The following is a 56,144-nucleotide window of genomic DNA, read 5'->3' as shown; positions in this document are numbered from 1 at the left end:
GACCGCACATTCCTCCGTCGTTGCGTCGACCTCGCACGCGAGGCGCTCACGGCCGGCGACGAGCCGTTCGGCTCGCTCCTCGTGGACGAGCACGGCACCGTCCGGTTCGAGGACCGCAACAGGGTCAAGGACGGCGACGCGACCCGCCACCCGGAGTTCGAGATCGCCCGCTGGGCGGCCGAGAACCTGTCCCCGCAGGAGCGGCGTACGAGCGTCGTCTACACCTCCGGCGAGCACTGTCCCATGTGCAGTGCGGCCCATGCCTGGGTCGGGCTGGGCCGCATCGTGTACGCGTCGAGCAGTCAGCAACTCGTGGCGTGGCGCCGGAGTTGGGGCTTCGGCGCGGGGCCGGTCGCGGCCCTCCCCGTCAATGCCGTCGCCCCGGGCGTCCCGGTGGCAGGCCCCGAGCCGTCGCTCGCCGACGAGGTCCGCGCCCTGCACGCCCGGATGCTGGGCGCGGCCGGCTAGGCGCTTGCCTTCGGATCAGTCCGGATCAGGCCCGCCGGGCGTCGCGCGCCGCGTGCTTGTCCTTGATGCGCACCGCTTCCTTCCGGACCTCCGCCTGGGTGGCACGTTCCTGCTGGAGCCACTCGGGGGCTTCCTTCTTCAGGGCGTCGATCTGCTCCGTCGTGAGGGCCTCGGTGATTCCGCCACGGGCGAGGCCCGAGATCGAGACTCCGAGCTTCGCGGCGACCACCGGCCGGGGGTGCGGGCCGTTGCGTCGCAGTTCCTGCAGCCACTCGGGCGGGTCGGTCTGCAGTGCGTTGAGCTCGGTGCGCGAGACGACACCCTCCTGGAATCCGGCGGGGGTGGCCTCGAGGTACACGCCCAGCTTCTTCGCCGCGGTCGCGGGCTTCATCGTCTGGGCGGTCTTGTGCGACGTCATGAGGACAAGGGTATCGAGCATGTGCGCTACCTCTGACCAGGGCCGGTAACCTGGCGGAGTGACAAGCTCGGAAGAAACCCCTTCGTTCCGGCTCGCGTATGTCCCGGGGGTGACCCCCGGGAAGTGGGTGCGGATCTGGAACGAGCGGCTGCCCGACGTCCCGCTGACCCTCGTGGGGGTGTCGGCCGCCGAGGCATCCGACGTGCTGCGGGGACGTGACGCCGACGCCGGCCTGGTGCGGCTGCCGGTCGACCGGACGGCCCTCAGCGCCATCCCCCTCTACACCGAGACGACCGTGGTCGTGGTCCCGAAGGACCACATCATGGCGACGGTCGACGAGGTCTCCGCCGTGGACCTGGCCGATGACATCGTGCTGCACCCCCTCGACGACACCCTCGACTGGGAGCAGCGCCCGGGACGGCCCGCCGCCGAGCGCCCCGCCACCACGGCGGACGCCGTGGAGCTGGTGGCGGCGGGGGTGGGGCTGCTCGTCGTACCGCAGTCGCTCGCCCGTCTCCACCACCGCAAGGACCTTACGTACCGGCCGGTGCCGGACGCCCCCGAGTCGCGGGTCGCGCTGTCCTGGCTGGAGGACGAGACCACCGATCTGGTGGAGGAGTTCATCGGGATCGTCCGCGGACGGACCGTCAACAGCACGAGGGGCCGTCCCAAGACCCCGGCGCAGCCGAAGAGCAAGCACGCCGAACCGGACGGCGCGCGGCGCAAGCCCGCGGCGGGCAGGGCGACCGGCAGATCGGCCGGGAAGCCGGCCGGCAAAGCGGGCGGCAAAAAATCGGCCGGGAAGAGCACGCGGAGCGGTTCTGGGCCCAAGGCCGCCAAACGTGGCAAGCCCCGCCGCCGGTCATAGGTTTCTCCGCGCGGAGGCCCGGGCCGTGAGTGGAAGCCCGGGGGACGACGATCCCGGCGGTCCTCGCCGGGCGACACGGGTGCGCCGTTCGGGTGACGGTCCCGACGGGCACTCCTGCGGCCTACGGGGCCGCGGTCGACGAGTGGTCGTGGGCGGTGCCGGGGAGCGCCGACGGGCCCTCCCCGGAACGCCGTTCGCACGCGCGGTCTTCAGCGCCTGCGCCGCACCTTCGGTTCCGGAACGAGACGCACGACGCCGTTGAGCAGATGGTCGATCAGGTCGTGCGAGGGCTTGTCGGTGAGGTTGGTGAGCAGCCGGGCCAGGGTGTTGAGCAGGAACGGCGACCCCATGACGTAGCGATTGAGGACGGGCTGGAAGCCGGACCGGCTGAAGACCAGATCGGCGGCCGTGTTGCCGAGGCGGTAGTAGCGCCCCCAGCGGCGGTTCATCTCGACGGGGTAGCCGCGCAGCACCTGCTCGCGCCGGGGCCCCCGGGGAAGAGCGAGGGCCAGTGCGGCGGTCTCGGCTGCGACCTCGCCGGCCTCCATGGCCTGGCCGATGCCCTCGCCGTTCCAGGGGCTGATCATGCCTCCGGAGTCACCGACGAGCAGGAGTCCGCGGGTGTAGAGGGGATGACGGTTGAAGCCGAGCGGAAGGGCCGCGCTGCGGACCGGGCCCTCTGCGTTCTCCTCGCGCAGTCCCCATGCCTCGGGTGTACGTGCCAGCCACCCGTCCAACGTGGCGCGCAGGTCCGCCTTTCCGTGCCGCCGGTGCGGCAGCGCACCGAGACCGACGTTGACGCGGCCGTCGCCCATGGGGAAGATCCAGCCGTAGCCGGGCAGGAAGTGGTCGCTGCCGGGGAACCGGAGGTCGGCCCACAGCTCCAGATATTCCTCCCGGGAGCGTTCGGGGCTGCGGTAGTAGCGGCGGGCGGCCGTCGCGATCTGCCGGTTCCTGTCCCGCTGGAGACCCATGGCGAGGGCGAGGCGGGCGGAGGCGCCGTCGGCGGCGATCACGATCGGCGCGTGGAAGGTCAGGGGCTCCTTCTCCGCGGTCGTGGCGGTGACCCCGGTGATGCGGCCGGCCCGGTCGGTCAGGGGCTCGGTCACCTTCACACCGCTGCGCAGCCGCGCTCCGGCTGCGACGGCGTGCCGGGCGAGGATGTCGTCGAAATCGTGCCTGCTGCGCGAGAGGCCGAAGTCCGGGTAGCGGCCGAGCGCGGGCCAGTCGATGTGCACCTGATGGTCCCCGGCCACCCAGCGCATACCGCGCGAACGGGTCCACCCCGGAGCCTTGATGTCGACGCCCATCCGGATGAGTTGGTGCACCGCACGCGGAGTCAGGCCGTCCCCGCACACCTTCTCCCGGGGGAAGTGGGACTTCTCCAGCAGCAGGACATCGACACCCGCCCTGGCGAGGTGGAAGGCCGCGGCCGATCCCGCCGGCCCTGCCCCCACCACGATCACCTGGGCCCCCTCGTCCGGGCCGTGGTCGGACCGGGCGTCCGCCGGAGACCGGTCCGGCGTCGTTTCCCGCATGTGGAACCCCTTCCTGGAACCGGTGCCGTACCGGCGACGGCAGCCGTCCGCTTCATCATCGATCAAGGGCGGCCGACGCGGAACCCGGTCCGGGAATCCGGCACGTTCCGGGTGTGCCCGAGCGCGGCGATGACGCCGGGCTAAGGTGGAAGCTCAAGATGCGAATGGGCTGAAGTCGTGACCACCGACGGACCGGCCTTCGCCGCCCTGGGACGGGCCATGGCGGACGTCTACGGAAAGCCGATGGCCGCCCTCGGCCAGGTCGGCTCCATTCCGCTGTGCAACGTCATCACCAGCGCCTTCCCCGTGCCGAGATCATCCTGATGGGCGTGGAGGAACCGCGGTGCCTCATCCACGCCCCCAACGAGAGCGTCGACCCCGCCGAGATCCAGCACATGGCCCATGTCGAGGCACTCTTCCTGAGCCGGTACGCCACCACCAGGCGGAGCTGAGCGCGCCGCACCGGGAAACCTCCCCTGTTACGACTCCAGATAGCGCAGGACCGCCAGCACGCGTCTGCTGTATCCGGTGGCGCGCGGCAGATCGAGCTTCTCGAAGACCGCGTTGAGGTTCTTCTCGACTGAACTGAGCGAGATGTGCAGCTGCTGCGCGATGGCCGCGTTGCTGCGGCCCTGTGCCAGCTCCTGCAGGACGCTGAGCTCCCGGGGAGTCAGCCCGGCCAGCGGGTCGGCATGCGTGGTGCGGACCACCAACTGCCGTACGACTTCCGCGTCGATGGACGCCCCGCCCGCGTGGATCCGCTCCAGCGACTCCAGGAACTCGTCGACCTGCGCGACCCGGTCCTTGAGCAGATAGCCGACCCGCTCGGCGTTCTGGGACAGCAGCCGGACCGCGTAGTTGCGCTCCACGTGCTGGGAGAGCACCAGCACACCGACCAGGGGCCGGCGCTCGCGGATCTCCAGCGCGGCCCGCAGCCCCTCGTCGGTGTGGGTGGGCGGCATCCGGATGTCCACGACGACGAGGTCCGGCGGGTCCGCCTCGACCGCCCGGACGAGGGCGGTGCCGTCCCCCACGGAGGCGAGGACCTCGTGCCCCTCCTCCGCGAGCAGCAGGGCCAGGCCCTCCCTCAGCAGGGTCGAGTCCTCGGCGAGCATTACGCGCACGGCAACTCCGCGGTGATCGTGGTGGGGCCCCCGCAGGGGCTGTCGATGTGCAGCCGGCCGTCCAGCGCGTCCACCCGGCTGCGCAGCCCGGACAGCCCGCCGCCCAGCGGGTCCGCGCCACCCGTGCCGTTGTCCTGCACGGACACCGCAACCCGGCTCCCGTCGCCCTCGACGGTCACCCGGATGCGGGTGGCCGCGGAGTGCTTGGCCGCGTTGGTCACGGCCTCGCAGACCACGAAGTAGGCGGCGGTCTCCACCGGCCGGGGCAGCGGCAGCGGCAGCGCGAACTCCATGTGCAGTGGAATACCGCAGCGTTGGGCCACCCCGCCGAGAGCCTCTTCCAGCCCCAGCTCGTCGAGCGCCGACGGATAGACGCGCCAGGCCACTTCGCGCAGTTCGGTGAGGACCTCCTGGGAGGCCTGGTGGGCCTGGAGGAGCAGGGCCCCGGCCTGCTCGGGCGTCCGGTTGCGGCGGGCCCGGCCCAGCAGCATGGCCAGCGCCACCAGCCGCTGCTGCACCCCGTCGTGGAGATCGCGCTCGATGCGCCTGCGTTCCGCGTCGACCGCCCGGAGCACACCGGCCCGGCTGTTGGCCAGCTCGGCGATGCGCCGCTCCAGCAACACCCGCTCGGAGGGCCCGAAATGATCGCGCGCCAGCCCGGCGTCGAGTGCGTTCAGCGAGACGAGCCCCTGGAGGTCGAGGAAGAGCAGGACGCCGCCGAGTGCCGCCTGGGGCAGCAGACGCAGCCAGTCGGCGGGGTCACGTGCCATGCCCGCGGCCAGCAGCCCGGCCAGCACGGCCCCGTACCCGAGCAGTGCGATCACCCCGGCGAACAGGATCCCCGCGCCGGTGCGGGCGGCGAGATAGCGAAGGACGTCCCGGTCGCAGGCGTGGTGCGGGGGGAACACGTCACCGAAGAAGACGCCGCGCCGGCGCCGTTCCAGGCCGGTCAGCCCACGTGCCCCCGAGCTCAGCAGGGCCAGGGCACGGGGCCGGGTCCGGGGCCACAGCGCGAACGGCAGGGCAAGCGCGCCCGGCCCGGCGAAGTACAGCAGTCCGGCCAGGGCGGTGAAGCAGCCGAGCAGCGCGCCCACGGCTCTTCGGGGCCATGGACACGGGTGCGCCACGACGTCCCCCACCTCCTCGCGCCACGGACCGGACGGCCCCGGAACACCACCGGCCGCACCGTCCGAAAAGTCCCCCTCCACGGTGACCGACCCTAGCCGCGAGCCATGACCACGGCAAGATCGTTCCGACCGGGCGGCGGAGGCCGCCGGAGTGCAGGTACCCGGCACCGGACTCACCGGGCCCGGCGGTGCTGTGCCCGGCCGCGGGGCCGCAACCGCACTGCCACGTACCCGGCGAAGGCCACCAGGATCAGGACGAGAACGGCCTTGGACAGCACCCCGACATAGGTCTCCACCAGATCCCACCGGTCGCCGAGCCAGTAACCGGCCATCACCAGCACCGAGTTCCACACCAGGCTGCCCACGGCGGTCAGGGCCACGAAGAGCGGCAGCGGCATGCGCTCCACGCCCGCCGGTACGGAGATGAGACTCCGGAAGATCGGCACCATGCGGCCGAGAAGGACGGCCTTGGTGCCGTGCCGGACGAACCACTCCTCCGTACGCTCCAGATCGGAACTCCTCACCAGCGGAAGCCGGGCCCAGATCGCATGCATGCGGTCGCGGCCGAAGAGCATTCCGATCCAGTACAGGACTACCGCGCCCACCACCGAACCCAGAGTGGTCCAGAAGAGCGCGGAGGCCAGACCGATGACGCCCCGCCCCGCTGCGAATCCGGTCAGCGGGAGGATCACCTCGCTGGGCAGCGGCGGAAAGAGATTCTCCAGGGCGATGGCGAGGCCCGCTCCCGGACCTCCCATGGTGTCGACGAGGCCGGCTGCCCAGCCCGCCACACCGCCCGCGGGTTCCTGGGGGAGACCCAGAATGACGAAATCCATAACCGACTCCCGGCCGTTGCGGTGAGACACGGGAAGTCCGCCGCGTCCCACCGGCAACGCTAGGAACCGACATCCGGCACCGGTACGGGGATTGCCGCCGAACCGGATGCGGTTCTCCGCACCGGCCACCCTGCGGTTTTCCGTAACTCCGCTGCCCCGCCGACGGAACGGCCGGATGTGCCGGCCGCCTCATCTCCGCGACGTCCCTGACAGCGGCGCGCCGGGCCCCGCTGTCAGTAGGGCAGCGGGCGGCCGGACGGGGTCCTCAGGTCGAGGGGCGGCGGCCGGCCCGGCAGTTGCGGTCGTCGGACGATCCTGATGCGGCCCACTGCCACCACCCCCTGTCGGTCATCCGTCATATGCCCGGCGGGCGGCCCGTTCATGCGGCTCCCGGGTCAATCACCCGGACCGCGGAGGCGTACAGGGCACAATCGCACCATCTCACCTGATGTCAAAGGGACATGATGGACAGTCGGGTGGTCCGGTGGGGCAGTGGAACGGGAGGGAACGGGAAGGCGCCATCTTGCCGTCGTGCAGGGGACAGCGCGCACACGCGCTCGCTATCCTCCCGGCTATGAGCCATGAGCGTGGCACGGGTCGAGCATCCCGCGGGGCTCTGCGGAGTTCCGGGTGACCGAGGGCATGGGCCCCGCGCCGGATGCGCGCACCGCGGAGGCGTGGCGATCCTTCGGCACCCGGTTGCGTCAGTGGCGCAGGCGCGCCGGGTTCACCCAGGCCCAGGTGGGTGCCCGCGTCGGATACGACCACACCGCCATCAGCAAACTGGAGCACGGCACCCGCCGGACACCGCTGCCGCTGGCCCGCAGGCTGGACGAACTGATGTCGGCGGACGGCGCCCTCCTCGCCGCCTGCGAGGAGGCGGAGGCCGCGGGTGCGGGCGGTCCGGGCGAGGAGGGCGCGGGTGCACACCCCGCACAGCAGGGCCCGCTGCCCGGTGAGCCCGCCGGGGGCGACCTGCTCGCGATGCTGCCGCCGGACACCGTCCTGCCGGGCCGCCTGCCCAGCTACGGGCTGATGTGTCCGGTGCACGGCCCGGACGGCTGCGCCGTCCCCGTAATCGCCGACGTCGTCGCCCTGCACGCGGCCTTCTGCTCCCTCGGCCCGGCCACCGTGTCGTGCCCGCCGCTGGACATCGACACGGTGCACGCCCTGACGGCGCTGCTCGCCGTCTGTCTGCGGGCCGACGAGGAGCGCGCCTGGCCCGGAGCGACCGTCGTGGTCGAGCGCACCCTGCACGCGATGCTCCGCTGGATGGCCCTGCCCGCGGCGCCCTACCAACGTCAACTCGCCCCGCTGGCGGCCGAGTACGCCCAGTCCGCCGGCTGCCTGCGTCTGCTGCGGGGCCGCAACGCGACGGCGATGGCCTGGCTCGACCGCTCGCTGGTCTGGGCCGGACTGGCCGGCCATGTCGGTACGGAGGTGGCCGCGCTCAGCGACATGAGCACGCTGGCCCGGCTGGAGGGCGACGGCCCGTCCGCCCTCGCCTACGGAGGCGCGATCCGGCAGGCCGCCGCCGGCCGGTACTGGGCGGGCACGATGAGCGATCTGTACCTCGCACGCGGACACGCGGTACGGGGCGATACACGGCAGACCCTGGGCCACATCGACCGTGCCCGGTCACAGCTGGACCGGGTCGGCGAGCAGGACGAGACGGAGGCGCCCTGGCTGTCCGTCGCCTCCGTGCGCCTTCGGGTGGAGTCCGGTGCCGCCGGGGCGCTGCGGGACCTCGCCGCGGCGACCGGGGATCGCACACTGGCGCTGCGCGCGGTCGGGGCGGCCCGCACCGCGCTGGGGCTGCTCCCTGCCGGGATGCATTCGGCACGGACGCTGTTCCTGGTACGGATGGCGGACGCCCATGCCTGTGCCCAGGACCCGCAGGCGGCGATCGCCATCGCCGGACCGGTCCTGGACAGCACCGAGGTCACCGCGCCGACTCTGCTCGGGCAGGAACTGCGAGGCCTGCACAGCCGGTTGGCGGCCCGGCACGACAACCGGCCGGAGACCGAGGAATTCACCCGTCGGCTGGCGGCCGTCATCCGCTGAGACGCCGCAGGCGGGACGTGTGTGCACACGCCCCGCCCGAGTTGGCACACTTGCGGAGGATCAGCCGGCGTTCAGCGTCACGTCGTCGACGACGAAGCTCGTCTGCAGATAGGCGTCCTCGCTGCTGGTGAATCCGAGCGTGACCGTCTGACCGGCGAACTCGCCGACGTCGAAGGTCTTCTGGACGTAGGAACTCGTGGCGTCCGTATTGGAGTACGTCGCGAGCGTCTTGGTACCCAGCTTCACCGTGAACGTGTCGTACGCGGTCGGGTCGCCCGCCGACTCGTCCGTGTCGGTGTGCAGATAGAACGACAGTTTGTACGTCGAGCAGCCCGACGGAACCGTCAGCGCCTGCGAGGCCGTGTCCGAGTGGGTGGATCCCCAGCCACCGAGCCAGGCCGTGTGCGAGCCCGAGTGGGCCGGCTGCTCCGACGTCCGGTTGTTGATCACACCGTCCGTCTGGGTCCACGGGGTGACACCGTCCTCGAAGCCGCCGTTGACGACGACCTGCCGGGCCTGGCAGGTGCCGCCGCCACCGACGACGAGCGAGTACGTGGTGGAGTGGGTGGCCGTGCCGGTCCCGGTCACCGTGATGGTGTAGGTTCCCGCGGCGGCCTGGGTCCCGGCGGAGACGGTCATCGTCGAGGAGGAACCCGACTGCACGGACGCCGGGTCGAGCGAGACGGTGACCCCGCTCGGTGCGCCGGAGGTCGTCAGCTTCACGGTCTGCGCGGAGCCGGCGGTGGTCGCGGTGGACACGCTCGCGGTGACCGAGGCGCCCGGCTGGACGTTGCCCGAGACCGGCTTCACCGAGACCAAGAAGTCGTCGGCGGGCGCGGTGGTGCCGACCGAGGTCTTCCAGATGGTGTACGCGACACCGTCGGCGCTGCGATCGAGCGCGGTCGCGTTGATGTTGGCCGTGGTGTCACAGGACGAGTGGTAGCAGGAGTCGTAGGAACGGCCCGCCGTGCCGCCCCACTTGGCGGCCTGCGCCGACGTCTTGGTGTCGCTGGCGCCGGTCGCGTAGCCGGAGGTGGGGATGCCGCCCTGCTGGAAGGAGTAGTCGTCGGACCGGCCCTGGCCCTCGACGTTCTCCTCCGGCGCGAGGTTCAGCGAGTCCCAGTACTCCTTCATGGGCGCCGAGGCGGCCGAGTTGACGTTGTTGATGAAGTAGCCGCCGTTGGTGGAGGCCACCATGTCGAAGTTGTAGTACGCCTTGATGGCACCGCGCTCGGCCGCGCTGAGCCGGCCGACGTAGTACTCCGACCCCTGAAGCCCCTGCTCCTCGCCGTTCCACCAGGCGAAGCGGACGTGCTTCGTCATGGTCGGGTTCCGCTGGGCCAGTGTGAGGGCGTTCTCCAGCAGGGCGGCCGAACCGGAGCCGTTGTCATTGATGCCGGGACCGGCCGAGACACCGTCCAGGTGGGCGCCGAACATGATCGTCTGGTCGGACGGGCCGCCCGGCCAGTCGGCGATCAGGTTGTTGCCCCGGTAGGTGCAGCTGGTGCAGGTCTGCTCACTGACGGTGTAACCGGCGGCCTGCAGCTTGCTCTTCACATAGGCGAGGGAGGCCGTGTAACCGGCACTGCCGGCACGGCGGTTGCCGCCGTTCTGGGTGGCGATGGTGTTCAGCTGCGTGAGGTGCGCCTGCACGTTGGCGACGCTGATGTCCGGTGCGCTGCCGCCCGGATTGCCGCCCCCGTTGTCGACCGTCAGGGTGTACTGCGCGGTGTGGCTCTGGGTGCCGTCTCCCTTCACCGTGAAGGTGTAGGAGCCGGGCGCGGTGCCCGCGGACGCCGACACCGTCATCGTCGAGGAGGCTCCGGCCTGCACCGACGAGGGGCTGAAGGTTGCGGTGACACCGCTCGGCAGACCACTCGCCGTGAGGCCGACCGTCTGCGCGCTCCCGGAGCTGACCGAGGTACGCACCGTGGCAGTCACGGAACTGCCCGGCTTCACGGAGCCCGACGCCGGTTCCAGGGACATCGTGAAGTCGTTGTTGCCGCTGGGCGCACAACTCGGGTCGCCGCTCTGCGCGGGGACGCTGATGGCGTCCCAGGCGGCCTTGGTCCGGTCGAAGAGCACACAGCCCGGGTCGAGGTTCTTCGCCGCGGTCAGCGTGGCCGTACGGTAGCGCTTGTAGGTCATCCCGCTCGTCTTCAGCAGCATGCCGCCGTAGAAGACCTTGCCGGCGTTCTGGATGCCCACGCCGGTGACCGACGAGCTGTTGCAGGTGGGGCTGGACGGCTTGCCGCCACCCGGGTTCGAGCCCTCGGCCAGCAGATAGAACCAGTGGTTGAGCGGACCGGCCGCCGCGTGTTCCTCGGTGTTGGGTATCGAGGAGCTGTAGCAGTTCGGGTCGCCGGTCTGCCCCGGGTTGTACATGATCCGGATCGGCCCGTTGCCGACCAGGTCGATCTTCTCGCCGACGGTGTAGTCGGGGTCGTCGTACGGGGCCGGCTCATTGGTGTACGCCTCGGTCAGGGCGCCCATGATGTCGCCGGTGGCCTCACCGAGACCGGACTCGTTGTTGGCGCCGCCGGGCGTGAACTGGTCGATGCCGTGGCCGAACTCGTGGCCCACCACGTCCATCGCGCCGATCCACTGGTTGGCGTTGTTGTGGCCGATGGAGACCGACGAGCCGTCCCAGTAGGCGTTGACGTCGTTCAGCCCGACCTTGACCGGCCAGCTGCCGCCGTTGCCGTTGTGCCCGTTGCGGCCGAGCCAGTCCTTGAGCATGTTCCACTCGTGCTGCGCCGCCCACATGACGTCGGCGCAGCCGGTCTCCTTGCTGGAGGCGTTGCCGGTGCCCCAGGAGTCGCTGGACTTGGTGAAGACACTGCCGGTGCTGTAGTCGGCGCAGCTCAGGCCGGGCCGGTTGGGATCGCGCAGCGAGTAGCTGCTGCCCGAGGCGGTGGTGTCGATGGCCAGCGGTGACGGGCCGTTCCACTGGCTGTTCCCGCTGCCCGCCCTGACGTCGTCGTAGCTGTCGAGCACCTTGCCGGTGCCCGCGTCGACGAAGACATGCAGCCGGCTGGGGGCCTTCGCGGTGCGCCCGGTCAGTACCGTCTCCCAGGCCAGCCGGGACTTCTTCTCGGTGGCGCGGACCACGAGCCGGCGCGATTCCACCCGCTGTACCGTGCGCAGCTCCTTGCGGGCGGTGGTCTCGGCCGCATCGGCGGAAACGGTCGGTGTGGTCGGTACGTTGATCCGCCGGGACACCGCGGACTGGGTGCCGCGGACCCGGCCCCGGGAGTCGGCCACCACGACGGCATCCCCGCCGACGACCGGCAGACCGCGGTAGGTGCGCTGGTACGCGACGGAGTACAGACCCTTGACCCAAGGGGTCACCATCTGCCGCTCGTACCGCTCCTCGGGTCCCTTCGCCAGAGTGTCGAGGCCACTGGCGGCAGCCCGGTCGGCCGCCGACACGGCGGCCGAGAGCGCGCTCGGGGCGGGCGGGGACGGTTCGGCGGATGCCGACTGCGCGCCGGTGAAGACCAGCATTCCGGCGAGGACGGCCAGGGTCGTCCCGGCCGTCAACGGTCTGAGTTTCATCGAGGCTCCTTGATTCGGGGGGCCTCGATCACGGGCAGCCGCGTACCCTGACGCACTTGCCCCGGCCGTCGCCGGCCGTCCGCGCCCCCGGTGTCCGTGATCGAGCGACCGAACACTCACATGTCGTCATGGACTCGTCAATAAACTGCGGGGGCTGCCGGGGAACTTGGCAAGTTTGGTCAAGCCGCGGTGGCGGGGGCGTACAAGGGGTATGGCCCGGATGCTTCATAAGCCCGCCGCGGGATAATCTCGGGCTTCCGGACGGACCTGCCCCGTCACGCGTTCGGCTCGGCGCCGTCGGGGGGTGGCATCGGATGCCATCCTGGGCAAAGTGGTCTGTGGCCTCGGTCGAGAGGACCGTCGCGCACTGTACGCCGACAGCCGTTGCACTCGGCGGGGCGCAGAGGAACTCACGGGATGTCGGACACAACGGCGGTCGGCGCGGGGCGGTCACTCCAGTCCGGAGATCGTGAACACCGTGCGCGCGTGCCTGCGGTCGATGCGGTCGGCCAGCTGTCGCAGTGCCGTCACTCCGCACCGCAGCGTCCCGCGCTCCACGCAGCCGCGGGCGTCCTCGTCCAGCCGGTGCCACAGCGCCGGATTCGCGAGGAAGACCGACGGGTCGACCTCGACCCGTCGGCCGTCGGTGTCACGGAGCACCATGCGCTGGGCCACACCGTCCGACCAGCGCACCGAGACGAGCCGGTCGGTGCGCACGGTCCGCTCGCGCAACAGGCCGCGTGAGGAGAGCCATCCGGCGCCGGCGCGGACCCGTGGCGGCACGAGGACGGCACACAGCAGGGCGGCCAGCCCGGTCCAGAGCAGGAATCGAGGCCAGCCCAGACGGCCGGCCGCCGTGTCGACGGTCAGCAGCAGCCCGAGGAGCGCCACGGAGCAGTGGATCGCGAACCGCAGGTCGGTGGCCCAGCCCTGGTCGTGGGCGGCCGTGCCGGGGGGAGGCGGGCGCAGGCCGATGTGGTGGCCGGGGATGCTCCGGATGATGTGGCGTCGCATGGCAGCGACACTAGGTGCGCCCGGTCGTCCCGTCGGCGCCCGTTGATGAAGAGCTGACGTCGCGGCGGAGCGTCCTGACGGTTGCTTGACGCAGGCCGGGACGCGTCCGGTGAGTGGCTGCCCTGGTCCCGGCCCGAACGGCTGCGGGGGGCAGGTCGAGGAGAACCTCCGTCAGCTGGGCCGTGACCGCTGGCACGAACCTGCGCACCTACGGGCCCGGCCCGATCGCCGAGCACTTCGGCGCGCCGGCCGAGCTGCGCGAGAAGGGGCCCATCCGTCACCTCGGTCCCGGTGCGCTCCGGCTCACGCGGGAGGAGCTGTCGCTGCCGGGCCGGGGTCTGCCCGCCGCCGATCGGCCGAAGGCCGGCTGACGGAGTCAGTCCTCCTCGTCGCCCTCCTCGTCCTGCGCCTGCTGTGCTGGCTGCTCCTGCTGTGCCCCCGGCTGCTCGCGCTGCTCCGGCGCGGACGAGGGGGCGGTCGACTCCGGTCCGGTGGACGCGGACGGGTTGGAGTCCGGAGTGTCGGACGGGCCGGAGTCCGGGGAGAACAGGGCCATCCCCACGTACACGGCCGCGATGAAGGCGACCGTACCGGCTATGGCGCTGGCCACCCTGGGCCGGCGCCTGATCGCCTCCCGGGCCCCGGTACGCCGCCGGGCGGGGGCGGACCGGTCCGTCGGGCGACGTCTGCGGCCACCGGACTGCGACAGCCGGTACGTCGTCACGCCTGTCTGCCCGGCGGAGCCGGGCGCCGGGGCGGCGCCGTACGCGGCAGCGGCTGCCGGGGAGCGCGGCACGCCCGTTCCCGCCGGAGCGGGTGCGGGAGTCCGCGGAACGCCGGTCGCCGGGGGCGGCGCCGGGGCGTAGAGGGGCAGGGGCTCCGCCTGACCGCGCCAGGCATCGCTCTGGAACCACTCGGCGACCTGATGGGCGCCGGGCCGGTCCTCGGGCTGTTTCGCGAGCAGCCCCAGCAGATAGGAGTCGAAGGCCGGGGACACGTCGACCCCGCGCTGTCTGAGCGGCACAGGCGCCGTGTCGACATGCTGATAGAGCGTGGCGGTCGCCGTGTCCGAGCGGAACGGCGGCTCTCCCAGGAGAAGTTGGTAGATGACGCAGCCGAGGGAGTACATGTCGGAGGCCGCGCTCGCGGTACGGCCCAGGGCGCGCTCCGGGGCGAGATAGAGGCTGGTGCCGACGATCTGTCCGGTGGTGGTGAGCGCGGCGGACGGGTCGTCGACGAACTGCGCGATGCCGAAGTCGCCGATCTTGACTGACCCGTCGGCGTCCAGCATCAGGTTCCCGGGCTTGATGTCACGGTGCACGATGCCCTGGCGGTGGGCGGCGGCGAGCCCCGCGGCGGCCTGTCCGGCGATCCGGGCGACCTGCCCGGCGTCGAGCCGCTCCTGGGCCGCGAGGAGATCGCCCAGGCTCCTGCCCTCGACCAGCTCCATCACGAGGTAGAAGCGGTCCTCCCAGGCCCCGAAGTCGAACACGGCCACCAGATGAGGATGGCTCAGGCGGGCCGCGGTCTGCGCCTCCAGCCGGAACCGGGCGGTGGCCGACTCGTCCGCGTGGTCACCGAGCAGCAGCTTCACGGCGACCGCTCTGCCGAGCACTTCGTCCGAGGCACGCCACACCTCGCCCATGCCGCCGCGGCCGATAGGGGATATCAACCGGTACCGACCAGCTACCAGCACCTGTGCACCAATCTCGAATTGTGGGCCGCTTCTGCTGCCACGGGCAGCGACCCGAAGGACCGGGGCGAGGTGGGGGGCGCGCGGCAAGATCAGGATATCGGGCCGCCGGACCTCGCGGCTCCGGGCTCCGTCGGGTGCCCGAAACCGTGTGCTTTCCGTGCGGCCGCTTCCTTCTCACCGGGTGCCGACGGACGGACGATGACCGCCGGGCGGCGCGGTACCGTCCGCTTCCCGGTCGGCCGGCTCCGAGAGGATCCGGGCGCGCGAGTCCGCCAGGGCGATCACCGCGTCGATCTTCGGCGCCACCGCGGCGTTGACCGCCTGGCCGTGCTCGTACAGCTCGGCCACCCGCTCCTGGAAGACCGGCTCGCGCTTACCGGGGGGCCGCGATCGCCGCCAGCTCCTTGCGGTGGCCGAGCCGCGCCGAGCACGCCGAGCCGGAGATCACTTCCGGCTGCCCGCTCCCGTCGCACGGCCCACCGATTCGACCAGCGGCAGCAGCCGGTGCGGCACCCGTTCCCGCAGCGCCACCTCGGTGCGTGTCCTGACCACTCCGGGCAGTTGGATCAGCTGCTGGATCACATCCTCCAGGTGCCCGTTGTCGCGGGCCACCACCCGCGCCAGCAGATCACCGCCGCCCGTGGTCGAGAAGGCCTCGACGATCTCCGGCACCTCGGCGAGTGCCTCGCCGACCTCGTCGAGATGCCCCTGGGTGACCTCCAGATGGACGAAGGCCAGCACCGGGTGGCCCAGTGCCGCGGGGGACAGCACCGGCCCGGTCGCGGTGATCACACCGTCCCGTTCCAGCCGGTCGATCCGGGCCTGGAGGGTGCCCCGGGCGATGGAGAGGATGCGCGCGTACTCACGGACGCTGGTACGCGGCTGCTCGATGAGCAGCCGGAGGATACGGGTGTCGAGGGCGTCCACCGCCATGGTCCGCTGGCCTCTTCCTGGTACGGCGATCCGGGCTGCGACTGTACCAACGGCACAGCGGAAGCCGGACCGGAGCGAGCCGGCCCGCCCCTGACCGGATGTCATACCCGTAGTCCTCGAGAGCTACGAAATGGGTTCACACCCCGGTGGGACGCCGACTACGGGATCCCTTCCCTAGCTTCTGTACCCGAGCACCGAAGCCATCAGGTACGGAAGGAACAACCCCGCCATGTCGTCCCATCCGCGCATATCCCGCCTGCGTCGCGGCCTGCTCGCCGCGCTGGTGGCCGCCTCGGTGGCCGTGCCGGTCTCGGGCGCGGCGGGCCCCGCGGCCGTTCCCGCGCCCGCTCCGGCCGTCCGGGGCCCGCTGCGCACCGCCGCTCCCGAGGACCTCGCCGAGCGGTACGCCGCGACACGCGCCGACATCGGCGCGGCCGAGCGGACGGCGGCCCGCCACGGCGACCGCGGGCGGGCTGCCGCGCTGCACACGATGGCCGGTCCGGCCCGCAGCTTCCTCTCCTTCGACGGCCGCGACGGCGGCCGTGGCGTCGAGGTCGTCGGTGATCTGTCCCGTGCGGAACGGATCGCCGTACTGATCCCCGGCGCGGGCATCGACATCGACCACTACTGGCGCCTGCGCAACGGCGCTCTCGCCCTGCGCAAGGAGCTGGGGGCGGGGTCGGCGGTGGTCGCCTGGCTCGGATACCGGACACCCGCGACAGCGAGCCCGGCCTCGCTCACCTCGGGGCGGGCCACCGAGGCCGCACAAGAACTGGTTCGATTCTCAGGGGAGTTGAAGCGACTGAGACCCGCGGCCCGCACCACTCTCCTCTGCCACTCCTACGGCTCCGTCGTCTGCGCACGGGCCGCGCACGGACTGCGGGTCGACGACATCGTGCTGTACGGCAGCCCGGGGACCGGCTACCCCGACGTCGCCGCCCTGCACACCCCGGCCACCGTCTGGGCCGGCCGCGCCAGCCACGACTGGATCGCGGACGTACCGCACGCCGAGCTCCGACTGCCCTTCGTGACCGTCGGGTTCGGAACGGACCCGGTCTCGCCCGGGTTCGGTGCCGAGATCTTCGCGGCGGGCTCCGGCGGCCACAGCGACTACCTGAAGACCGGCTCCGAATCGCTGAGGAGCATCGCCCGGATCGTGGCCGGCACGGCCGGATCCGCCAAGACCCCGGGAGAGCGCCATGCGTGACTACGCCCGGCGGATCGAATCCGCCACCCCCGCCGACCGTGACCGTGCCGTCGACGCACTGCGCGCTCTCGCCATCCTCGGCGTCGTTCTCGGCCACTGGCTGGTGACCGCGCTGGTCGTCGACAGCGGCACCCTGCACGGGGCGAGCCCGCTCCGGTACTTGCCCGAACTCACCCCGGTCTCCTGGCTGTTCCAGACCCTCGCGGTCTTCTTCCTGGTCGGCGGGCTGGTTGGTGCGAGAAGTCAGGCCGCCGCCCGCGCCCGGGGCGAGAGCTACGGACAGTGGTTGCGTGCGCGGATGAGCCGGCTGCTGCGTCCGATGGCCGTGGTGCCGGTCGTGTGGTCCGTGGCGGCGGGCGTGATGCTTGCCGCCGGGGTGGACCAGGGCACCGTGCGCGCACTGTGCAAGCTGGTGTGGTCCCCGCTCTGGTTCATCGCGGTCTTCGTGGCGCTGACAGCGGCGACCCCACTGGTGGCGAGGCTGCATCCGCTGTGGCCGTTCGCCGTCGTACTGGTCGTCGACCTCTACCGTTTCGGCCTGGACGCGCCCGGCGGCTTCGCCTCGGTCAACGTGGCGGCCGGCTGGCTGGTGCCGTACTGCCTGGGCGCGGCCTGGGCCCGGGGCGAGCTGCTCAGCCGCCGGACCGGCTGGACGCTGCTGCTCGGCGGAGCCGCCGCCACCGCAGCACTGATCCGGTGGGCCGGCTATCCCGCGAGCATGGTCGGAGTGCCCGGTACGGAGATCTCCAATCTCGACCCGCCGACCCTCGCCGTGGTCACGTTCGGCCTCGCGCAGTGCGGGGCGGCGCTGCTGCTGCTCGGCCCGCTGCGCCGGATGCTGCGGCGTCCCGTGCTCTGGGCAGCGGTGGCGACGGTGAACCTCTCCGCGATGACGGTGTTCCTGTGGCACCAGACCGCGATGATCGCGGTCACCGCGACCGGCCTGTGGGCGGGCGGAGTGCTGCCGGGCCTGCACACCCTGCCCGACGGACCCGGCTGGGTACTCGCCCGGGCGGTCTGGCTGCCGGTGTTCGCCGTGGCGCTGCTGCTCTGCCGGCTTGCGTTCCGCGGTTACGAACAGCAGCGGCCGACACGAACGAAGAACCTGCTCGTCCGCGAGGGGCGCCCCGCCGGATCGATGGCGGCACGGCGTGTCTAAGGTGCGAGCTGTGAACCGGGGGGACATGGTGAAGCGTGCGGCGCGGGTACTGCGGGCACTGCCCCGTACCCTGCGCGAGGATCTTGCGACCATGGCGGTCGACCCGAACGGGCTCTCGGGGAAGCCGCGTTGGCTGGAGTGGCGGCCGGTGATCATGGTGCCGCTGGTGATGTTCGCGGTGGGGGTGCTCATCACGGGCAGCAACCAGTACGCCTTCGACTTCGGGATGGGCATCCAGCTCGGCATCCTGCTCGCCGGGGTCCAGTCGGTGGCGATCGTCGTCGCCCTGTACCGCCCGCTCCAGGCCTGGTGGGCGTCGATGCTCGTCATGGTGCTGGTCACCCCGTTCGCCGCGAACGTCGGCTTCGGGACACGGTTCCCGTGGGACGGCGCGTTCCCCTGGAGCGGGGCCGGGATCGCGATGCAGGCCGGGGTGCTGTTCCTGCTCGCGCTGCGGCTGCGCCCCCGGATCGCCGCCGAGACCCTGACGATCTCCGTGCTGGCGGGGCTCCTCTGTGGAGCGAGCACCCCCTGGCGCAGCGCCAATGACATCCGCCTCGCCCTCGGCGTCCTCGTGATCACGGTGGCGATGGGCATCGCGCTGCGCGGCCTCGCGGTGGCCCGTACCCGACTGGTCGAGCAGGAGGAGCTCACCGCCGAGGAGCGCGCCAGACGGACCCTGCTGGAGGAGCGCAATCGCATCGCACGCGAGCTGCACGACGTGGTCGCCCACCACATGTCGGTCATCTCCATCCAGGCACAGGTCGTCCCGCACCTGGTCGAGAACCCGTCCGAGGAGCTGAGGGAGAACGTCGAGGGCATCCGCAGGAACGCGGTCGAAGCGCTCACCGAACTGCGCCGGGTGCTCGGCGTACTGCGCTCCGAGGACCCCTTGCCGCAGGCCGCGCGGCACGCCCCGCAGCCCACCCTGGCACGGCTGGACGAGCTGATCGGCAACGCGCGCGGCGCCGGACTCACGGTCACCGCCGAGACCACCGGGGAGCCGCGTCCGCTGTCGCCGGGCGTCGAGTTGTCGGCGTTCCGCATCGTGCAGGAGGCACTCAGCAACGCGATGCGGCACGCGCCGGGCGCGCGGGTGCGGGTGGAGATCCGCCACCATGAGTCCGGGGTCACCGTGCGGATCACCAACACCGCGCCGGAACGGGCCGCCCCGCCCACCCCGGGCCCCGGCCACGGCCTGCTCGGCATGCGTGAGCGCACCGCGATGCTGGGAGGCGAACTGGCCACCGGAGCAACTCCTGACGGCGGGTACGAAGTCACTGCGATACTGCCCGCACCGCCCCTCGCGGAGCCGACGGGCCCCGCCGTTCCCGCCGACCCTGCCGAGGACATCCGATGACGGCTATCCGCGTTCTGATCGCCGACGACCAGATGATGGTCCGGCAGGGCTTCACGGTTCTGCTGAACGCCGAACCCGGCATCGAGGTCGTCGGCCAGGCGGTGGACGGTGCGGACGCCGTGGAGAAGGTGGCCGAACTCGACCCGGACGTCGTCCTGATGGACATCCGTATGCCCCGGCTCGGCGGCATCGAGGCGACCCGCGCCGTCACCGAGGGAGAGGGCGCCACCGTCAGGGTGCTCGTCCTGACCACCTTCGATCTCGACGAGTACGTCTACGAGGCGCTGCGTGCGGGCGCGTCCGGGTTCCTCCTGAAGGACGCCTCGGCCGAAGAACTCGCCCATGCGGTACGGGTGGTGGCGAAGGGCGAGGCCCTGCTCGCGCCGAACATCACCAAGAGGCTGATCGCCGAGTTCGCCCGGGTGAGCGCCGCTCCGCGCGCCCAGCTGAAGGCCCGCACCGGCGAACTGACGGAGCGTGAGACCGAGGTGCTGGCCCTGATCGCGCAGGGCCTGTCCAACACCGAGATCGCCGCATGTCTGGTGGTCGCCGAGCAGACCGTCAAGTCCCATGTGGGCCGGATCCTGTCCAAACTAGGACTGCGCGATCGCACCCAGGCCGCGGTCCACGCCTACGAGACGGGCCTGGTGCGCCCGACCGGCTACTGATCCGGCCCCGTCACCCGCGCGACACCGCGTCCGCACCCACGTAACGCCCCGTACACCCCGTTCGCACCCGCCCTCGGCTCCCGCACGACCGGAAACGGCGGGCGCGGCGCGGCTCCGGCACGTACGGAACCGACACACCGACAGAACCGACACACCGACCGGACGGCGCAGGACCGCTCGGCGAGCCGCCGTGCCCGCGACCGGGCATCCGGCTGCCCTCTCCCGGCGGTCCGGCCGATTCCGACCAACCGAAGGAACCGAAAAGTCCATGGGCTCCACCCTTGTCATCACCAATGACTTCCCGCCCCGCCAGGGCGGCATCGAGACCTTTGTGCACGCGATGGCCACCCGGGTCCCCGACGACGACGTGGTCGTCTACACCTCGCACGAGCCCGGTGACACCGCCTACGACGCGGGCCTGCCGTTCCCCGTCGTACGGGATCCGAGCCGCATGCTGCTGCCGACCGGCCGGGTGACCCGCAGGGCCGTCGAGATCGCGCGGGCCCACGGCTGCGACCGGGTCTGGTTCGGCGCCGCCGCACCGCTGGCCCTGATGGCGCCGGCCCTGCGGCGCAGCGGCGTCCGGCGCATCGTGGCGACCACGCACGGCCACGAGATCTGGTGGGCGAGAACGCCCGGCGTGCGCGGGCTCATGCGCCGGATAGGCGGCGGCGTCGACGTGGTCACCTACCTGGGCCAGTACACCCGCGCCCGGATCGAGCCCGCGCTCGGCCCGCGGGCGCGCATGAGCCGGCTGGTCCCCGGCGTCGACCCCGAGGTGTACCGGCCCCGCGCCGGCGCCGGACCCGACCCGCGCACCGAACTCGGGCTGCACGGCGAGCGGGTCATCCTGTGCGTGGCCAGGCTCGTCCCCCGCAAGGGCCAGGACACCCTCATCCGGGCCCTGCCGCTGATCCGGGACAAGGTGCCCGACGCCGTGCTGCTCGTGGTCGGCAAGGGCCCCGACGAGGCCCGGCTGCGCAAGCTGGCGGCGCGGCACGCGGAGGGGGCGGTCCGCTTCGCGGGCGGCGTCTCGCACGCCGACACACCGCCCTACTACGCCGCGGCGGACGTCTTCGCGATGCCGTGCCGCACCCGGCGGGCGGGGCTGGAGGCGGAGGGGCTCGGGATCGTGTTCCTGGAGGCGGCGGCGAGCGGTCTGCCGGTGGTCGTCGGCGACTCGGGCGGCGCTCCGGACACCGTCCTCGACGGCAGGACCGGCCGGGTCGTGGACGGCACCGACCCCGGCGCCGTCGCCGAGGCGCTGACCGGGATTCTTCTCGACCCCGACCGGGCGGCGATGGGCGCCGCGGGCCGTGAATGGGTCCGGGAGTCCTGGTCCTGGGACGCCTCGGCCCGGCACCTGACAGAGCTTCTGACTCCCGTGGAGCAGCTGCCGGTGCCCCTGCCGGGAGAGGAGTAGGCAGCCGCCGCGGCACGGCCACCGGCCACAGGCCGGTGCGCCGCCGGTCCGTTGGCCTACTCATGGTGCAGCAGAGTCGAGATTTGCTGTACCAATGGCTCACTGACAGCTGTCCGAGTTGAGCCATGGGTTGCAAGGATGCTGTGATGTACCCGTCGATGGCGCTGCGGATCTCCGCGGCGCCTTTTTCATGCCGGTGTACGGAGCCGGCGTACCGGGCCGGCGTGCGGAAGCGGGAGCAAGTGGTGCTGAAGAGGATGTTCGTTGCCCCGGACCCGGGCCGGACGAGGCTGCGCAGCAGTCTCCGGGCCGTCCTCGGTATCGGACTGGCCGTCGCGGTGTGCGGACTGGCCGGACACTCCCTCGTCGCGGCCGTCACCGGCGGCCTCGCCGCACTGCTGGCCCTGTTCACCGTGCTGGACACCACGGTGCGGGGGCAGGCGATCACCACGGCCCTGCTGCCCGTCGCCGGCTTCCCCGTACTGGCCCTCGGCGCGGGGCTGCACGACCACCCGGTCGCCCGGGACCTGGCCTTTCTCGCGGTCATCGGCGCGGGCGTGTACGCCCGGCGATGGGGGCCGCGCGGCCACTCGCTCGGCGTGTTCGCGTTCATGGCCTTCTTCACCACGCAGTTCCTCCACACCCTGCCCGGTCAACTGCCCGAGCTGTACTCGGCGGTCGCCCTCTCCCTGCTCCTCTCGTCGACCGTCCGCTTCGGCCTGTGGTGCTACGAGCGGCGGCGGCCCGCCCCCGTCGTCCCCGCCCCGGTGACCGGCACCGGGCTCGGCCGGGCGACCACGCGCCAGGCGGTCCAGGCCATCGCGGGCGCCGCCCTCGCTCTGATGGCCGGACTCGTCCTCTCCGAGGAACGCTGGTACTGGGCCGTGGGCGCCACGTGGTGGGTCTTCGTGAACACCGCCTCGCGCGGCGAGACACTGGTGCGCGGCTTCCGCAGAGTGCTGGGAACACTGGCCGGCGTGCCCATCGGCCTGGCCGTCGTCGTACCGCTGCACGGGGCGCCCGTGCCCACCGCGGTCGTGGTCGCGGCCGGTGTCTTCGGGATCTTCTACACCGCCGCTGTCTCCTACACCTGGATGGTGCTCTCCGTGACGGTGATGGCCGGGGCGCTCTACGGACTCCTCGGCGTGCTGGACCCCGCCCTGCTGGTGCTGCGTGTGACGGAGACCGGCGCGGGCGCGCTCGGCGCGATGCTCGCGGTGCTGCTCGTCCTGCCGGTCACCACGCACGCCACGACCGACGCGTGGATCCAGCGGGCCCTGCGCTGTGTGCACGCCTGCACCGCGGAAGCAGCCGCACGGCTCTCGGGATCGCCGACCGCCGATCCCGCACCCCGGATCGCCGAACTGGAGGCACTGCTCGGCCGGGTCCGGATGTCGCTGGCCCCGCTCGTGCACCCGCTCAGCCCGCTGCGCGCCCGCAGGGTCCGTGCCGGTCAGGTCCTCGCCCTGCTGGACGACTGCGCACGCGAGGTACGCGGACTGGCCTCCGTCGCGGCGGACCCGGAGGCATCCCACGACACCCGCCTCACCGCCGCCTGCTGGCGGGTCGAGGCGTCCGTGGAGGCCCTGACCGCCCCCGACCCGCGGCATCGGGCGGGCGTACCGGACGTTGTGCCGCACACGGCCGGGGCCGAGCCCGCGCTCGCCCATCTGCACGGCCTGGAACGGGCGCTGGCCGAACTCGCCGCACCGCTGCGCAGCGACCCGCGTTCGCCGTTGATCGGCGTGTGAATGGTCCTTGGACGTGTCCTCCCGGGCGGACCCGGCGGCCGAGGCACTGGTCCGGACCTGACGCGTGACTGCTACCGTCGGCCCGGAAGATCACGACGGTACGGACCGTCGTGATCAGTCGGCGGAGAGGGGAAACGCGGTGACTGGCAGTGCGGTGGGCAGTGACGACGGCGCGGTGCGGGCTTTCATCGGGTCGTTCACCTCGGCGGGCGGACGGGGCATCACCGTCGCCGCCGTGGACGACGGGACCGGGGCGCTGACCCCGCTCGGCTCCACGGACACGGTCCCCGACCCCTCGTACCTCGCCCTGGGCCACGGGCCGGGGCCGGGTGGCGGCGCGCTCTACGCGGTCAGCGAGACCGAGCACGGCGCGGCAGCCGCCCTGGACATAACCGGCGGCGTGCCGCGGCCCATCGACGGGATCCGGCCGGTGGACGGCAGCGGCCCCACCCATCTCGCGCTCGCGGGCGGTCATCTGCTCACCGCCAACTACGACACGGGCAGCGTCAGCGTGCTGCCCGTGCGGCCGGACGGTTCCCTCGGCCCGGTCGCCTCCGTGCTCCAGCACGAGGGCAGCGGTCCCGACGCCGACCGGCAGCGGGCCCCGCACGCCCACCAGGTGCTGCCCGACCCGTCGGGGAACTGGGTGCTCAGCGTGGACCTCGGGACCGACTCCGTACGGATCTGCGCACTCGACACCACGACCGGGGCGCTGCGGCTGCATGGCGAGACGGCCCTGCGGCCGGGCACGGGCCCGCGCCATCTGGCCTTCCACCCCGCCGACGGCCACGCCTATGTCCTCAACGAACTCGAACCGACCGTCACCACGTGCCGGTGGAACGCCGCCGCGGGTGTCCTGGAGCCGGTCGGGGAGACGCCCGTGCTGCCGGCAGCAGCGCAGGACGACGACGCGGCGACCTACCCCTCCGAGATCGTGGTCTCGCACGACGGCCGGTTCCTCTGGACCGCCAACCGGGGGCACGACAGCATCTCGGTTCTCGCACTCGACGCGACCGGCGAGAAGCCGGCCCTGGTCACGACCGTGGACTGCGGCGGGCACTGGCCGCGCGATCTCGCACTCGACCCCACCGGCCGACGGCTGTACGCGGCCAACGAGCGGTCCGGCGACGTCACCTGGTTCGACGTCGACCCGGAGACCGGCGTCCCGCGCCGCGCGGGCTCACTCGACGCCCCCGCCGCATCCTGCGTGATCTTCGCCTGACCTCACTCCGCGCACAGCGCGAACGCCGGACGGGCCCGGTTCTCCGGGCCCGTCCGGCGTTCGTGGACCGACGGTCCGCCGGGCGCACCCGGCGACGGGTCAGCGCGCCTGGGCACCCTGCGGCGCGACCGGCGTGATGCCGAGCGTCGTCATGTACATCGACAGCACGAGCTTGCCGATCGCCGGGTACGCGCCGAGCGGCTCGGCCGTCGCGCAGCCCGCCTCCTTCGCAGCTGCGTCCAGCAGCCCCTCGGCCATCTCCGGACCGACGAGGTACGGGGCCACCGCGAGCTGCGCCGAGCCGGAGCCGGTGAGCTGCTCGGCGACCGACGCGACGGAACCCTCGACGTCGAGAGCCGCGGCCATCACCGGGACCGCGAGCCGGGCGGCCAGCAGCATGCCGGTGATCCCCGCGGCCTGTACGGCCTCGTTGCCGCCCACCGTGGCCAGCACGATGCCGTCGGCGGCCGTGGCCACCGTGAAGAGCCTGGCCCGGTCGGCGCGGGCCAGACCGGCCTCCGAGAGCCGCACGTGCAGCGCCTCGGCGAGCAGCGGGTGCGGGCCGAGCACATCGGTCAGCTCGACCTGCGTACCGCTGTCCATCACGGCCTGCCGTATCCGCCGGATCAGGGCGCTGTCCGGCCCCGCGAGCAGCGGCACGACGACGGCGGACGGCCCCTCGGGCTCGGCGACCTCACGGCCCGCGGCCTGCGCCTGCTCGAAGCGCGCGACGCGCTCGGCGGCGCAGTGGGTGAGTACGGCGGAGAGCGCGGGGTACTCGGCGTCGTCACCGTCGAGGTAGCCGATCCGGGCGTTGAGGCCGGGCAGCTCGGAACGGGCGATGCTGATCACCTCTTCGGCCAGACTGCGGGTGGCCGAAGTGGGGGGACCGGGAACGGCGAGGACGAGCGCGGCAGCGCCTTCGGGTGCGACCACGGGCTCCGGGCGGCGGTGCCGTCCGGACTGGCGAGGTCGCGGCATTCGTACAGGCAGGCCGGAAGCGGGCCCAGTGGGGGTGCTCATGGCGCCGCATGCTACTGGTTTTCGGTGCGGCTCTGTTCGGGGAGGGCCCAGACAGGCGTTATCTGTCCGCTTTTATCCGATGAGTGGCTTACTGGTCGACTGTCCTGCTCTGCCGGTGCCTACTCGGGACTCTGCTCAGGCCCTTCGTCTGGCACCCGGAGCAGCGTCGGATGGCGGGGCAGTCGCAGATCCCCGGTCGCCAGCGCTCGGGCGATGGACAGCGCGCCGGTCAATGGATCACCCGAACCGGGGACCGCCCGTGCCTGCGGTACCTGCCGGGACAACTCCTCGCGCAAGGGCACGAGCAGCGGATCGCCCATCCGGAACAGGCCGCCCGTCAGCCCCACTTCGCACGGCTCGCCATCGGCGCCCGCCTCCGGGCACACCGCCGCGGCCGCCCCCGCGATGTGTTCCGCGGCCTCGCGCAGAATCCCCGCGGCGACCGGATCGTGCCCGGCGCACGCGGCGACCTCGGGTGCGAACGAGGCGAGCACGGCAGGCCGGTCGGCGCGCGGATAGAGCAGCCCGGGCAGCTCCGGCGCCGGCCCGAACACCGCCTCCAGCCGGGACAGCAGCGCGGCGGATCCGCCGCGCCGGCCGTCATGGGCGCGCATGGCCGCGTCCAGCCCGGCCCGGCCGATCCAGGCCCCGCCGCCGCTGTCGCCCAGCAGATGGCCCCAGCCGTCGGCGCGCCGCCAGCCCGTCAGGTCCGTACCCAGCGCGATCATGCCCGTGCCCGCCGCGACGACCGCCCCCGGGCGCTGACCGAGCGCCCCGGCGTACGCGGTCACCGCGTCGGCGGCCAGCGCCAGCCGCCGCACCCCGAGCGCATCCTCCAGGGCCGACGGGAGCTCCGCGCGCAGCTGTCCGCCGAGCGTCGCCATGCCCGCGGCGCCGATCGCCACTGCGTCGATCCCGGAGCCGTCCTGGCCGCCGCACCGCTCCAGCAGCCGACGGGTGGCGGGCAGCAGCTGTTCCAGCAGATGGCCCGCGTCGATCCCGGCCGGTCCGGTGCGCACCGGACCGGCGCAGACCGTCGTCGCCACCGGGGCCGACAGGCCGACGGCGCCCAGCGCCACGCGCAGCCCCGAACCACCCGAGTCGACGCCGAGCACGTACGGCCCCGACGCGGCCGCCGCTCCGTCCGCGCGCACTCCGGCGGCAGGGCTCTGAGACGTTCGCCGCGATGCGCTCAAGGGCCGACTCCAGGAAGGAAGGGGAAGGAACGGCGGCAGCCTATCCCCAGTACCTCCGGTCCAGTTCGGGGGAGTGCGAGTTCGGGGTCCGAGGCGGTTCGTGTACGCCGGTAGAGTGACGTTCCGTGGCACCACGACCGTTGAATGAAGTAGTCGAGCCCGGCTGGGCCGAAGCACTCGCCCCCGTCGCCGGACGTATCGCGCAGATGGGCGATTTCCTGCGCGCGGAGGTGGCGGCAGGCCGCACCTATCTGCCGGCCGGGGCGAACGTTCTGCGCGCGTTCCAGCAGCCCTTCGACGACGTACGCGTCCTGATCGTCGGTCAGGACCCCTATCCGACACCCGGGATGGCGATGGGGCTGAGCTTCTCCGTGGCCCCCGAAGTGTCCCGGGTACCCGGCAGCCTGGAGAACATCTTCCGGGAACTCCACACGGATCTGGGACTTCCGCGTCCGTCGAACGGCGATCTGACGCCTTGGACGCGACAGGGCGTACTGCTGCTGAACAGGGCACTCACCACGGCGCCCCGCAAACCCGGCGCGCACCGCGGCAAGGGCTGGGAGGAAGTGACCGAACAGGCCATCCGGGCCCTGGCCGCACGCGGCAAGCCGCTGGTGTCCGTGCTGTGGGGGCGCGACGCCCGCAACCTGCGGCCGTTCCTCGACGACTTCCCGGCGATCGAGTCCGCGCACCCCTCGCCCATGTCGGCGGACCGCGGCTTCTTCGGCTCGCGCCCGTTCAGCCGCACCAATGAACTCCTGCTGCGCCAGGGGGCTCAGGAAGTCGACTGGCGGCTGCCGTAGCGCGGCGGTCCGGGCCGTACACACCTCGTCGGTCCCGAAGTGGCACCGGCTCCTCCACGGGGCCGGTGCCACGTCCTTGGACGGTGCCGCGTGTCCCGGATCAGGACGCGTCGCGCACCGTTCCGGTGAAGACCGGTCCCTCCTGCGGCTCCCAGGAGCCGTCGTAGGTGATCATCCGCAACCGCAGGGACTCCTCCGGCTCCTTCAGTCTGTCTGCGACCGTGGGCACGGTCACCTCGGTGCTCACCTCACCGGCGGGCACGCTGACCGGCAGATACGGCGTCTCCACCACCTTGGACAGCGGCCGGGCCGGGTTCGGCGGCTCTCCGAACGTGTCCCGCAGCCACGCCCCGTCGACGTCCAGGGTGGACAGCTCCGTCCCCTGTCCGACCGGCAGGATGTCGAAACCGACGGAGTCCATGTCGACATCGGCGGCCTCCGAGAGCGTGATCCGCCAGCGCAGGCTCTGCCCCTCGGTGACATGGTCCGCGACCGGCTTCACCTCGACCGTGGGCATCGGATCGTCGTTCTTCACGGTCAGACCGCCGAGGTGGGAGCCGACGACCGCGCCGCGAACCGCCTTGACGAACACACTGTGCGTGATGTCGTAGCCGAAGCGGGTGTTGCCCCGCACGTCGACCGGCACATCGAGTTCATGGCTGCCCGGACGCACCGTCACCGTACGGTAGGTGGCCCTGTCCGTGCCCGGCTCGGCGACGAACAGCCGGACCCGTCCGCTGCCGTGCCCGGAGACCCGCACCGGGATGCGATAGCTCCGTACCCCGAAGTCGCCTTCCTCGACCGTCAGTCGGCCGATGTCCACCCGTGGCAGCGAGGCCGCCCGGACCGGGGGCGTACCCGGGCGCCAGCCCCATGCGTCGATCAGCCAGGCCTGCCCCGACGTGCTGCGTGGAGTCAGTTCCAGGGTCTTCACCCGCTTCAGATCCACCTTGCTCCGTACGGCGGCGGAGAGCGGCACCCGGATCTCGCGGCCCCAGTAGGACGCGGTCCGGTCGCTGCCCGGCAGTCCGTCGATCCGGGCCCCGCCGAGCGTCACCCGTCGGCCCCCGGTGTCGGTGAGAGCGACGTCCAGTCGGGTGCCGCCGGTGTTGGGCGGCACGATCACCCGGAGTGCCAGCGACTCGGAACCCGCCACGGAGACCGGACGGGCGGGACGGATCTTCACCGCGGTGCCCGGCTTGGACCAGCGCATCGCCACCGCGTGGCGGCCGGGCTCCCGAGGGGTGTCCCACATGGCGAAGTGCGGGGAGACGGCGGTCCCTTCGGGCGGCAGGCAGGCGCGGCCCGGATCGGGATCGACCTGCGCGCACACCCGGCCGCCGCTCACGGCCACCGAGCTGTCCGGCAGGAACGCGGGCGTACGCTTCCCGCCGACCGCGTGGGTGAGTACGCGTACCGGGCCGGCCGAGGGCGCGCGCCGGTCCGAGCCGTCCAGCAGCGGCCGTACGCGGTCGTCACCCGCGACGAACAGCCGGGCCGCCGCAGCGATGTACGTGGCCCCGGCGGCCTGCTGCCGAGTGGCGGTGAGCCGGGTCTTCTTGCCCGGCGTGCACACCGGGTCCGGGGTGTCGCCGGCCCAGAAGTCGTCGTCTGCGGGCGCCTTCGCCTGCCCCGGTGTCCACTCGCTGTTGAAGAAGTTGTGGTTGGCGCCGACCATGTAGACCGCGCTGTGCAGCGCGGCACCCCGGCTGATGCCGCGGGTGCCGTCGGCATAGAGCTGGCCCTGTAGGTCGGACACATCGCCGTCGCAGCCCGGCAGGATGGTCATGGACGGCACATCGGGAACGGGGTTCTGCCCGAAGATGGTGGGACCGATCAGGACAGTGCCGCGTATCCGCCAGCGCACCGGGCCCCGGTAGCCGTCCTGGTCCGCGGGCGGCCGGTAGAGGCTGTCGAGCGCGGCCCGGTTGACGCCCTCTCCGCCCCGGGAGTGACCGACGAGCAGCACCTCGGACATGTCGGCCGGCGGTGCGGCGCGCACGGCCGAGGGCGCCCCGGCCCGGTCGCGGGCCCAGTCCGCCCAACGGGCGAGGTGCAGCCGCACCAGGGACGAGCGGGCCTGGGCGCCACCGTCGTCGGCGATGTCGTCCTGCCCGTTGATCCCGTTGGCCGAGATGGACACCGTGACATAGCCCTGGGAGGCCAGGAGCTTCTGGTCGCGCAGATAGCCCCGATGGCTCGGCACCGGCTGCATGCCCGCCTCGCAGGGCCAGGAGACCCCCTGCTCGCCCTCGGAGTTGAAGCACGTGTAGTGCCGGCCGTGCAGGAACAGCGCGAGCGGCCGCCGTCCCGGGGCGCCGACCGGAGACACCACCGCGGCGCGCATCTCCACCGGGGCGGCGAATCCGGGCAGCCGCACCGACTTCAGGGCGTACTCACCGCTGACGGTCCGGTACTTGCCCGGTACGCCGGGGTCGACCGGGTTCGCCGGAAGGGGCGCCGCCGGCTGCGCAGCCCCGGTGGCCCTGCGGGCGTCCGGGGCCCGCCGGGCTCCGGACGCGTCGAGACGGCGCCCGCCCGCCAGTACCTTGAGGCTCGTCGACCGCCCGATGCGCGCGCCGTCGAGCCTCAGCCGGAACGCCCGGCGGTCCCGGGTGGCCACCGGCCGGCCCAGGAGCCTGTCCCCGGCATAGAACTCGACCCGGGCATCGCCCATGGGCACCGGGTCGGGCGAGGCCCAGACGAGCTGCTTCCCGGCTCCCGTACCGGTGATCCGCCAGCCCGCCGGCAGCCGTCCGTCGGGGTCTTCCCGCGGCGCGGAGGGCGCTGCGGAGGGTATGGATTCGATGGAACGCTGCGTGTGCGCCGGTTGCGGCGACGCGCGCGCCGACTCCGGCCATCCCACGGTCAGGGTGAGTACCGCCAGCGCGGCGGTAACCGTGCGCGAGACACGGAACAAGGTGGTCCTCCTGGTCATCGGCCTTCTCGAACTCCCCGGAGACATCCGGGCCCCCGCTCCCGGAGGACGGAGAGTGAAGCCCAGGGGTTGCCTCATGCCGCGTCATATGGCGCGGAACTGATGCTTCGGAGAAGCGAGTTGGTCCGATGAACGGCCGGATCGCGCCAGGGCGGGATGTCGGCCGACGGTCGGGTCAGGCGTCGATCACCGCCGCCCGCACGCACAGGACGTCCGGAAGGTGCGAGGCGAGCTGCCGCCAGCTGTCCCCGTCGTCCGCGCTCGCGTACACCTCGCCGTTGCGGTTGCCGAAGTAGACGCCCGCCGGATCGGCGTCGTCCGTGCAGAGCGCGTCGCGCAGCACCGTGCCGTAGTGCGTCTCCTCGGGCAGGCCCGCCGACAGCGGCTCCCAGGTGCTGCCCGCGTCGCCGGTGCGGAACACCCGGCAGCGGTGTTCGGCGGGCACCCGGTCGGTGTCGGCGTTGATCGGGAAGATGTACGCGGTGTCCGCGCGGTGCGGGTGTGCGGCCGCGGCGAAACCGAAGTCCGACGGCAGGCCGTGCCCGATGTCGGTCCAGTTGTCCCCGGAGTCGTCGCTCCGGAACACTCCCCAGTGGTTCTGGAGATAGAGCCGGTCGGGATCGACCGCGTCCCTCGCCACCTTGTGGACGCACTGACCGAACTCCGGCTCCGGGTCGGGGAGGAAGACCGCGGACACCCCCTTGTTCGACGGGGCCCAGCTCGCCCCGCCGTCCTTCGTGCGGAACACCCCGGCCGTGGAGACCGCGACGGTCACGGCGCGGGCGTCCCTCGGGTCCGTCAGGATGGTGTGCAGCCCCTCACCGCCCCCGCCGGGCTCCCACCTCGAACGCGTGGGATGCTCCCACAGCGGGCGGACCAGCTCGAAGGACTCCCCGCCGTCCTCGGAACGGAACAGCGCGGCGGGCTCGGTCCCCGCGTACACCACATCGGGCGCCTCGGGGCCGGCCGGATGCAGCTGCCAGACCCGCTCCAGCGAGGCCCCGGTGAACCGGGGGAACTTCACGGCCGGTTGTCGTGGTTCGCCCCAGGTCATGCCCAGGTCGTCCGAGCGGAAGACCGACGGGCCCCAGTGCGCGCTGTCGCCGCCGACCAGGAGCCGTGGGACCTGCCCGCGGGTGTCGATGGCGATCGAATAGATCGCCTGGGCATTGAAATGCGGGCCGTCGAACTCCCACGCACCACCGCGCCTGCGGCCGATGAAGAGTCCCTTGCGGGTGCCCACGGTGAGCAGTACGTCGGTCATGACCGAACCTCCCGAAACGCCGTTGTGTCGGATAAAGGCCAGTCTGCACCCGACCACTGACAGTGGCCCGCAAAGCAGCCGCCCTGCCTCGGGCCCTGTTGCATCGAGGCCGGCGGGGGTACGGTGCACGACAATTAGAAAGCGCTTGCCGGAGTGCGTGCACCACATGCGGACCTCACGGCAGAGAGACCGAGGAGCAGCTGTGCCGACCTTCGAAGGGCTGCCCGGCGCCGTCGCCGTGTCCCATCTGCGGGTGTACGACTGGCCCGCCGCGGACGGTCTGCGCGGCGGGACGCCCCATCTCCACCTCACCTGTTCCGAGGGGTACGTGGTGGTCGGCGGCGCGGGCTCGGTGCAGACCCTCACCGCGTCGGGATTCCGGCAGACGCCGCTGGCACCGGGTGCGCTGGTGTGGTTCACGCCAGGCACGATCCACCGGCTCGTCAACGAGGACGGGCTGCGCATCGTCGTGCTCATGGAGAACAGCGGGCTGCCGGAGGCGGGCGACGCCGTACTCACCCTGCCGCCGGACCGCCTGGCGGACCCGGACGCCTACCGGGCGGCGGTCGCCCTGCCCGCCGACGGCTCCGAGGCGGAGCAGGAACGGGCCGCGCGCGCCCGCCGCGATCTCGCCGTCGAAGGATTTCTCGCCCTGCGCCGGGCCGCCGAGGCGGGCGACCCCGAGCCGCTCGCCGCATTCCACCGGGCCGCGACCGCACTCGTACGGCCGAGGGCCGAGGACTGGCGTGAACGCTGGCAGCGCGGGGCCGCCGCGGCATCCGAGGCGACCGGCGAGCAGCTCGACGCCGTGGCGCGCGGTGACGGCGGCCATCTCGCCGACGCCTGCGTCCACGCCGAACAGCCCTCCGCATACGGAAAGTTCGGCATGTGCGGCCGTCTGGACGTCTATCGGGGCTGACCGGCTCCGGCGGCTTCGGACGCGAGGGAGCAGGTCAGGAGCAGGGTCGTGCTGCCGTCGTCCTCCGTGATGTTCCGGACATGCCGGAAGCCGATCCGGTCCAGCAGCGCCAGCGACCCGGTGTTCTCGGCCGCCACCGTGGCATGCACCTCGGTGAGCCCGAGCGTGTCGAACCCGTACCCGGTCAGCGTCTGCGCGATCTCGGTGCCGAACCCCTGCCCCCACGCGGTGGCGGCCAGTGCGTAGACGATCTCGTGGCCGCCCGCCTCCGGGGACGGCTTGATCTCCGCATGGCCGACGAACCGGCCCTCGTGCCGGATCGCCCAGACGTCGAACAGGTCCTGTGCGTACACCTTGCTGAAGATCCGTCCGAACAGCGCGCGGTCCTCGGCCTCGGTCTGCGGCCCTTCCCCCATCCAGCGGGAGACCCGGGTGTCCTGGAACAGCGCGACGAAGTCCTCCTCGTCGGCGGGTGTGTACGGATCCAGACACAGTCGAGCGGTACGCAGAGCAAGGGTCGTCATGGCCGACGACGTTACGCAGCACCCCGGCCGGCCCGCAATGCAATACCCGTGCCCGGGCGGTGGCCGTCCCTGCTTCACTGGCGCGCATGACCTCATCGGTGTTCGAGACTGCCACCCCCGACGCGTTCGCCTACCTGGACCGGGTCGCCGCCACCGGTCCGGGCCGGTCCTACAAGAGACACATGCTCGACGAGCTCGGAGTCCGGCCGGGCGATACGGCGCTCGACCTCGGCTGCGGACCCGGCACCGATCTCGGCGCGCTCGCCGAGGCCGTCACCGCGACGGGCCAGGTGATCGGCATCGACCACGACCGGGCCTCGGTCGACGCCGCCCGGGACCGCAGCGCGGAGCGGAGCAACGTGACCGTGCGGCTCGGAGACGTCCACCAGCTGCCACTGCCGGACCACTGCGTCGACCGGGCCCGTACCGACCGGGTCCTCCAGCACGTCGACGATCCCGCCCGAGCGCTCGGCGAAGCCCGGCGCGTGCTCAGGCCGGGCGGACGGCTCGTCATGGGCGAACCGGACTGGGGCACCCTGACGGTCGATCATCCGGACAGCGGTCTGTCGCGCGCCTACACCCAGTACGTCACGCACGAAGCCGTCCGCAACGCCCGCATCGGCAGCCAGCTGGCCCGACTGGCGGCGGACGCGGGATTCTCCGTGCCCGGGGTCGTACCGGTCACCCCCGTCTTCCGGGACGTCCGGGCAGCCGACGGGATTCTCGGTCTGGAGCGCACCGCGCGCCGCGCCGCCGACGCCGGATACTTCACCGAGGAGTCGGCGCGACGGTGGCTGGACCACCTTTCCGACGGCCCCTTCCTGGCGGCCGTGACGCTCTACATCGTCGTGGCCGAGTCGTAGGGTCCGCTCCGGATGTGGCACGGTCGGCCCCGAGAACCTCAGGCTTTACGGGCCCGGCGAACCGGCCGGGCGAAGGGAGGAGCGGGGCGATGACGAGAGGGATCGAGGACGCCGAGGGGCGAGGGGCGGCCCTGGAGGTGAACCCTGTCGGAACGCGGGTCGAGATCAGGGCCGCGGCGCCCTCGGGCGGGGTGTCGCTGATCTGCAACCCCGACCGCGCCCGCGAGCTGGCGGCGGCGCTGGCCCGTGCGGCGGACGAGGCCGACGGCGCGGGGTCGGCGCAGCCCGTCACGCTCAAGGCGCGCGAGCTGCGCCGGGGGGACGTGCGGGACGGTGACCGGGGCATGACGGTGGACGGCGTCAGGGCCGACGGTGCGACCGTCCACGTCACCTGGAAGTCGGCCGCCGGACGCAACTGGACCCAGGGATACGACGCGGAGGCCGAGATCACGCTCCGGCGGCGTGCCAGGAACGCCGACTGACGCCGCTCGGCCGACTTGCATCCGTCCCGGCCCGGAACTAGTACGAGAGGCGTCGTAATTTGACGGGCGTCGTAGTACGGGATGTATCGTACTAGCGATCCTTCCGCACCCCCCGAAACGGAGTCCGACGTGAGTGCCCTCTTCGAGCCCTACACCCTGCGGTCGCTCGTCATCCCCAACCGAATCTGGATGGCGCCCATGTGCCAGTACAGCGCCGCACCGGACGGGCCGGACGCGGGTGTCGCGACCGACTGGCACTTCGCCCACCTCGCGGCCCGCGCCACAGGGGGGACCGGGCTCATCCTCACCGAGGCCACGGCCGTCAGCCCCGAGGGCCGGATCAGCCCCGGCGACCTCGGCATCTGGAACGACACCCAGGTCGCCTCGCTCCGCCGGATCACGCGATTCATCAAGGGGCAGGGGGCCGTCGCGGGCATCCAGCTCGCACACGCCGGGCGCAAGGCGTCCACGGCGGCCCCCTGGCTGGGCGGCCACCCCGTGGGGCCCGAGGCGCACGGCTGGACGCCCGTCGCCCCCAGCCCGCTGCCGTTCGACGACGGTCACCCCGTGCCGCACGAGCTGACCACGGACGAGATCCAGGGCATCGTCGACCGCTTCCGTGAGGCCGCGCGCCGCGCTCTCGACGCTGGCTTCGAGGTCGCCGAGGTGCACGGCGCCCACGGCTACCTCATCGGACAGTTCCTCTCCCCGCACAGCAACCGGCGCACCGACGAGTACGGCGGCAGCTTCGAGAACCGCGTCCGCCTCGCGTTGCAGGTCGTCGACGCGGTGCGCGAGGTCTGGCCGGACGAACTGCCCGTCTTCTTCCGGATCTCCGCGACGGACTGGCTCACGGAGAACGACGAGGACGAGCGCGAGGGCTGGACGGTCGACGAGACCGTGCGGCTGGCCGCGCAGCTCCAGGCTCACGGGGTCGACCTGCTGGACGTCTCCAGCGGCGGAAACGCCCCGCGTGCCCGCGTCGCGACCGGGCCGGGGTACCAGGTCCCCTTCGCCGAGCGGGTCCGGACCGAGACCTCGCTCCCGGTGGCGGCGGTGGGCCTGATCACCGAGCCGCAGCAGGCCGAGAAGATCATCACCGAGGGGCGGGCGGACGCCGTCCTCCTCGGGCGCGAGCTGCTGCGCAGCCCGTCGTGGGCGCAGGAGGCGGCCCGCGAACTGGGCGGTGAACTCCGCAAGCCGGAGCAGTATCTCCGCGCGGTCTGACCACTCCGCCTGCCGCACCGGCCCGGCCGGTCCTGCACGACGCGCAGCGTCACGGGGCCGGCCGGGCCGGTGCGGCGTGCCCGCCCCGTGTTTCGTCGAGGAGGGTAACGCGGTGAGGCGCAGCAACCCCGGCCGCGCGGACACACCGATCTGCTGGGGAGTAGGTTCTGTCCGTTCGGCCCGACAGCCGGGCCGCCGAAACGGGGGACTCGTCGCGGTGAGCATCCATCTGCACTTTCGCGCCGTCGCGGAATCCGAGATCCGGGACGACCACACCTGGCTTGCGGCGTTCATGTCCGAGGCCTGGGACAACCACCCCGACGAGTACGCGGCAGGTATTGCCAACTCGATCGACAAGGTCTTCGGCTCCGTCAATGACTTCTACGCCACAGCCGGTGTCCTCGATGCAGACGCCGCCGAGTCCTGGATGTTGCCGATCTACGGCGGCCGCCCCGTGGCACACACGGCTGACGCCGACCCCTCCGACCCGCCCCTGATGATTCTGGAGCCGCCTGGGGTGTCACAGGCCGCAGACTTCCTCGCGACTGTCCCTTTCGACGAGTTCTGGAACGTCGCCGGCGGCCGCGCCCGGGAAGATGCTCAGGTCGGGCGGGAGTTCCTCGACCATCACAAGGACCTCCAGGGGTTCTACGGGCGGGCGGCTTCAGCAGGTCACGCAGTGGTCAAGGCGGTGTGGGCTTGAGACGTGGTCGCGTGCCGGTCACGGACGAGGGTGGAGTCGACGTCGAGATGGCATCGGCCTCGTCCCGCAGAGCGACGGCGAAGTCGCTGTAGGGGATCCGGGCTTCCGGGTCCACTGCGGCGGTGGTGTACCGGCCGGAGCGCGCGCCGTCCTGGTCGAACCCTCCGGCCGGGCTGACGACCAGCCGGTCCAGCCCGGCGGGTGCGGTGCGCAGCACCGCCGTACCGGCGGCGGTGCCGAGGCCGAAGGGGCGGAATTCCCGCGGAAATCGCCGGAGAGGCGCGGCACGCCTGCGAACTGACCCCGCTCGGCCGGAGCCTGCTCCGCCGGCCGGACATGGCGCACAGTTGGGCAGAGGCCCACATGGACGAGCTCGTCGACGCCTGCGGGGCGGCATCGCGTACGGGCCGCACCGACTGCAGCGCGACGGGCCCGCTGTTCTGCGCGTGACAGGCCCGCCCTCCGGTGAATGTCGAACTACGACGAGTCTCGTATTATGGAAGACCGGAACGGTCCCCTCGTGGAACCGGAACAGTCCCAGGAAGTGGAGCCGTCGTGACACCCGCCAGCGCCCCTGCCACAAGCGCCACCGAGGTCGGCGGTCGTGTGCTCGACCACCCCGCGCGCGACGAGATCCGTATCGAGGCGGTGCTCCACGCGCTCTCCGACCCGATGCGACTGCGGATCGTCCGCGAGCTGGCCGCAGCCGAGTCCGAGCTCACCTGTTCCCGTTTCGATCTCCCGGTGTCCAAGTCGACGTCCACGCACCACTTCCGGGTGCTGCGCGACAGCGGGATCATCCAGCAGTGCTACCGCGGCACGGCCAAGATGAACGGCCTGCGGCGAGAGGACCTGGAGGCGCTGTTCCCCGGGCTCCTCGACCGCGTCCTCGACGCGGCGAACCGCCAGGACCAGCGCACCGGCGAGGACCGGTAGCCTCACCGGCGGTCCCGGCCGCCACTCCGCGCGGCGCTCAGCAGCCCCGCCCAGTCCGGGATCTTCGCCCGCTCCCGGCCCAGCGACCGGCCCAGCGCCGCCTCCGCCCGCTCGATCGACAGCCAGCCGTCCCACTCCACCGGACGCAGCCCCCACGCCCGCAGCGCCGCCACCGGATCGGGTGCCGAGGGGCGCCCGGCGAGCAGTGGGACATCGTCGAGCAGCGAAGCCACCGTCTCCTTCGCGCACGACCGGTTCGAGCCGATCACCCCGGTCGGTCCCCGCTTGATCCACCCGGCGACGTACTCCCCGGGCGACGGCACCCCGTCCCGCAGCACCCGCCCCGCCAGATGCGGCACCGTACCGCGCACCGGGTCGAAGGGCAGGCCGGGCAGCGGAACCCCGCGGTAGCCGATCGCCCGCAGCACGAGCTGGGCGGGGATGTCCTCGTACGTACCGGCGTCGCGCACGCCGCCGCTGCCGTCCGGCACCGTACGGGCGAACCGCACCCCGGCCACCCGGCCGTCCCGCTCCAGCAGTTCGACGGGGCGCAGAAAGAACCGCAGGTGGATGGTGCGCAGCGGATGCCCGCCAGTGCCCGCGCCTCCGCCACCGGCGGCCCATCCGCGCAGGACTTCCACATTGCGCCGCGCCGCCGCCGTCAGGGGCGGCGCGTTCGGAGGCGAGGACAGGGCGGGGACCCGTGCGGAGGGATCGGACGGATCGGCGTACGCCGGATCGCGGGCGAGCTCCGCTTCGTCCACCACGACCCGGGCCTGTGGCAGCCCGCCCAGCTCGCGCAGTTCCTTGGTCGTGAACCTGGCCTGTGACGGCCCGCGCCTGCCCGCCATGTGGATCTCGTGTACCCGGCTGCCGGCCAGCGCGCCGAGTGCACCGGGCGGTACGTCGGTGGGGCGCAGCTCCCGCGCACCGCGCGCCAGAATCCGCGCCACGTCCACCGCCACATTGCCGGCCCCGATCACCACGACCGAACGTGCCCGGAGCGCGAAGCCGGCGGCGGCCGCGTCGGGGTGTGCGCTGTACCAGGAGACGAACTCGGTGGCGGAGCAGCTGCCGGGCAGATTCTCGCCGGGGACGGCGAGCGCGCGGTCGGTCGCGGCCCCGACGCAGTAGACCACCGCGTCGTAGAGCTCGCCGAGCCGCTCGGGCGGGATCCCGCCCCCGCCCACCTCGACATTCCCGAGGAAGGTGACCCGCTCGTGCTCCAGAACGGTCCGCAGGCTGTTCTGCAGCGACTTGATCTTCTCGTGGTCCGGGGCGACCCCGTAGCGCACCAGGCCGTACGGGCAGGGGAGCCGGTCCAGCACATGGACCCGGACGTCGGGGACCCGGTCCTGTGCGACCAGGGCCTGAGCGGTGTAGACCCCGCTGGGACCTGAGCCGACGACGGCGACACGGAGCACGGCGCACCTCTTCCCGGAGATCCCTCCAGCATGGCACCGGCGGCCGGAGCGGGGGAGAGGCGCGCCCGGGACCGCGTCAGGACGACATCGTGCGCATTCTGTTGATCTCCACCGTCTGCTGGGCGACGACGTCCCCGGCCATCTCCTCGATCTGTACGTTGTTTCCCTCCGCGAGCACGTCGGTCGCCATCGTGATCGCTCCTTGGTGGTGGGTGATCATCAATGCGAGGAAGAGCTTGTCGAAGGCCGTTCCGTCCGCCTTGCGCAGCTCCTTCAGCTGCGCCGGGGTCGCCATGCCGGGCATCGCCGCGTGGTCATGGGCGGACTTTCGCCGGTCGCCGCCGTGGTGTGTGAGCCACCCTTCCATGGCGCCGATCTCCGGCTGCTGGCTCGCCGTGATGCGCTCGGCGAGCCGTTTGACCGAGGAGGAACCGGAGCGGGACGGGACGAGCGCGGTCAACTCCAGGGCCTGGGCGTGGTGTTGGATCATCATCTGCGCATAGCGGTAGTCGGCCGAGTTGGGTGTGTCGTCCCCGGCGGCCTTCGCGGCCTCCTCGGCGGAGAGGGTTCGTGCGGGCTCGCCCGGCTTTCCTGGCGCCACCACCGAAGGACCCCCGCCGGCCTGCGCCTTCGTGTGGGTTCCCCGGTTCCCCGCATCGCACGCGGCGAGGGCGAGGGCGGCGGACACGACCGCCGCGACGAGAACGGATCTGCTGACACACATGGTCTGACGGCGGATCAACAAGTGGACCTCCATGGCCATATGGGCGGTTGCCATTCGTCCTGACACACTTCCGCACTGCGGTGATCGGAAACTTTCATTACGTCTCTGTTGCCATCTGTTGGGATCACCGTGGGAGGGACGATACTGCCGGGGTCCGTGAACCGTTCAACTACGTTCGGATCCATGGGAGGACGCAGTGAATTCGTTGCACACGAGCCCGGTGCGGCGCAGACGCCTGGGTGTGGCGGCGGCCGCCGCCGGCCTGCTGGCCACTTTGCTGATGGCCGGACCCGCGGCCGCGACGCCCGACCCCGGTGACACGGCCGCGGCCCCGACCGGTGTCTCCGCCGCGCAGCGGGCCGAAGCCACGGCCGCCATCAGGAGCGGCGAGGTACCCGGCGTGGACGAGATCGTCCACAGCGACAACATCACCCACCTGGCCAACGTTCCGAAGGACGCGCTCAAGGGCCTCAACACGGACCTGGCCTTCCAGGGGAAGTACGCCTTCGCCGGAAACTACGACGGCTTCCGGATCTTCGACATCGGCAACCCCAGGTCCCCGAAGACGGTCGCGCAGGTCCTCTGCCCGGGCTCCCAGAACGACATCTCGGTCTCGGGCAACCTGCTCTTCCTGTCCACCGACTCCTCGCGCAGCGACAACTCCTGCTCCAGCACCACCCAGCCCGCCACGGAGAAGTCCTCCTGGGAGGGCATGAAGGTCTTCGACATCAGCGACAAGCGCAACCCGAAGTACGTAGCCGCCGTCGAGACGGCGTGCGGATCGCACACCCACACCCTGGTCCCCGAGCGCAAGAATGTGTACGTGTACGTCTCCTCGTACTCACCGAGCGCGACGTTCCCCGACTGCCAGCCGCCGCACGACGGGATCTCCGTCATCAAGGTGCCGCGCGACGCGCCCGAGAAGGCCGCGGTCGTGAACTTCCCGGTGCTCTTCCCGGACGGCGGCAACCCGGGTGCGCCGGAGAACCCGGGTGTCTCCAAGACCACCGGCTGCCACGACATCACCGTGCTGCCCTCGAAGGATCTGGCCGCCGGCGCCTGCATGGGCGACGGACTGCTGTTCTCCATCAAGGACCCGGAGAACCCGAAGATCATCGACCGGGTGCAGGACAATGTGAACTTCGCCTTCTGGCACTCGGCGACGTTCAACCAGACGACGGACAAGGTCGTCTTCACCGATGAACTCGGCGGCGGTGGCGCGGCCACCTGCAACGAGGAGATCGGCCCGAAGCGCGGTGCCAACGGCATCTACGACATCGTCGGCAGGGGAGACCACCGCAAGCTGGTCTTCCGCAGCTACTTCAAGATCGACCGTCCGCAGGCCGACACCGAGGTCTGCGTCGCCCACAACGGTTCGATCATCCCGGTCGAGGGCCGCGATCTGATGGTCCAGGCCTGGTATCAGGGCGGGGTGTCGGTGTGGGACTTCACCGACTCGTCGAAGCCGAAGGAGATCGGCTACTTCGAGCGCGGCCCGGTCAGCACCGACGCCGTCACCACCGCCGGCCCCTGGTCGGCCTACTACTACAACGGCTACATCTACTCCAACGACATAGCCAAGGGCTTCGACGTCCTGAAGCTCGACGACCGGCGGACCGACCCGGCGAAGCGCGTCCGGCTGGACGAGCTCAATGTGCAGACGCAGCCGGAGTACTTCGACCGCTGACCGGCCGGATCCTCCACCTGGCCGGCGCAAGCCGACTCCATCGAGCACCGAAGGCGTCCCGCAGGGCGGTTCCCCCGCTCCGCGGGGCGCCGCGCCGCGTCAGGCGGCGGTCCTGGCGGTGCCCCCCGTAGCCGCGGCCCACTCCACCAGCAGGCGCTGGTACTGCTCCTCGTCCTCCGGGGACAGGCGGCCGCCCGACCGCTGCCACAGATCGCGGATCTCTTTGTTCACCTCGGCGGCAGTGCGCGTGGAGTCGGAGGAGCGCGGAGAACGGGACATGCCTACAGGCTAAGGCCCCGATGTGACAATCAGACCCATTGGGCGTCAGGGACATCTCTCACATGTCTGTCAGGCAACGCCCGGGACCAGTCCGAGCGTCCGCAGTCCGTCGGGCCGCTCCTCCACCGGCAGATGATGCACAAACCGCACGTCACAACCCAGCGCGGCGGCTCCGCCGTCCGCGTGCCGGTCGTCGCCGACCATTACCACATCCGCCGGATCCAGCCCGAGAAGTGTGCAGGCCGTGCGGAAGAGCCGTGAGTCCGGCTTCTGCACACCGTGCTCGTACGACAGCACATAGGCATCGATCAGGTGGTCCAGGCCGTGCGCCCGGAAGACCGGCCTCAGGTCCCAGCCGATGTTGCTGACCACGCCGATCCGGACGCCGTTGTCGTGCAGCGCGCCGAGCACCTCCGCCGCGTCCGGGTACGGCCGCCAGGCGGCGGGCGTCAGGTGCCGTTCGTACAGCGCGTCGTACAGTCCGGGATCCGGCAGCTCCACCTGCCGGGCCAGCCCGGTGTACACCTCGCGGTGCAGCTCCGCGTTCTCGTCACGGGTGGCCCAGGCGGCGGCGAGCCGGGCGGGGATGTGTTCGGGGGACGGGCCGCCCGGCAGTGCCCCGGCGGCCGTCAGCTCGCGTACGTACCGTTCGAAGTCGGCCTCGCCCACCGTCACCCCCTGCTCGGCAAGGACCGCGCTCAGCCAGGACCGGACCGGCTCGATGCGGAAGAGGGTTCCGGAGAAGTCGAAGAGCACACCCTTGATCTGCATGTCTGCGATCCTCCCCGGTGCGCGGCACCGCGACAAGGCCGCCCGGTTGCGGTACGGGCGCTGCGGTACGGGGCCGGTTCAGGGACCAAGGGGCCGGGGTCGCCCGCCGCGCCGCTCGTACCGGTTGAACCCGTCGATCGAGAAGGCGACCAGGGCCGCCCCCAGCAGCCAGCCACCCAGTACGTCGCTCAGCCAGTGCACCCCCAGATAGAGCCGGGTCAGACCCACCCCCACGACCGAGAGGCAGGCCGCGGCCAGCGCGGTCCGCCACAGCCGGGGCCCGGCGCCGTACCGGTGCAGCAGCCAGAGCAGCAGACCGCAGCTCACCATCGCCGTCATTGCGTGACCCGAGGGGAACGCCGCGTAATGGGCAGAGTCCACCGGATCGGGCCAGCGCGGCCGTTCCCGGCCGACCGCGGACTTCAGCCCCTGCTGAACCACGGTGCCCAGCGCGCTCGTCGCCGCCACCCACACCGCGAGCAACCGCGCCCCGCGCCACCACAGCACCACCACGGCCACCGCGATCAGCGCGCGCATGGTCCACGGATCCCATGCCCAGTCGGTCAGGATCCGGTTGAGGCGCACCAGGCCGGGTTCGGTCACCGCCCTGCGGTGCAGGGCCTCCGCGACAGCACGGTCGAGCCTCATCAGCGGCGGCCAGCGCACCGCGACGAGGATCAGTACGACCAGCGCGAGAAGCGCGCAGACCGCACCCGCCCCGAAAGGTGTGACACGGGAACGGGCTCGGGCCGGCGGGGAGAGCAGCGAGGACGGCATGGGGCGATCTTCGCGGACGGCCGCCGCCCCTGGCTATCGCAGCGCACTGAGTCCCGGAATGAAGGCCACCAGAAGCGGAACCACCGGCACCAGCGCGGCCGCCGCGGTCAGCCGGAGCCGACGGCCGGCAGTGAGCCGCTCCGCCGGAGTCAGCAGCCGGTTCACCCGCAGCGGCAGCTGTGCGTCCGGCGCCGAGGAGGGGCCGAACACACCCCGGTCCTCGTTGAGTTCCACCAGGGCCAGGGCAATCGTCAGCCGGCCGAAACGCTTCGACGCCACATCGTCCGCGGCCAGTTCGACCAGCCGGTGCATCTCGTCGCGGAAGGCCGCGAACACCGGCACCTGCGGGAACCCGGTCGCCAGCGCGCCGGAACAGTGCAGCAGCCAGTCGTGCCGCGCCTTCGCATGACCCTGCTCATGGGCCAGTACCGCATCCAGCTGACGGCCTTTCAGGCGCCGGAGTGCCGTGGTGGTGATGACCAGTTGGGGCGCCGCGCCCGGCAGCCACCAGGCGTCCGGACGCTCTCCCTCCAGCACGACGAGACGGCCGCTGCCGGGCTCCTCGCCGGGCATCAGCGGGGCACGCACCAGCAGTTCGGCACGCCGCTGCCTGCGACGCACCTGGGCCCGGTGGATCTCCCGGGTCAGCATCACCGCCGACCACACCCCGCCGAGCGCCAGGACCACGGCCATGGCGGCCGACCACTGCCCGTGCCCGCCCAGCGCGTACGCCTCCACCACGGCACGCGGCGCCGGTGCGAACACATGGCCGCGCACCGCCTGCCAGGCGGCGGCCGCGCTGAACGTCATGGAGAGCGCGAAGGAGAGCAACACCCCGGCCACCACGCACTGCCACACCCACAGCGCCACCACGGGCTCGCGCTCCGGCCACCGGGCCCTGGCCATCAGCCGTGGGGTCAGGACGGCGGCCAGTGCACCGAGCAGCAGCAGTGCGAGGGAGACCAACATGACAGCAGCCTATGAGGGGTGCGGTACCCACGGGTATGGCTGTGCACGGCAAGTGACGCACACCACGGTTTGCCCGGCCGGCTGTCTCACAAAGTGAGCAGCATCGCGAACATGGCCATCCCCATCGTGAGCCGGCAGGCGAGCGCCAGCTCGGGCCGCGCGGCCCAGGAGCCCCCGGGGCCACCGCCCCTGCCCGTCGCGGTACCCCCGGCGGCCACGGGTATCAGCCGGGTACCCGACCGCAGCACGTACATCGCGTAGTAGGCCAGCAGCAGCCCGGTCAGCAGGGGAAAGCCCCCCGCCGACGCCGCGACCCCGTGGCCCGCATGCCCGGCGTGTGCCGCGCCGCCGTCGGGCGCCATCGTCAGAGCCATGTAGACCATGGCCGCCGACCCGACCAGGTGGTGCAGATGGTGCCCGCTGCGCCGGGAGAACCACAGCGCGCGCAGCGAAGCCGCGCCGAACAGCACCGCGTACACCGCCCATGCCCACGAAGGGGGTGTCACGACGGCCGCCGGCACGGCCATGGCGGCCATGCCGAAACCCATCAGGGCCTCCGCACGCGCCGTTCTGCGCCCCTCGCCGGTCTCGCTGCGGGTGCGCAGCAGGCAGTACGCACCCGTCATCGCGCACAACGCCATCAGCAGCCAGCCCGACATCGCCGGTCCGTGCACAGCGCACCACCCCCAATTGCCGCACGCTCCAGATCGATGCCCGGACCAGGAACGTCGTACGCGGCGCACTGGAGTACAAGGGGAGCGCGCGGGGGGAGTGTTCCCGCCGCGCGCTGTGCATTCCGCCCCTCGTCAGCCGAGCGTCAGCGACTTGAAGGCGCGCGCCTGCTCGGTGATGGCGCGCTCCGTGGGCAGCCGTTCCATGGACGAGGCACCGAAGAACCCGGCGATCCCGGAAGTGTGTTCCAGGACGTAACGGGCGTCCTCGGGTTCGGCTATCGGCCCGCCGTGACACAGCACGACGATGTCGGGATTGACGCGCTTGGCCGCGTCGTGCATCTCCTGCACGGCGGTGGCGGCCTGATCGAGCGTGAGCGCGGTCGAGGCGCCGATGGAACCCTTGGTGGTCAGCCCGACGTGCGGGACGAGTACGTCGGCACCCACCCGCGCCATCTCGGCGGCCTGTTCGGGGTCGAACACATAGGGCGCGGTGAGCAGATCGCGTTCGTGGGCCTGGCGGATCATGTCGATCTCCAGGCCGAAGCCCATGCCGGTCTCTTCGAGGTTCTCGCGGAACCTGCCGTCGTACAGCCCGACGGTGGGGAAGTTCTGTACACCGGTGAAGCCGACGGCCTTCAACTGGTCGAGGAAGTTGCCCATGATCCGGAACGGGTCGGTGCCGCACACCCCCGCGAGCACGGGTACGTCCCGCACCACGGGCAGGACCTCGCCTGCCATGTCGAGCACGATGGCGTTGGCGTCTCCGTAAGGCAGCAGGCCCGCGAGCGAGCCCCGGCCGGCCATCCGGTACCGGCCGGAGTTGTAGATGATCAGCAGGTCGGCGCCGCCGGCCTCCGCGCACTTGGCGGACAGGCCGGTGCCTGCGCCCGCGCCGATGACGGCCCGGCCGGCCCGGACCTGCTCGGTCAGGCGGGCCAGGGCTTGCTTGCGGTTCACTGATGGGCTCCTGTTCGGTGGGTGTGTTCTCGCTGCTCGGACTCTGCGGGCTCAGACGTTCGGGTGCGAACGGCTCCGGGCGCTGATCAGCTGGTGGAGGTGGTCGGCGGCGGCGACGGCGAACGACGGGTCGTTGAGGTGGGCGCCGATCTCACGCAGATCGACGGCGCTGCCCCGCAGGGCGCTGCGCAGGGACGCCAGTCCGGCCGCGTCGGCCTCCGGGTCGTGGAACGGGCCGCCCGGGGCGTCCACGGCGGAGACACCGCCCAGTGGCCACAGGACCGCCGTCGGGCCCTGCGCCGAGGCCAGCTTGTGTCCCATGGAGGCGCCGAGTCCGGCCATCTCCTCGGCCGTGGTGCGCATCAGGGTGACGGTGGGGTTGTGCACGAGCAGGTGGCGATCCGCGAAGCGTTCCGGGACGGTGTCGGCGGGGCCGAAGTTGACCATGTCCAGTGCGCCGGGCGCGACCACCTGCGGCACGCCGGCCCGGCCCGCCGCGGTGAGCCGGTCGGGGCCGGCGCTCAGCACGCCGCCGACCAGCTCGTCCGCGAGCTCGGTCGTGGTCAGGTCCAGGACACCGGCGAGGAACCCACCCGAGATGAGCTTCTCCAGTGCCCGGCCGCCCGCGCCGGTGGCGTGGAAGACCAGGACCTCGTAGCCCAGCTCGTCCAGCCGCCGACGGGCGGCGTCGACCGCGGCCGTGGTGACGCCGAACATGCTGGCGCCGATGAGCGGACGCCCCTGGGGCTCCGACCGCTTCAGGCTCTGCTCGTGGTGGATGGCCATGCCGGCCGCCGCGGCCGCCGCGTTGCCCAGGATCTGCGACGACACGGAATTGATCCCCGCCATGTCGACCACGCTGTACATCATGGTGATGTCGCTGCTGCCCACGTACGGCGAAACGTCCCCGCTGGCCATGGTGGACACCAGCACCTTCGGAACGCCGATGGGCAGTGCCTGCATGGCACGCGCGGCGATGAACGACCCACCGCTCCCGGCCACGGCCAGTATCGCGTGCAGCTGTCCCTCGCGGTGCAGATCACCGACGATCCGCTCGACACCCTCGGCCATGGCCGTCACCGCCGCACCGCGGTCCCCGGCGGCGCGCAGCGCCTCCAGGCCGTGCCCGGCGCGGCGCGCGACGGCCGCGGCGTCGATGTCACCCGAGGGGGTGCCCGCGGGTGACGGCATCACTCCGGCATCGACGAGCACCACGTCGCATCCCGATTCACGGAGCCGCGCCGAGAGCCACGCGTACTCCGCTCCCTTGGTGTCCAGTGTCCCGACGAGCACCACGGTCGCCATGTTCTGCTCCTTTGCAACGGCGTTCTCCCGATCATGTGCGAGCGCTCGGACGGCGGCAAAGACCACTTGACGGCAATTGGCCTGCGGCGGGCGATGATGGGGAGCATGGACCGGATTCCTCCCACCCGGCTGTCCCGCCTGCTGACCGGGTGGTCCAAGGAAGGCACGGGCGCGATGCCGCAACGGCTGGCTCAGGCTCTGCGCGAACTGGCGCAGCGCGGAGACGTGGCCCCGGGCACGGTGCTCCCCTCGCAGCGCGCCCTGGCGACGGCGCTGGGGGTCAGCCGCAGTACGGTGACCGCCGCGTACGGTCTGCTGGAGGCCGAGGGACGGCTGGAGAGCCGGCAGGGCAGCGGTTCCCGGCTGCGGGGGTCGGGCTCGATGGGCGAACCCGCGACCGAGGGACGACTGGCCAGCTTCGGGACCAGAGACGGCGGCATCGACCTGTCCAGCGGCGCGCTGGACGGCCTGCCCGCGGTCGCGGCGGCGGTCGGTGACCTGTCCGCCGGCGAACTCACCGCCGCGCTCGCCGCTGACGGCTACCTCCCGTACGGACTGCCCGAACTCCGCGAGGGGATCGCCGAGTACCACCGGTCGGCGGGCCTGCCGACCACTGCGGAACAGATCCTGGTGACCTCCGGATCCCAGCAGGCCGTCTGGCTGATCACCCAGGGCCTGGTCGAACCCGGAGACACGGTGATCGTGGAGGATCCGACCTACCGCGGCGCCCTCGAAGCGCTGCGCTCCCGCGGCGCCCGGCTGGTCCCGCTGCCCGCGGACGGGGCCCGAGGCGCCGGCGCACTGGCCCGGCTGGCCGGCCACGTCCGCCCGCGCCTCGTCTATCTGCAGCCGTCCCTCCACAACCCCACCGGCCGCGGCATGGACGAACCCACCCGCCGCGCCTGGGCCGCCGTACTGGCCGAACAGGGCCTGTACACGGTGGAGGACAACGCCTGTGCCGAACTGTCCCTGCACCACGACGCCGCGCCGGTCTCCCTGGCCGGCCTGCTGCCGCCCGCCGCCACGGCCACCGTCGGCACCCTGTCCAAGCTCTTCTGGGGCGGCCTCCGGCTGGGCTGGATCCGCGCCTCCACCACCGTCATCCGCCGCCTGGCCGACATCAAGAAGTCCGTCGATCTCTCCTGCCCGGTGGTGGACCAGATGCTGGCCGTGAAGCTGTTGCGGCAACTGCCCGCGGCCCGGGCACGGCGCCGCTCCCGGCTGCGCGAACGCCTGGCGGAGACCGAACGGCTCCTGCGTGACCGGCACACCGGCTGGCGATGGGAACAGCCCGACGGGGGATCCGCGCTCTGGGTGGAGATCCCCGGCGCCGATGCCGAGGCCACCGCCCAACTGGCCCGCCGTGCAGGCGTACTGATCGTCCCCGGGCCGGCCTTCTCCGCCGTGGACGGCTTCCGCCACCACGTGCGACTGCCGTTCGCCGACCGGGACGGCAGCCTGGAGAAGGCTCTGCCCGTGCTCATCGACTGCGCGCGACGAAGCCACCAGGACTTCTAGGGGCGATACCGCAGCGGATGGTCCGCCGGCACTTCCACCATGACGATCCGGTGTCCGTCCGGATCGTGGATCCACATCTCGACGAGACCCCAGGGCTCGCGCACCGGCTCCCGCAGCACCTCGACGCCCCGGGCCGACAGCTCTTCGCGCGCCGCCCGCACGTCCGCCACCTGCATCCACAGTTCGAGGCCGGGCACCGGCGGTTCGGCGGCACGTCCGGACACCTCCAGGAAGCCTCCGCCGAGGAAGTAGACCGTGCCCCGCTCGGGACCGGTGCCGAACTCCCGGTAGACGGGCAGCCCGAGGGACTCCCCGTAGAAGATCCGTGATCGCTCGGGGTCGGCCGGGCGCAACAGGATCCGGCTGCTCAGCACATGAACCATGCGCCCGAATCTAGTTCGGGACAGCCGGGTTACGCTGCTCCGGCACGGCCACAGCACAGAAACGGAGAGCTTCCGCCATGGACACAGCCCCCGCTCAGGACCCGGCACAGCTGACCTTCCGCGACGCTGCCGACGCCGATGTGCCCGCACTGGTGACACTGATCGAGTCGGCGTACCGCGGGGATTCGAGCCGGGCCGGATGGACCACCGAGGCAGACATCCTGCAGGGGCAGCGGACGGACCCGGACGGTGTGCGGCAGGTTCTTCGAGCATCCGGCAGCCGGATGCTCGTGGTGGAGCGCGAGGGTGCGCTCATCGCCTGCTGCCAGCTCGAACACCGTGGAGACGCCGCCTACTTCGGCATGTTCGCGGTCCGCCCCGAACTGCAGGGGGCCGGGCTCGGCAAGGTGATCATCGCCGAGGCCGAGCGCACCGTCCGGGAGGGCTGGGGGGTGCGCGAGATGCACATGACCGTGATCTCGGTGCGCGAGGAGCTGATCGCCTGGTACGAGCGGCGCGGCTACCGCCGTACGGGAAGGCTCAGCCCGTTCCCGTACGGCGACGAGCGCTTCGGTGTTCCGCAGCGTGACGACCTCGCCTTCGAGCTGCTGGTCAAAGACCTGGCCTGAGCCGGGGAAGGCTCCTGGGCCGTGATCAGGCGGTGAAGCGGCCGGCTCGGCGGATCTCCGGGTAGTCGGTGGTCGCGCCGTCCAGCCGCAGGGCGCGCGCCAGTCGCAGATGGTCCTGGGTGTTCACCACCCAGCCGATGACCTTCAGCCCCTCGGCGTGCGCCTGTTCGGTCACCTCCAGGGTGAGGCGGCGGATGTTCAGCGCCAGCGTCGCCGCCCCCACCGCCTTCGCCCGGTCCACCACATCGCCCTGCCAGCGGCTGGCGATGAGCACGGTCCGTACCCCCGGCACCAGCCGGGCGATCTCGGCCACCGCCTCGTCATGGAACGAGGACACCTCGACCCGGTCGGTGAGACCGCGTCGCAGTATCACTTCCGCCAGGGCACGGGCCGCGGCCGCGTCCTTGATCTCGGCCTGCACGGGGGACCGTACGGCGTCGAGCACCTCCTCGAAGAACGGCACCCGCTCGCCCTGCCCGGCATCGAGTTCCCGCAGTTCGGACAGGGTCTTCTCGTTGATCGGCCCCGTGCCGTCCGTCGTACGGTCCACATCGGCGTCGTGCATCACGGCCAGCTCGCCGTCCTTGCTCAGATGAAGGTCCAGTTCGATCGCGTCCATCCCGGCCCGTTCGGCGTGGACGAACGAGCGCAGGGTGTTCTCCGGCTCGACACCCATCACTCCGCGATGTCCGATGGTGAGAAAAGACAAGGCAACCCGCTTCCGTCGACGGTGTCTTCCCGCGTGCGGCTCCTACCCACGAGGCGCTACGGCATACGGCGTTCCGGCAGCCTAACGGCGCTGGGGGAGCGGGGGAGGGCGGACACCTGCCGCGCCCGCCCGTCCGACGGAAGTAGCCGCCGGGAGCGGTCCGCGCAGGAAGAATCGCGGTGACCAAGGGGGTCGGCAGGATAATTTTCTGGGGCCCACTTGTCTCAAGGAACCGCACATGGATACGGTTGCTTAACGCGAGGTTCTCCTGTGGAGGAAGTGTTATGACGGAAATTCTTGTGCAGGACGCTGCTGCGGGCGGCATAGCCACGGATCAGCGGGTGGTCGACCATCCCGCCTGGCCCGTGCTCAAGGATGCTGTGGAGGAGATCCGCCCCTGGCAGTCGAAGGACGGTTCCATCGACTTCGAGGCCGAGGGCGCACCGTCCCCCCAGGCCGCCCGGTCGACGCTCGGCCGCGTGATCGCCGCGGTCGAGGAGCTCTCCCCGCTGCTCCCGCACGACGCCGCGTACCACCGTGCCCTCGCCGCGGACCTGCGCCGCTGGGCCGAGGACGGCTTCGGTGTGCCGGACTTCCTCGACTCGCTGCTCGCCTTCCAGCCGGCCAAGGACCGCGCCGACGGACTGCAGCACCTCGTCGTCTTCGCGATGTACACGCAGAACGGCAATCCGGACCGCAACCTCGAAGCGGTCGTGCTGCGGATGGTCTGGCCCGAGTGGCTGGCCGAGCTCGAAGCGACCCGTTATGACAACCCGCTGTTCTGCGGCATCACCTTCGAGGACTTCACCTCGGGTTACGACACCAACTCCGCCGTGCTCTTCCCGGAGACCATCGCCGTGCGCGAGGCCCCCGAGCGCTTCAGCTGGGGCGGCATCTTCTGCGACCGCGAGGCGGCCCGCTTCCGCCGGGTCACCGAGGCCTCGGTCGAACTGCTCGGCGTCGAGCTGCCCGAGGACATCCGGGACATGGTTGCCGACCAGCAGCGCTGCGAGCAGGCCTTCGTGCTCTGGGACATGGTCCACGACCGGACGCACAGCCACGGCGACCTGCCCTTCGACCCCTTCATGATCAAGCAGCGCCAGCCGTTCTGGATGTACGGCCTCGAAGAGCTCCGCTGCGACCTCACCGCCTTCAAGGAGGCCGTGAAACTGGAGGCCGACGGCTTCGCCCAGGGCCGTGACGTGCAGTACGCCGTGCTGTTCGACCGGATGTTCCGCTTCCCCGTCACCGGTGAGCGCGTCCGCAACTACGACGGTCTCGGCGGCCAGCTGCTCTTCGCGTACCTCCACAAGCACGACGTGGTCCGCTGGACCGACAACACGCTGAAGATCGACTGGGACCGGGCCCCGCAGATCACCAACCAGCTCTGCGCCGAGATCGAGAAGCTCTACCGCGACGGAATCGACCGCCCCAAGCTCGTCCACTGGTTCGCCGCGTACGACCTGGTCTCCACCTACCTCGCCCCGCACCCGGGCTCCCGCTGGGCCAAGGGCCCGGACGCACTGGACCTGTCGCTGCCGCCGCGTAAGCTCGTCGACGATGTGCTTCCGGACGAGTTTCCCCTGAGCATGTTCTATGAGGCGCTCTCCAAGAAGCTGAAGAACGTGATCGCCTCGACCAAGGGGATCACCGCCGCGGATGCCGAGCAGGCAGCCGCGTGAGCGCCGGGTCTGAGGAGGCGGTGGCCATGAACGGAAACGGCAGGGGCAACGGGAGCGGTGCTCTCGAAGGTGCCGTGGTTGCGGTGGCCGGGGCCGCAGGTCCGGCCGGCCGGGCCACATTGCTGAGGCTCGCCGAGGCCGGAGCGACCGTCGTCGCCTCCGACGCGGACGCCACCCGCCTCGCCGAGGCGGTCGACGCCGCGCGCTACGCCCACGGCGGCGCCACCGTCACCGGTGACACGGTCGATCTGCTGGACCTCGATGCCGCCCGTGAATGGGCGCACAAGACCGAGAAGGAATTCGGCCGGATCGACGGCCTGGTCCACCTCGTCGGCGGCTGGCGAGGCAGCGCGAGCTTCGCCGAGACCGACCTCGCCGACTGGAACCTGCTGGAGAAGCTGCTGATCCGTACGGTCCAGCACACCTCGCTGGCCTTCCAGGAGGGGCTTCAGCGCAGCGACCGGGGTCGCTATGTGCTGATCAGCGCGGCCGGGGCGAGCAAGCCCACTGCGGGAAACGCGGCCTATTCCGCGTCGAAGGCGGCGGCCGAGGCCTGGACGCTCGCGCTGGCGGACGCGTTCCGCAAGGCGGGGGGCGACGAAGGGCCGAGGACGGCGGCTGCGATCCTGGTCGTCAAGGCACTGGTGCACGACGCGATGCGCGCCGAGCGCCCGAATGCGAAATTCGCGGGCTTCACCGACGTCAAGGAACTGGCCGATGCCATCGCCGGCGTCTGGGACCGGCCCGCCCCGGAAGTGAACGGAAAGCGCCTGTGGCTGACCCCACAACCGTAAGGACCGACGCGCGGCGCCACCACGACCCGCAGATCCGCGGTTTCGCCAGCGACAACTACGCGGGCACGCACCCGGAGATCCTCGCGGCACTCGCCCTCGCCAACGGCGGTCACCAGATCGCCTACGGCGAGGACGAGTACACCGAGCACCTCCAGCGCGTCATGCACAGTCACTTCGGCCCCACCGCCGAGGCCTTCCCGGTGTTCAACGGAACCGGCGCCAACGTCGTCTCCCTCCAGGCGATGACCGACCGCTGGGGCGCCGTGATCTGTGCCGAGTCCGCCCATATCAATGTGGACGAGGGCGGAGCCCCGGAGCGAGTGGGGGGCCTCAAGCTGCTCACCGTGCCCACCCCGGACGGCAAGCTCACCCCCGAACTCATCGACCGGCAGGCGTACGGCTGGGACGACGAGCACCGTGCCATGCCGCAGGTCGTCTCGATCACCCAGAACACCGAGCTGGGCACGGTCTACACCCCGGACGAGATCCGTGCCATCTGCGACCACGCCCACGGACACGGCATGAAGGTCCATCTGGACGGGGCTCGGATAGCCAACGCCGCGGCGTCGCTGGACGTACCGATGCGTACGTTCACCAACACCGTCGGCATCGACGTCCTGTCCTTCGGCGGCACGAAGAACGGGGCGATCTTCGGTGAGGCCGTGGTCGTCCTGAACCCGGACGCCGTCCGCGCCATGAAGCATCTGCGCAAGCTGTCGATGCAGCTCGCGTCGAAGATGCGCTTCGTCTCCGTACAGCTGGAGGCGCTGCTCGCCGGAGACCTCTGGCTGCGCAACGCCCGGCATGCCAACGAGATGGCCCAGCGGCTCGCCGAGGGCGTGCGCGCGGTGGACGGGGTGGAGATCCTCCACCCCGTCCAGGCCAACGCCGTCTTCGCCCGGCTGCCGCACGAGGTCAGCGAGCGGCTGCAGAAGCGCTTCCGCTTCTACTTCTGGGACGAGGCGGCCGGCGATGTGCGCTGGATGTGCGCCTTCGACACGACGGAGGACGACGTCGACGCGTTCGTCCTCGCGCTGAAGGAAGAGATGGCGAAGTAGCCAAAACTGAATAGGTATGCGGTCGATCGGAAAGTCATTGACGTGCGGTCGGCCGCATACCTACGCTCGGCGACCATGGAGCTGATCCAGCAGGGCGTCGACGCGCAGTTCTCGCTCGACGAGGAGCGCCCGGCGTGGCCGGTCCGACCGGCGCTCTGAGCCGGGCGGGCCGCACTCCGGGGCACGGAGCGGCGTCCGCACCCCGGAGTGACGTTTCGGCCGTGACCGCGAACCGGCCGGGTCAGCTCTTCTCCCGCACCTCGGCGGCGGTCGGGGCCGTACCTCCGAGGTGTGCGGGCACCCACCAGGTGTCGCTCGCGTCCTTCGGGCGCACCGGATAGGCGCGCTGGGCCGCCTCCAGGAGCTCCTGGACCCGCTCCCGCAGCCGACGGGTGATCGCGCCCGCGTACTGGTCGGTGGGTGCCTCCACCGGCTCACCGACCCGGATCGTCACCGGCACGTGGTTGCGCTTGAGATTGCGCGGCCGGCCCTTGGTCCACAGCCGCTGCGTCCCCCACAGCGCCATCGGGATCAGCGGCACCCCGGCCTCCTGGGCGAGCCGGGCGGCACCCGACTTGAAGCTCTTCAGTGTGAACGACTCCGAGATGGTGGCCTCGGGGAACACGCCGACGATCTCGCCCGAGCGCAACGAGGCGAGCGCGTGCGCATACGCCTCCTCGCCCTGCTTGCGGTCGACGGGGATGTGCTTCATACCGCGCATCAGCGGTCCCGAGACCTTGTGCCGGAAGACCGACTCCTTCGCCATGAAACGGACGAGTCGCTTCTGCGGCAGGGCCGCGAGCCCGGTGAAGATGAAGTCCAGATAGCTGATGTGGTTGCTCACCAGTACCGCGCCACCGGTCTTCGGGATGTGCTCGGAACCCTGGGTGTCGATCTTCAGGTCGAGCGCCTTGAAAAGCGTACGAGCGGCGCCGATGACCGGCCGATAGACGAGTTCTGCCATCTGGGGAAGACCCTTCTTCAGCGCCTGAGGAGGGTTCTCCCGGCGGAAGTTACGCAGCCGTAGGTTTGCGGCATGGCGCTGATCGTGCCCCATGCGCGACGTGGTGGCCAGTCTCCGAGGGCTCGGGCCGCGAGATTCTCGTCACGTGGAACCTCCGGGAATGTCTCGCGGGCCGGTGGCGCTGACCTCTTGCGATGAGCTCTGACAGGAGGCCGAGGGTGGACAGGCAGACTCGTGAAGGACCGCTGGACGCGGCCCGGCTCGGCGCCGAACTGGGGGAGCGGGCCACCCTGGTGCAGTTCTCCAGTGCGTTCTGCCAGCCCTGCCGGGCGACCCGCCGCACGCTCGGCGAGGTGGCGCGCATGGTGGACGGCGTGGCCCATGTGGAGATCGACGCCGAGGCGCATCTCACCCTCGTGCGGGAGCTGGGGATCAGCCGGACACCGACCGTGCTGGTCCTCGACGCGGCCGGCCGGATCGTCCGCCGGGCGGTCGGGCAGCCGCGCACCGTCGACGTGGTCGCCGCGCTGGGGCAGGCGGTGTGACGGACCGTGACGCATCTCCCACATTGCGGAACGCTCTTGACTGCGCCCACCACGTATCGTCAGTCTGACGCTGTGCCGCCGGAACTCCTTCTCTACGGCCGGGTCCATGTGGATCTCGCCCGCCACGCAAGTGCGCGCTGTCCGGGTGCCTGAGCAACCGCAGCCCCGTACGGCCTCTTCCGCAGAAGGAAAGACATCTCCATGACGGCTTCACCCGAGCTCGGCAGCACATGCCGGGCATCCCCCGAACTGCTCCGCGCCGTCTTCCGGCAGCATGCCGCCGGTGTCGCCGTGATCACCGCCGCGGGTGACCGGCCGGTCGGCTTCACCGCCACCTCGCTCAACTCCGTCGCCGCCGAGCCGCCGCTGATCTCCTTCGGGGTCGGCACCTCGTCCTCCAGCTGGCCGGTCCTGGCCGAGGCCGAGCACGTCGGCATCCACATACTCGGCGAGCACCAGCAGGAGCTGGCCGCCACTTTCGCCCGCAGCGGCGCCGACCGGTTCGGCCCGTCCACCTATTGGCGCAGCGGGCCCGAAGGAGTGCCGGTGCTCGACGGAGTGCTCGCGTGGCTGGTCTGCCGCGTGGTCGCCCGGGTCCCGGCGGGGGACCACCGGATCGTGATCGCACAGGCCGTGGCCGGTGACCCGGCCGGGGGCGGTCGTCCGCTGCTCTATCACCAGGGCCGTTTCAACGCTCTGCGGGACTGATCCCGCCCAGGCGGCACTTGGGCGCCGTACGTTGGGCAGATCACAGTTCCGAGCGCTTGCTCATGGGTGAAACACTGGGTGTACTGACTAGTAATATTTCCTTCGGAGCATCGGTCGACCCGACCGGAAACCGCCCCATCAGGCGCCTATGCTGCGTGCAACAAGGCAGCCCAGAAATGACGATGCAGTAGGAGAGCCGGCGTGAGCTTGAGGATCGTTGTCTGTGTGAAGTACGTGCCCGACGCCACTGGCGACCGGCACTTCGCTGATGACCT

General features: G+C 71.6%; 55 protein-coding genes and 1 pseudogene (1 of these 56 running past the window's edge). 28 read left to right on the top strand and 28 right to left on the bottom strand.

Going from position 1 to position 56,144, the window contains the following annotated elements:
• Window positions 1-468: the 3' portion of a nucleoside deaminase gene (locus IE107_RS16750; protein WP_189544574.1), read on the top strand. 57 nt of this gene lie to the left of the window's left edge; only the last 468 of its 525 coding nucleotides appear in the window; its start codon lies off the left edge, out of view; its stop codon occupies window positions 466-468.
• Between the two features lie 25 nt (window positions 469-493).
• Here IE107_RS16750 and IE107_RS16745 read toward each other — a convergent pair whose 3' ends face one another.
• On the bottom strand, window positions 494-886 hold the full coding sequence (locus IE107_RS16745; RefSeq protein ID WP_189544573.1) for a DUF5997 family protein: 393 nt from the start codon (window positions 884-886) through the stop codon (window positions 494-496).
• Between the two features lie 58 nt (window positions 887-944).
• Here IE107_RS16745 and IE107_RS16740 point away from each other — a divergent pair, with 58 nt between their 5' ends.
• A complete protein-coding gene (locus IE107_RS16740) occupies window positions 945-1,754 on the top strand; it encodes a LysR family substrate-binding domain-containing protein (RefSeq protein ID WP_189544572.1) in 810 nt (269 codons plus the stop codon).
• Between the two features lie 209 nt (window positions 1,755-1,963).
• On the opposite strand, the gene IE107_RS16735 is transcribed toward IE107_RS16740, so the two are convergent.
• Window positions 1,964-3,292 carry a geranylgeranyl reductase family protein gene (locus tag IE107_RS16735; protein ID WP_189544571.1) on the bottom strand — a complete coding sequence of 443 codons (1,329 nt, stop codon included), beginning with the start codon at window positions 3,290-3,292 and terminating at the stop codon, window positions 1,964-1,966.
• Between the two features lie 177 nt (window positions 3,293-3,469).
• On the opposite strand from IE107_RS16735, the gene IE107_RS34935 reads away from it, so the two are divergent.
• Together IE107_RS34935 and IE107_RS35770 are read left to right on the top strand one after the other, a co-directional pair.
• A complete protein-coding gene (locus IE107_RS34935; protein WP_229867000.1) occupies window positions 3,470-3,616 on the top strand; it encodes a hypothetical protein in 147 nt (48 codons plus the stop codon).
• Window positions 3,617-3,621: 5 nt separating this feature from the next.
• Complete coding sequence (locus IE107_RS35770) at window positions 3,622-3,744, top strand: hypothetical protein (RefSeq protein ID WP_268246601.1); 123 nt, start codon at window positions 3,622-3,624, stop codon at window positions 3,742-3,744.
• Window positions 3,745-3,771: 27 nt separating this feature from the next.
• Here IE107_RS35770 and IE107_RS16725 read toward each other — a convergent pair whose 3' ends face one another.
• The 3 genes from IE107_RS16725 to IE107_RS16715 form a co-directional block, all read right to left on the bottom strand.
• Window positions 3,772-4,407 (bottom strand): response regulator, encoded by a 636-nt coding sequence (locus IE107_RS16725; RefSeq protein ID WP_189544711.1) that lies wholly within the window; start codon window positions 4,405-4,407, stop codon window positions 3,772-3,774.
• Window positions 4,407-5,510 carry a sensor histidine kinase gene (locus IE107_RS16720; protein WP_308434237.1) on the bottom strand — a complete coding sequence of 368 codons (1,104 nt, stop codon included), beginning with the start codon at window positions 5,508-5,510 and terminating at the stop codon, window positions 4,407-4,409. The genes IE107_RS16725 and IE107_RS16720 overlap by 1 nt, the downstream gene beginning before the upstream one ends.
• A 206-nt stretch (window positions 5,511-5,716) precedes the next feature.
• Window positions 5,717-6,379, bottom strand: a complete 663-nt coding sequence (locus tag IE107_RS16715; RefSeq protein ID WP_189544569.1) for a DedA family protein — start codon at window positions 6,377-6,379, stop codon at window positions 5,717-5,719.
• 630 nt (window positions 6,380-7,009) lie between these two features.
• Between IE107_RS16715 and IE107_RS16710 the strand changes: the two genes are divergently transcribed.
• Window positions 7,010-8,443: a helix-turn-helix domain-containing protein gene (locus tag IE107_RS16710; RefSeq protein WP_189544568.1), complete on the top strand. Its 1,434-nt coding sequence runs from the start codon at window positions 7,010-7,012 to the stop codon at window positions 8,441-8,443.
• A 60-nt stretch (window positions 8,444-8,503) separates the two neighbouring features.
• On the opposite strand, the gene IE107_RS16705 is transcribed toward IE107_RS16710, so the two are convergent.
• Window positions 8,504-12,001, bottom strand: coding sequence for a M28 family peptidase (locus tag IE107_RS16705; protein WP_229866999.1), 3,498 nt, complete (start codon window positions 11,999-12,001; stop codon window positions 8,504-8,506).
• Window positions 12,002-12,451: 450 nt separating this feature from the next.
• Window positions 12,452-13,015, bottom strand: coding sequence for a hypothetical protein (locus IE107_RS16700; RefSeq protein WP_229866998.1), 564 nt, complete (start codon window positions 13,013-13,015; stop codon window positions 12,452-12,454).
• 93 nt (window positions 13,016-13,108) lie between these two features.
• Here IE107_RS16700 and IE107_RS16695 point away from each other — a divergent pair.
• Window positions 13,109-13,302 (top strand): annotated as a pseudogene (locus IE107_RS16695) (aldo/keto reductase); the annotation flags it as partial.
• An 89-nt stretch (window positions 13,303-13,391) separates the two neighbouring features.
• Here IE107_RS16695 and IE107_RS16690 read toward each other — a convergent pair.
• From IE107_RS16690 to IE107_RS16680, 3 genes are all read right to left on the bottom strand, one after another.
• Window positions 13,392-14,711, bottom strand: coding sequence for a serine/threonine-protein kinase (locus IE107_RS16690; protein ID WP_189544567.1), 1,320 nt, complete (start codon window positions 14,709-14,711; stop codon window positions 13,392-13,394).
• A gap of 174 nt (window positions 14,712-14,885) precedes the next feature.
• On the bottom strand, window positions 14,886-15,059 hold the full coding sequence (locus IE107_RS16685) for a hypothetical protein (protein WP_189544566.1): 174 nt from the start codon (window positions 15,057-15,059) through the stop codon (window positions 14,886-14,888).
• Window positions 15,060-15,155: 96 nt separating this feature from the next.
• On the bottom strand, window positions 15,156-15,644 hold the full coding sequence (locus tag IE107_RS16680) for an Lrp/AsnC family transcriptional regulator (protein ID WP_189544565.1): 489 nt from the start codon (window positions 15,642-15,644) through the stop codon (window positions 15,156-15,158).
• A gap of 229 nt (window positions 15,645-15,873) precedes the next feature.
• Between IE107_RS16680 and IE107_RS16675 the strand changes: the two genes are divergently transcribed.
• The 7 genes from IE107_RS16675 (at window position 15,874) to IE107_RS16645 (ending at window position 24,434) form a co-directional block, all read left to right on the top strand.
• Complete coding sequence (locus IE107_RS16675) at window positions 15,874-16,851, top strand: alpha/beta hydrolase (protein ID WP_189544564.1); 978 nt, start codon at window positions 15,874-15,876, stop codon at window positions 16,849-16,851.
• Entirely contained in the window at window positions 16,844-18,010 is a 1,167-nt protein-coding gene (locus tag IE107_RS16670) for an acyltransferase family protein (protein ID WP_189544563.1), read from the top strand. Before IE107_RS16675 ends, IE107_RS16670 begins: the two co-directional genes overlap by 8 nt.
• A 25-nt stretch (window positions 18,011-18,035) precedes the next feature.
• A complete protein-coding gene (locus tag IE107_RS16665; protein ID WP_189544708.1) occupies window positions 18,036-19,370 on the top strand; it encodes a sensor histidine kinase in 1,335 nt (444 codons plus the stop codon).
• A complete protein-coding gene (locus IE107_RS16660) occupies window positions 19,367-20,038 on the top strand; it encodes a response regulator (protein ID WP_189544562.1) in 672 nt (223 codons plus the stop codon). Before IE107_RS16665 ends, IE107_RS16660 begins: the two co-directional genes overlap by 4 nt.
• A gap of 268 nt (window positions 20,039-20,306) precedes the next feature.
• Window positions 20,307-21,461: a glycosyltransferase family 4 protein gene (locus IE107_RS16655; RefSeq protein ID WP_189544561.1), complete on the top strand. Its 1,155-nt coding sequence runs from the start codon at window positions 20,307-20,309 to the stop codon at window positions 21,459-21,461.
• 245 nt (window positions 21,462-21,706) lie between these two features.
• Window positions 21,707-23,212 (top strand): FUSC family protein, encoded by a 1,506-nt coding sequence (locus IE107_RS16650; RefSeq protein WP_189544560.1) that lies wholly within the window; start codon window positions 21,707-21,709, stop codon window positions 23,210-23,212.
• 154 nt (window positions 23,213-23,366) lie between these two features.
• Window positions 23,367-24,434 (top strand): lactonase family protein, encoded by a 1,068-nt coding sequence (locus IE107_RS16645; RefSeq protein ID WP_189544707.1) that lies wholly within the window; start codon window positions 23,367-23,369, stop codon window positions 24,432-24,434.
• 99 nt (window positions 24,435-24,533) lie between these two features.
• Here IE107_RS16645 and IE107_RS16640 read toward each other — a convergent pair whose 3' ends face one another.
• Entirely contained in the window at window positions 24,534-25,457 is a 924-nt protein-coding gene (locus tag IE107_RS16640) for a sirohydrochlorin chelatase (RefSeq protein WP_189544559.1), read from the bottom strand.
• Between the two features lie 119 nt (window positions 25,458-25,576).
• Window positions 25,577-26,611: an N-acetylglucosamine kinase gene (locus IE107_RS16635; RefSeq protein ID WP_189544706.1), complete on the bottom strand. Its 1,035-nt coding sequence runs from the start codon at window positions 26,609-26,611 to the stop codon at window positions 25,577-25,579.
• 167 nt (window positions 26,612-26,778) lie between these two features.
• On the opposite strand from IE107_RS16635, the gene IE107_RS16630 reads away from it, so the two are divergent.
• Complete coding sequence (locus IE107_RS16630) at window positions 26,779-27,456, top strand: uracil-DNA glycosylase (protein ID WP_189544558.1); 678 nt, start codon at window positions 26,779-26,781, stop codon at window positions 27,454-27,456.
• 100 nt (window positions 27,457-27,556) lie between these two features.
• On the opposite strand, the gene IE107_RS16625 is transcribed toward IE107_RS16630, so the two are convergent.
• Both IE107_RS16625 and IE107_RS16620 read right to left on the bottom strand, forming a co-directional pair.
• Entirely contained in the window at window positions 27,557-30,394 is a 2,838-nt protein-coding gene (locus IE107_RS16625) for an alpha/beta hydrolase (protein WP_229866995.1), read from the bottom strand.
• Window positions 30,395-30,569: 175 nt separating this feature from the next.
• Window positions 30,570-31,658, bottom strand: coding sequence for a WD40/YVTN/BNR-like repeat-containing protein (locus tag IE107_RS16620; RefSeq protein WP_189544557.1), 1,089 nt, complete (start codon window positions 31,656-31,658; stop codon window positions 30,570-30,572).
• Window positions 31,659-31,860: 202 nt separating this feature from the next.
• Here IE107_RS16620 and IE107_RS16615 point away from each other — a divergent pair, with 202 nt between their 5' ends.
• The gene (locus IE107_RS16615; protein ID WP_189544556.1) at window positions 31,861-32,577 is read left to right on the top strand and encodes a cupin domain-containing protein; all 717 of its coding nucleotides are present in this window, start codon (window positions 31,861-31,863) and stop codon (window positions 32,575-32,577) included.
• Here the strand turns inward: IE107_RS16615 and IE107_RS16610 are convergent.
• Complete coding sequence (locus tag IE107_RS16610; protein ID WP_189544555.1) at window positions 32,565-33,101, bottom strand: GNAT family N-acetyltransferase; 537 nt, start codon at window positions 33,099-33,101, stop codon at window positions 32,565-32,567. The two genes, IE107_RS16615 and IE107_RS16610, sit on opposite strands and share 13 nt — an antisense overlap.
• Before the next feature lie 86 nt (window positions 33,102-33,187).
• Between IE107_RS16610 and IE107_RS16605 the strand changes: the two genes are divergently transcribed.
• The 4 genes from IE107_RS16605 to IE107_RS16590 all read left to right on the top strand — a co-directional run bounded on the left by IE107_RS16605 (window position 33,188) and on the right by IE107_RS16590 (window position 36,376).
• Window positions 33,188-33,964 carry a methyltransferase domain-containing protein gene (locus tag IE107_RS16605; RefSeq protein WP_189544554.1) on the top strand — a complete coding sequence of 259 codons (777 nt, stop codon included), beginning with the start codon at window positions 33,188-33,190 and terminating at the stop codon, window positions 33,962-33,964.
• Window positions 33,965-34,053: 89 nt separating this feature from the next.
• A complete protein-coding gene (locus tag IE107_RS16600; RefSeq protein ID WP_189544553.1) occupies window positions 34,054-34,446 on the top strand; it encodes a hypothetical protein in 393 nt (130 codons plus the stop codon).
• Window positions 34,447-34,575: 129 nt separating this feature from the next.
• Window positions 34,576-35,673, top strand: coding sequence for an NADH:flavin oxidoreductase/NADH oxidase (locus IE107_RS16595; protein ID WP_189544552.1), 1,098 nt, complete (start codon window positions 34,576-34,578; stop codon window positions 35,671-35,673).
• 217 nt (window positions 35,674-35,890) lie between these two features.
• Window positions 35,891-36,376, top strand: a complete 486-nt coding sequence (locus tag IE107_RS16590) for a DUF1877 family protein (RefSeq protein ID WP_189544551.1) — start codon at window positions 35,891-35,893, stop codon at window positions 36,374-36,376.
• Here IE107_RS16590 and IE107_RS16585 read toward each other — a convergent pair.
• Window positions 36,357-36,593, bottom strand: a complete 237-nt coding sequence (locus tag IE107_RS16585) for an NAD(P)-dependent oxidoreductase (RefSeq protein WP_189544550.1) — start codon at window positions 36,591-36,593, stop codon at window positions 36,357-36,359. The two genes, IE107_RS16590 and IE107_RS16585, sit on opposite strands and share 20 nt — an antisense overlap.
• Window positions 36,594-36,931: 338 nt before the next feature.
• On the opposite strand from IE107_RS16585, the gene IE107_RS16580 reads away from it, so the two are divergent.
• On the top strand, window positions 36,932-37,312 hold the full coding sequence (locus IE107_RS16580; protein ID WP_189544549.1) for an ArsR/SmtB family transcription factor: 381 nt from the start codon (window positions 36,932-36,934) through the stop codon (window positions 37,310-37,312).
• 2 nt (window positions 37,313-37,314) lie between these two features.
• Here the strand turns inward: IE107_RS16580 and IE107_RS16575 are convergent, their stop codons facing one another.
• Window positions 37,315-38,736 carry an FAD-dependent oxidoreductase gene (locus IE107_RS16575; protein ID WP_189544548.1) on the bottom strand — a complete coding sequence of 474 codons (1,422 nt, stop codon included), beginning with the start codon at window positions 38,734-38,736 and terminating at the stop codon, window positions 37,315-37,317.
• Window positions 38,737-38,812: 76 nt separating this feature from the next.
• Window positions 38,813-39,499 (bottom strand): DUF305 domain-containing protein, encoded by a 687-nt coding sequence (locus IE107_RS16570; RefSeq protein ID WP_189544704.1) that lies wholly within the window; start codon window positions 39,497-39,499, stop codon window positions 38,813-38,815.
• A 157-nt stretch (window positions 39,500-39,656) separates the two neighbouring features.
• On the opposite strand from IE107_RS16570, the gene IE107_RS16565 reads away from it, so the two are divergent.
• A complete protein-coding gene (locus IE107_RS16565; protein ID WP_189544547.1) occupies window positions 39,657-41,147 on the top strand; it encodes an LVIVD repeat-containing protein in 1,491 nt (496 codons plus the stop codon).
• 99 nt (window positions 41,148-41,246) lie between these two features.
• Here the strand turns inward: IE107_RS16565 and IE107_RS16560 are convergent, their stop codons facing one another.
• The 7 genes from IE107_RS16560 to IE107_RS16530 all read right to left on the bottom strand — a co-directional run bounded on the left by IE107_RS16560 (window position 41,247) and on the right by IE107_RS16530 (window position 46,879).
• Window positions 41,247-41,426, bottom strand: a complete 180-nt coding sequence (locus IE107_RS16560; protein WP_189544546.1) for a hypothetical protein — start codon at window positions 41,424-41,426, stop codon at window positions 41,247-41,249.
• A 69-nt stretch (window positions 41,427-41,495) separates the two neighbouring features.
• Window positions 41,496-42,197 (bottom strand): HAD family hydrolase, encoded by a 702-nt coding sequence (locus tag IE107_RS16555; RefSeq protein WP_189544545.1) that lies wholly within the window; start codon window positions 42,195-42,197, stop codon window positions 41,496-41,498.
• Between the two features lie 78 nt (window positions 42,198-42,275).
• Complete coding sequence (locus tag IE107_RS16550) at window positions 42,276-42,974, bottom strand: phosphatase PAP2 family protein (RefSeq protein ID WP_189544544.1); 699 nt, start codon at window positions 42,972-42,974, stop codon at window positions 42,276-42,278.
• 33 nt (window positions 42,975-43,007) lie between these two features.
• Window positions 43,008-43,943 (bottom strand): M56 family metallopeptidase, encoded by a 936-nt coding sequence (locus tag IE107_RS16545; RefSeq protein ID WP_189544543.1) that lies wholly within the window; start codon window positions 43,941-43,943, stop codon window positions 43,008-43,010.
• Between the two features lie 86 nt (window positions 43,944-44,029).
• On the bottom strand, window positions 44,030-44,617 hold the full coding sequence (locus IE107_RS16540; protein ID WP_189544542.1) for a DUF5134 domain-containing protein: 588 nt from the start codon (window positions 44,615-44,617) through the stop codon (window positions 44,030-44,032).
• A 132-nt stretch (window positions 44,618-44,749) separates the two neighbouring features.
• Window positions 44,750-45,574 (bottom strand): phosphoenolpyruvate hydrolase family protein, encoded by an 825-nt coding sequence (locus IE107_RS16535; RefSeq protein ID WP_189544541.1) that lies wholly within the window; start codon window positions 45,572-45,574, stop codon window positions 44,750-44,752.
• A 51-nt stretch (window positions 45,575-45,625) separates the two neighbouring features.
• Window positions 45,626-46,879: a Tm-1-like ATP-binding domain-containing protein gene (locus IE107_RS16530; RefSeq protein WP_189544540.1), complete on the bottom strand. Its 1,254-nt coding sequence runs from the start codon at window positions 46,877-46,879 to the stop codon at window positions 45,626-45,628.
• A gap of 105 nt (window positions 46,880-46,984) precedes the next feature.
• Here IE107_RS16530 and IE107_RS16525 point away from each other — a divergent pair, with 105 nt between their 5' ends.
• Window positions 46,985-48,397: an aminotransferase-like domain-containing protein gene (locus tag IE107_RS16525; RefSeq protein ID WP_189544539.1), complete on the top strand. Its 1,413-nt coding sequence runs from the start codon at window positions 46,985-46,987 to the stop codon at window positions 48,395-48,397.
• Here the strand turns inward: IE107_RS16525 and IE107_RS16520 are convergent.
• Window positions 48,394-48,780: a VOC family protein gene (locus IE107_RS16520; protein ID WP_189544538.1), complete on the bottom strand. Its 387-nt coding sequence runs from the start codon at window positions 48,778-48,780 to the stop codon at window positions 48,394-48,396. The genes IE107_RS16525 and IE107_RS16520 overlap by 4 nt on opposite strands.
• Before the next feature lie 77 nt (window positions 48,781-48,857).
• Here IE107_RS16520 and IE107_RS16515 point away from each other — a divergent pair, with 77 nt between their 5' ends.
• Entirely contained in the window at window positions 48,858-49,409 is a 552-nt protein-coding gene (locus IE107_RS16515) for a GNAT family N-acetyltransferase (RefSeq protein WP_189544537.1), read from the top strand.
• A gap of 25 nt (window positions 49,410-49,434) precedes the next feature.
• On the opposite strand, the gene IE107_RS16510 is transcribed toward IE107_RS16515, so the two are convergent.
• Window positions 49,435-50,085 carry a glycerophosphodiester phosphodiesterase gene (locus IE107_RS16510; protein WP_189544703.1) on the bottom strand — a complete coding sequence of 217 codons (651 nt, stop codon included), beginning with the start codon at window positions 50,083-50,085 and terminating at the stop codon, window positions 49,435-49,437.
• Window positions 50,086-50,402: 317 nt separating this feature from the next.
• On the opposite strand from IE107_RS16510, the gene IE107_RS16505 reads away from it, so the two are divergent.
• Genes IE107_RS16505 through IE107_RS16495 form a run of 3 tightly spaced genes read left to right on the top strand, consistent with a single transcriptional unit; the run spans window position 50,403 to window position 53,652 of the window.
• Window positions 50,403-51,800, top strand: a complete 1,398-nt coding sequence (locus IE107_RS16505) for a DUF6421 family protein (RefSeq protein ID WP_189544536.1) — start codon at window positions 50,403-50,405, stop codon at window positions 51,798-51,800.
• Between the two features lie 26 nt (window positions 51,801-51,826).
• Window positions 51,827-52,594, top strand: a complete 768-nt coding sequence (locus IE107_RS16500) for an SDR family NAD(P)-dependent oxidoreductase (protein WP_189544535.1) — start codon at window positions 51,827-51,829, stop codon at window positions 52,592-52,594.
• A complete protein-coding gene (locus IE107_RS16495; protein ID WP_189544534.1) occupies window positions 52,573-53,652 on the top strand; it encodes a threonine aldolase family protein in 1,080 nt (359 codons plus the stop codon). The genes IE107_RS16500 and IE107_RS16495 overlap by 22 nt, the downstream gene beginning before the upstream one ends.
• A 241-nt stretch (window positions 53,653-53,893) precedes the next feature.
• On the opposite strand, the gene IE107_RS16490 is transcribed toward IE107_RS16495, so the two are convergent.
• Window positions 53,894-54,616 carry a lysophospholipid acyltransferase family protein gene (locus tag IE107_RS16490; RefSeq protein WP_189544533.1) on the bottom strand — a complete coding sequence of 241 codons (723 nt, stop codon included), beginning with the start codon at window positions 54,614-54,616 and terminating at the stop codon, window positions 53,894-53,896.
• Between the two features lie 218 nt (window positions 54,617-54,834).
• Here IE107_RS16490 and IE107_RS16485 point away from each other — a divergent pair, with 218 nt between their 5' ends.
• Both IE107_RS16485 and IE107_RS16480 read left to right on the top strand, forming a co-directional pair.
• Window positions 54,835-55,161: a TlpA family protein disulfide reductase gene (locus tag IE107_RS16485; RefSeq protein WP_229866994.1), complete on the top strand. Its 327-nt coding sequence runs from the start codon at window positions 54,835-54,837 to the stop codon at window positions 55,159-55,161.
• A gap of 201 nt (window positions 55,162-55,362) precedes the next feature.
• Window positions 55,363-55,869 (top strand): flavin reductase family protein, encoded by a 507-nt coding sequence (locus IE107_RS16480; protein WP_189544531.1) that lies wholly within the window; start codon window positions 55,363-55,365, stop codon window positions 55,867-55,869.
• The last annotated feature ends 275 nt before the right edge of the window (window positions 55,870-56,144 follow it).

The organism is Streptomyces gelaticus (genome assembly GCF_014649535.1).
In the GTDB taxonomy this organism is placed as follows: domain Bacteria; phylum Actinomycetota; class Actinomycetes; order Streptomycetales; family Streptomycetaceae; genus Streptomyces; species Streptomyces gelaticus.
Note: the sequence above shows the minus strand (reverse complement) of the source record. Positions and strands in the feature narration are given on the sequence as shown.

Coding starts and splice junctions, on each gene's coding strand:
- IE107_RS16745 (WP_189544573.1), bottom strand. CDS start 886: ATGACGTCGCACAAGACCGCCCAGACGATGAAGCCCGCGACCGCGGCG.
- IE107_RS16735 (WP_189544571.1), bottom strand. CDS start 3,292: ATGCGGGAAACGACGCCGGACCGGTCTCCGGCGGACGCCCGGTCCGAC.
- IE107_RS16725 (WP_189544711.1), bottom strand. CDS start 4,407: ATGCTCGCCGAGGACTCGACCCTGCTGAGGGAGGGCCTGGCCCTGCTG.
- IE107_RS16715 (WP_189544569.1), bottom strand. CDS start 6,379: ATGGATTTCGTCATTCTGGGTCTCCCCCAGGAACCCGCGGGCGGTGTG.
- IE107_RS16705 (WP_229866999.1), bottom strand. CDS start 12,001: ATGAAACTCAGACCGTTGACGGCCGGGACGACCCTGGCCGTCCTCGCC.
- IE107_RS16700 (WP_229866998.1), bottom strand. CDS start 13,015: ATGCGACGCCACATCATCCGGAGCATCCCCGGCCACCACATCGGCCTG.
- IE107_RS16680 (WP_189544565.1), bottom strand. CDS start 15,644: ATGGCGGTGGACGCCCTCGACACCCGTATCCTCCGGCTGCTCATCGAG.
- IE107_RS16675 (WP_189544564.1), top strand. CDS start 15,874: ATGTCGTCCCATCCGCGCATATCCCGCCTGCGTCGCGGCCTGCTCGCC.
- IE107_RS16670 (WP_189544563.1), top strand. CDS start 16,844: ATGCGTGACTACGCCCGGCGGATCGAATCCGCCACCCCCGCCGACCGT.
- IE107_RS16665 (WP_189544708.1), top strand. CDS start 18,036: ATGGTGAAGCGTGCGGCGCGGGTACTGCGGGCACTGCCCCGTACCCTG.
- IE107_RS16660 (WP_189544562.1), top strand. CDS start 19,367: ATGACGGCTATCCGCGTTCTGATCGCCGACGACCAGATGATGGTCCGG.
- IE107_RS16655 (WP_189544561.1), top strand. CDS start 20,307: ATGGGCTCCACCCTTGTCATCACCAATGACTTCCCGCCCCGCCAGGGC.
- IE107_RS16640 (WP_189544559.1), bottom strand. CDS start 25,457: ATGAGCACCCCCACTGGGCCCGCTTCCGGCCTGCCTGTACGAATGCCG.
- IE107_RS16625 (WP_229866995.1), bottom strand. CDS start 30,394: ATGACCAGGAGGACCACCTTGTTCCGTGTCTCGCGCACGGTTACCGCC.
- IE107_RS16620 (WP_189544557.1), bottom strand. CDS start 31,658: ATGACCGACGTACTGCTCACCGTGGGCACCCGCAAGGGACTCTTCATC.
- IE107_RS16610 (WP_189544555.1), bottom strand. CDS start 33,101: ATGACGACCCTTGCTCTGCGTACCGCTCGACTGTGTCTGGATCCGTAC.
- IE107_RS16605 (WP_189544554.1), top strand. CDS start 33,188: ATGACCTCATCGGTGTTCGAGACTGCCACCCCCGACGCGTTCGCCTAC.
- IE107_RS16600 (WP_189544553.1), top strand. CDS start 34,054: ATGACGAGAGGGATCGAGGACGCCGAGGGGCGAGGGGCGGCCCTGGAG.
- IE107_RS16570 (WP_189544704.1), bottom strand. CDS start 39,499: ATGGCCATGGAGGTCCACTTGTTGATCCGCCGTCAGACCATGTGTGTC.
- IE107_RS16560 (WP_189544546.1), bottom strand. CDS start 41,426: ATGTCCCGTTCTCCGCGCTCCTCCGACTCCACGCGCACTGCCGCCGAG.
- IE107_RS16555 (WP_189544545.1), bottom strand. CDS start 42,197: ATGCAGATCAAGGGTGTGCTCTTCGACTTCTCCGGAACCCTCTTCCGC.
- IE107_RS16550 (WP_189544544.1), bottom strand. CDS start 42,974: ATGCCGTCCTCGCTGCTCTCCCCGCCGGCCCGAGCCCGTTCCCGTGTC.
- IE107_RS16545 (WP_189544543.1), bottom strand. CDS start 43,943: ATGTTGGTCTCCCTCGCACTGCTGCTGCTCGGTGCACTGGCCGCCGTC.
- IE107_RS16530 (WP_189544540.1), bottom strand. CDS start 46,879: ATGGCGACCGTGGTGCTCGTCGGGACACTGGACACCAAGGGAGCGGAG.
- IE107_RS16525 (WP_189544539.1), top strand. CDS start 46,985: ATGGACCGGATTCCTCCCACCCGGCTGTCCCGCCTGCTGACCGGGTGG.
- IE107_RS16520 (WP_189544538.1), bottom strand. CDS start 48,780: ATGGTTCATGTGCTGAGCAGCCGGATCCTGTTGCGCCCGGCCGACCCC.
- IE107_RS16515 (WP_189544537.1), top strand. CDS start 48,858: ATGGACACAGCCCCCGCTCAGGACCCGGCACAGCTGACCTTCCGCGAC.
- IE107_RS16510 (WP_189544703.1), bottom strand. CDS start 50,085: ATGGGTGTCGAGCCGGAGAACACCCTGCGCTCGTTCGTCCACGCCGAA.
- IE107_RS16505 (WP_189544536.1), top strand. CDS start 50,403: ATGACGGAAATTCTTGTGCAGGACGCTGCTGCGGGCGGCATAGCCACG.
- IE107_RS16500 (WP_189544535.1), top strand. CDS start 51,827: ATGAACGGAAACGGCAGGGGCAACGGGAGCGGTGCTCTCGAAGGTGCC.
- IE107_RS16490 (WP_189544533.1), bottom strand. CDS start 54,616: ATGGCAGAACTCGTCTATCGGCCGGTCATCGGCGCCGCTCGTACGCTT.
- IE107_RS16480 (WP_189544531.1), top strand. CDS start 55,363: ATGACGGCTTCACCCGAGCTCGGCAGCACATGCCGGGCATCCCCCGAA.